Consider the following 57,495-nt stretch of genomic DNA (forward strand, 5'->3'; position numbering starts at 1 on the left):
GGTGGGTGATGACGGGATCGAACCGCCGACCCGCTGCTTGTAAGGCAGCTGCTCTCCCAGCTGAGCTAATCACCCTTTGCTTCGTTGAGGCCGCGAAATTTACGCACCTAACGAACCTAAGTCAATACCCTGCTTGAAGTTTTTTTAAAATAAGCTGAAAACGGATTCAGGCAAGCGAACATCGAGTGGAACGCCAAAAACAGAAAAGGCGCATATCGATGCGCCTTTCTGAACTCACATCAACATTATTTCTGTAGGAGCTGCCGAAGGCTGCGAAGCGTTTATCCTGACACTCCGCAATCGCAGCCTTCGGCAGCTCCTACACATTCTACGTTTGCCGCCAGAAAGCGCAGCACCATGGAAACCGGGACAGCCCTACAGATAAATCATCTTCTTGCTCATACCACCGTCCACCACGAACTCTTGCCCCGTGACGAACCCGGCATTGCGCGACAGCAGCCAGGAGATCATCGCTGCCACATCATCCACCGTGCCTACTCTGCCCGCCGGATGTTGCGCGTGATCGGCGTCTGATAGCGGCTCAGCACGCCGTACAGAAGGATCCCGGGCGTCAATCCAGCCAGGGCTGACCGCGTTGACGCGAATCTCGGGCCCCAGGCTGATGGCAAGCGAATGAGTCAACGCCAACAGGCCGCCCTTACTCGCTGCATAAGCTTCGGTATCGGCTTCTGACTGGCGCGCGCGGGTTGAGGTCAGGTTGATGATACTGCCCGCGTGAGCGCGCAAGTAGGGAGCGCAGTGCTTGGCCAGCAGCATCGGACCACTGAGGTTGATCCCCAGCACCCGATTCCAGTGCGCCAGGCTCAGGCTCTCAAGCGTGGTGTTATGCGGATCGGCAATCGCGGCGTTACATACCAGTGCGTCGAGGCGACCGAACTGGCCAATGACCTCGGCCACGCCTGCCGCGACCTGCTCTTCGCTGGAGACGTCCATGGCAATGAAGACCGCGTTATCACCCAGTGCCTGAGCGACCAGAGCGCCTCGCTTGCGATCCACATCAACCAGCACAACCTGCCAGCCCTCGGTAATCAGCCAGGCAGCAATGCCCAGACCGATCCCTCGTGCAGCACCCGTTACCAGGGCCACCCGCCCATTACTGGTGCTGGCGGCCTCCATCACCCAATCATTCACAGTGCCGCAAGACCACGCGCCAGATCCGCCTTCAGGTCAGCGACATCTTCCAGGCCTACAGCAACCCGGATCAGGCTGTCGCGGATGCCCGCAGCTTCACGCTCCTGAGGCGCCAGACGTCCATGGGAAGTAGTGCTCGGGTGCGTGATGGTGGTTTTGCTGTCACCCAGGTTGGCGGTGATCGAAATCAGGCGTGTCGCATCGATGAAACGCCACGCGCCTTCTTTGCCACCCTTGACCTCGAAGCTCAAAACCGCGCCGAATGCCTTCTGCTGACGTTTTGCCAGAGCATGTTGCGGATGACTTTCGAGACCGGCGTAATGCACCTTCTCGATGCCGTCCTGCTGCTCCAGCCACTGTGCCAGTTCAAGAGCACTGGCACAGTGAGCGCGCATGCGCAGGTTCAGGGTTTCGAGGCCCTTGAGGAAGATCCACGCGTTGAATGGGCTTAGGGTTGGTCCGGCAGTGCGCAGGAAGCCGACCACTTCTTTCATCTGTTCGCTGCGACCGGCAACCACACCGCCCATGGAGCGGCCCTGGCCGTCAATGAACTTGGTGGCGGAATGCACGACCATGTCAGCACCCATCGCCAGCGGCTGCTGGAGCGCTGGTGTGCAGAAGCAGTTATCGACTACCAGCAGGGTGCCTTTGGCGTGAGCGATTTCTGCCAGAGCGGCGATATCGACCAGTTCGGCCAGAGGATTGGACGGTGATTCAACAAACAGCATTTTGGTGTTGGGCTTGATAGCGGCATCCCAGCCAGCCAGTTCGGCGAGCGGCACGTAATCCACTTCAACGCCAAAACGCTTGAAGTACTTCTCGAACAGACTGATGGTCGAGCCGAATACGCTCCGGGAAACCAGCACGTGATCGCCAGCGCTGCAAAAGCTCATGACCACCGCCATGATCGCGGCCATGCCGCTTGAAGCGGCAACGGCCTGCTCGGCGCCTTCCAGCGCTGCGATACGTTCTTCGAACGAGCGCACCGTCGGGTTGGTGTAGCGCGAGTAAACGTTGCCCGGCACTTCGCCTGCGAAACGCGCAGCCGCGTCGGCGGCTGAACGGAACACATAACTTGAGGTGAAGAACAGCGGATCGCTATGCTCGCCTTCCGGCGTGCGGTGTTGACCGGCACGCACAGCGAGTGTGTCGAAGCCAACGCCCTCAAGGTCGCTGTCCAGCCGACCGGCATCCCATTCCTGAGTCATGCGCCCTCTCCGTGATGATTAGTTGTTGTACAGATCGATGATCGCGCTGACCGCCTGGGTCTTGACCTTGGAGGCGTCATTACGCGCCGACTCGATCTTGTTCAGGTAATGCTCGTCGATATCACCGGTCACGTACTTGCCGTCGAAGACCGAGCAATCGAAGTTGTCGATTTTGATCTTCTTGCTGCCACTCACCGCTTCGATCAGGTCGTTCAGGTCCTGATAGATCAACCAGTCGGCACCGATCAGATCAGCAACGTCCTGAGTGCTACGGTTATGAGCGATCAGCTCATGAGCGCTTGGCATGTCGATACCGTAAACGTTCGGGTAACGAACGGCAGGTGCCGCGGAGCAGAAGTAAACGTTCTTGGCACCGGCTTCACGGGCCATCTGGATGATCTGCTTGCAAGTGGTGCCACGCACGATGGAGTCATCCACCAGCATGACGTTCTTGCCGCGGAACTCCAGCTCGATGGCGTTGAGCTTCTGGCGTACGGATTTCTTGCGCGCGGCCTGACCGGGCATGATGAACGTACGGCCGATGTAGCGGTTCTTGACGAAACCTTCGCGGAACTTGACGCCCAGATGGTTGGCCAGTTCCAGTGCCGCCGTGCGGCTGGTGTCCGGAATAGGGATAACCACGTCGATGTCGTGATCCGGACGCTCGCGCATGATCTTGTCAGCCAGCTTCTCGCCCATGCGCAGACGCGCCTTGTAGACCGAGATACCGTCGATGATCGAGTCCGGACGCGCCAGATAGACGTGCTCGAAAATGCACGGTGCGTACTTGGGATTGGTTGCGCACTGACGAGTGTGCAGCTTGCCATCTTCAGTGATGTAAACCGCTTCGCCCGGCGCCAGATCGCGAATCAGGGTGAAGCCGAGCACGTCCAGTGAAACGCTCTCGGAGGCGATCATGTACTCGACGCCTTCATCGGTGTGACGCTGACCGAAAACGATCGGACGGATGGCGTCAGGATCGCGGAAACCGACGATACCGTAGCCGGTGATCATCGCGACCACGGCGTAACCGCCACGGCAGCGTTTATGCACGTCAGTGACAGCAGCGAAGATGTCTTCTTCGGTTGGCTGCAACTTGCCGCGCACGGCCAGTTCATGAGCGAAAACGTTCAGCAGCACTTCCGAATCGGAATTGGTGTTGACGTGGCGCAGGTCAGATTCGTAAATCTCCTTGGCCAGTTGCTCAACGTTGGTCAGGTTGCCGTTGTGCGCCAACGTAATGCCATACGGCGAGTTGACGTAAAACGGCTGGGCTTCAGCTGAAGTCGAGCTGCCTGCCGTTGGATAGCGCACATGACCAATACCCATGTGCCCGACCAGACGCTGCATATGGCGCTGATGGAACACATCACGTACCAGGCCGTTGTCCTTGCGCAGGAATAACCGGCCGTCGTGGCTGGTTACGATACCGGCAGCGTCCTGGCCGCGGTGCTGGAGGACGGTGAGCGCGTCATACAGCGCCTGATTGACGTTCGACTTACCGACGATACCGACGATGCCACACATGCGACACAACCCCTACTTAGTGGAACTGGATTTACCGAGCACTTCCTGCGGCATTGTAGGCGGCAGGAGGTGTTCCTTGAACGGCAGTTCAGCAGGTACGCTGACTCCGCTGGCGAGCCACTTGCTGGACATCCCGAGAATCAGGTTTTTCGACCAGTCAGCGACCATGAGAAATTGCGGCACCAACCTCGATTGCTGCCACCATTGATCCTGTTGTACCGGCCCCAGGCTCAACAGCCCGACTGCCACTACTACAAGCAAGCCTCCGCGCGCTGCGCCAAAGACCATGCCGAGAAAGCGATCGGTCCCGGAAAGCCCGGTGACACGAATCAGTTCCCCAATAAGAAAGTTGATCATTGCGCCAACCAGCAAGGTGGCGACGAATAGAATAGTACAGGCCGCAATAACCCGAAACGACGGTGTTTCGATGTAGTTGACCAAATAACCTGATAATCCCGCGCCAAACATCCAGGCGACGACGCCTGCAATGATCCAGGTCACCAGAGACAGGGCTTCCTTGACGAAGCCGCGCTTGAGACTGATCAGAGCGGAGATAGCGACGATCGCGAAGATCGCCCAGTCGACCGGGGTAAAGGGCACGTTTGAGCCTGCAAACAGATAAGGCGGCGCATTTTAGCAGAGCGCCAGCCTGCCGGTAAGCAGCATTTCCGGCAGCTGTGCAATCATCTGAAAAGCATCAACCCTGCTCAGGCTGAAAGCGCACCACAATGCCCTTGAGCTTCTGTTGCTTGTCGAGCTGGTCACGCAAGCGATCAGCTTCTGCACGCTCGATCAATGGACCCACAAACACCCGGTTCACGCCGCCTGCGGTACGGATGTAGGCGTTATAGCCCTGAGTGCGCAGGGTCTTCTGCAGGTTGTCGGCATTGGCACGATTGGACATGCTCGCCAATTGTACCGACCAGCTTACCGACAGACCGTTAGCGTCGACACCTGACGGCGTGGCGGGTTTGGCAGTCGCTTGTGCTGCAGGCGCCGCCGGGGCTGGCGCCGGTGTTGGCGTCGGAGCTGGCGTCGGAGCTGGCTTGGCGGCCGGCTTGACGGCAGGCGGGGTCGCAGTCTTCACTTCAGGCGGAGCCGGAGCGATAGGCATGGACGGTGCCTGGCTTTGCGCAGCTATTTCATCGTCGCCAGGGATAGGCTCCTGAGTGGGAACCTGAGGCTCAGGCACCGGCACTGGCTGAACCTGCACTTGAGGCGCTGCAGGCGCTTGCGGAGCAGCGGGCGCATCGACCTGAACGTGGCGCGTCTCATCCTGACGTGTGAACAGCATAGGCAGGAAGATCACCGCCACGGCGATAAGCACCAGGGCACCGACCATTCGCTGTTTGAATACGTTATCCAGCAAAGCCATTTGCAGCTTCCTCTATGGCGTGCCGGGTCAACCATTCCAGGGCCTCGGCAACACAGTAAAAAGACCCGAACAGCAAAATCTCGTCATCGGCTGTAGCGTGCGCGCATTGGGCTTCAAGTGCCAGCGCAACACTCTGATAGGACGTCACGTGCGCACCAAGGTTCTCAAGTGCAACCTGCAAATCCGCTGCTGGTCGGCTGCGCGAGGTCGGAAGCGGTGCAACAGCCCAGTCAGCGATACTGGAAGCCAGCTCGGCAACGACACCTTCCAGCTCCTTGTCAGCCAACAGACCAAAGACCGCCAAGCGCTTTCCTGCCACCGGACGCTGAGCCATGCGTTGCGCCAGAAACTGCGCAGCGTGGGGGTTGTGCCCCACGTCCATCAGCAGATTCAGCCGCTTGCCATGCCAGTTGAAGGCGCGACGATCCAGACGACCGATGATCCGTGTATCGAGCAATGCAGCAAGAATCAGCTCCGGCTGCCAGGCAATATCCAGCAATAGATAAGCCTGCAACGCCAAGGCTGCGTTTTCCATAGGAAGGTCAAGCAATGGCAAATCAAGCAATTCAACCCGCTGCCCCTGCCCGTCTCGCCCCGTCCAGCTCCAGTTCCGTTCACTGATCGACAGATCGAACTCACGGCCGCGCAGCATCAGCGGGCAATTGAGTTGTTTGGCCTTGTCGAGAAGTGGCGCAGGAGGATCAGGATCACCGCACAGCACTGGGCAACCTTCGCGGAAAATCCCCGCCTTTTCGAACGCTACGGACTCGCGGGTATCGCCCAGCCAGTCCGCGTGATCGATACCGATGCTGGTCACTACCGCCAGATCGGAATCGATCAGGTTGACGGCATCGAGACGACCACCCAAACCCACCTCAAGCACCGCGACATCAAGCGCCGCCTGCTCGAAAAGCCAGAAAGCCGCCAGAGTCCCCATTTCGAAATAGGTCAGCGTGACATCGCCACGCGCAGCCTCGACAGCGGCGAACGCATCGCAGAGTTCTAAATCAGTGGCCTCAACGCCCTGCACTTGCACACGCTCGTTGTAGCGCAACAAATGCGGAGAACTGTAAACACCGACCTTAAGACCCTGAGCGCGGAGCAACGAAGCCAGAAAGGCGCAGGTCGAACCTTTGCCGTTGGTACCGGTTACCGTAATCACCCTGGGCGCAGGCCGGGTCAAACCCAATTGCTGCGCTACCTGTCGCGACCTGTCCAGCCCCATATCAATGGCAGAGGGATGCAACTGCTCCAGATAGGCGAGCCAATCACCCAGGGATCCTGGCGTCATACGTTGGCGGGCGCCGGAGGAACGATGATTGGCTCGATAACCGGCGCGACGAACTTGGGTGTCGGCAGGTTCATCATTTGCGCCAGGAGGTTACCCAAGCGCTGACGCAGTTCCTGACGAGGAATGATCATGTCGATAGCGCCGTGGTCCAGCAGGAACTCACTGCGCTGGAAGCCTTCCGGCAGTTTTTCACGAACGGTCTGCTCAATGACACGAGGACCGGCAAAGCCGATCAGAGCCTTTGGCTCAGCGACGATCACGTCACCCAGCATGGCCAGACTCGCGGAAACACCGCCGTAAACCGGGTCGGTCAGTACGGAGATGAACGGCAGGCCTTCTTCGCGAAGACGCGCCAGCACGGCCGAAGTCTTGGCCATTTGCATCAGCGAGATCAACGCTTCCTGCATACGCGCGCCACCGGAAGCGGCGAAGCAGATCATCGGGCAGCGTTTTTCCAGCGCATAGTTGGCAGCCTGAACGAAGCGCTCGCCTACGATCGCGCCCATCGAACCGCCCATGAAGGAGAACTCGAACGCCGAGACCACAACCGGCATGCCCAACAGGGATCCGCTCATGGAAATCAGTGCATCTTTTTCACCGGTCTGTTTCTGGGCACCGACCAGGCGATCCTTGTACTTTTTGCTGTCGCGGAACTTGAGACGATCAACCGGCTCCAGATCGGCACCGATTTCGGAACGACCTTCTTCATCGAGGAAGATATCCAGACGAGCACGCGCGCCGATGCGCATGTGGTGGTTGCACTTGGGGCAAACGTCCAGGGTCTTTTCCAGCTCTGGACGATAAAGCACCGCTTCGCAGGATGGGCATTTATGCCAGAGGCCTTCAGGAACCGAGCTCTTCTTGACCTCGGAACGCATGATCGAAGGGATCAGTTTGTCTACCAACCAGTTGCTCATGCTTTATATCTCCAGTACCGGTGGCTCGAACGCCGGGTGACTCAGCACCCTGCGCATGCCCTTTTAACTAATTCGTAAATGAATTGAAGCAGCTTGTCGGTGGCTGCCAAATATCGTGGCGTGCCAGCCGCACAGCTTCAATCGCGATTCAACAACCGTGGCGAGGCCATTCGAACCTCACCCGTAAAAAATCTGCCCGCTTATCCGGGACTGCCTGTCGCACAGACAGGATTATGGACGGTGGCCGACGAAAACCCGTCACATCGAACCGCCATCAGCAGCCGTGCACTGCGCTCATGAACGCACGAATCTTGTCATGATCCTTGATGCCCTTGCTCTTCTCAACACCGCCGCTGACGTCCACCGCGTAAGGCCGAACCTGGGTAATGGCCTGAGCCACGTTGGCAGAGGTCAAACCGCCGGCCAGGATAATCGGCTTTTCCAGACTGTTCGGGATCAGCGCCCAGTCAAAGGTTTCACCCGTACCGCCTGGAACGCCTGCGACAAATGTGTCGAGCAGGATACCGCTCGCCCTGGAGTACAAACGGCAACTGGCAGCGATATCGTCACCCGCCTGCACCCGCAATGCCTTGATGAACGGACGATGATAGCCGTCGCACTGCTCAGGCGTCTCATCTCCGTGGAACTGCAACATATCCAGCGGCACAGCATCCAGGGTTTCGTTGAGCTCACAACGACTGGCATTGACGAACAAACCCACCGTACTGATAAACGGCGGCAAGGCGGCAATGATTGCCCGCGCTTGTTGAATGCTCACTGCCCTTGGGCTTTTGGCGTAAAACACGAAGCCGATGGCATCGGCACCCGCCTCGACGGCAGCCAATGCATCTTCTATGCGGGTAATCCCGCAGATCTTGCTGCGAACGGCTGACATGTAAAGAAAACCTCAAGCCTTTCGGGAAAGGCCCGGATGTTAACAAATGCTGTTACAGGCGTCAGCCGTCAAGTTCCGAGAAGCCCGTAAGAAAGTGCGGCCCGATATAACGCTCAGGCAGTGGAAACTCGTCGCGATACTCCACCTGTACCAGATAAAGCCCGAACGGGTGCGCGGTCACCCCGCCCGTTCGACGAACCTTGCTTTCCAGCACCTCGCTCGCCCACTCAACCGGCCGCTCTCCTGCGCCAATGGTCATCAGCACACCAGCGATATTGCGCACCATGTGGTGCAGAAACGCATTGGCACGTATATCGATGACAATCATCTTGCCGTGCTGCGTCACCCGCAGATGATGCAGCTGTTTGACGGGCGACTTGGCCTGACACTGCCCTGCACGGAAAGCACTGAAATCATGAGTCCCGACCAGGTACTGCGCTGCCTGCGCCATGCGCTCGACATCCAGCGGGCGATGGTTCCAGGTAATTTCCTGATTCAGGTGCGCCGGACGGATCTGGTCGTTGTAGATCACGTAGCGATAACGGCGTGCGATGGCTTTGAAGCGCGCGTGGAAATCTGCAGGCATGACCCTGGCCCAACTGACACTGATGTCATGGGGCAAATTGATGTTGGCGCCCATCACCCAGGCCTTCATCGAGCGCTGGGCCTGCGTATCGAAATGCACGACCTGCCCGCAGGCATGCACACCGGCATCGGTTCGTCCGGCGCACATCAACGAGACTGGCGAATCGGCGACTTTCGACAATGCGTTTTCGAGGGTTTCCTGAACCGTCAGCACGCCGGATGCCTGACGCTGCCAACCGGAATAACGCGAGCCTTTGTATTCGACCCCGAGCGCAATTCGGGAAAAGCCTTCAGCAGCCATTTCAGCTGCCGGGTTATCTATGTTCGCCAAGAGGTAAAAGCCTGTCGGATTGCAAAATGGCGGCCATTATAGGGCCGTCGAAAAAAGACGCCATGTGCCCGACGCTATAAATGCAAACGGCCGCATAAGCGGCCGTTGCAACACAGCGGTAACGAATCAGACCAGACGAGAGAGCATGTCCCGCGCTTCGGTTTTCTGACCGTCATTACCCTCGGACACCACTTCATCAAGGATATCGCGAGCGCCGTCGCTGTCACCCATTTCGATGTAGGCGCGTGCCAGATCGAGCTTGGTGGCGGCTTCGTCGGTGCCGGACAGGAAATCGAACTCTGGCTCATCATCCATCGACGCCATGTCATCAGCGGTGAAGCTAGGCGTCTCGAAAGGCTCTGCCATCGGCGGGTGCTCAAGATTCTGCGACAAACGCTCCAGTTCGGCGTTGACGTCCTCAATCTCGGAAGCGAATGCCTGGGCGGCAGGATCAGACTCGATTTCGTCAGACAGCGACAGGTCGAAGTCATCCGGCAAGTCCAGATCGTGCTCCAGCTCAGGTTCAGATTCGGCTGCCACTACAGGAGCAGGCTCACCCAGGTCCAACGGCTCTTCGTCGAGGCTGAGCAGGAAATCATCTTCCGTGGTCAGCCCGGGTTCGTCTTCCGCCAGATCCAGATCGAAATCGTCCAGGTCGTCAGGCGTGCTGACCACGGGCGCTTCAGTCTGCTGCTTCAGGAGCGACTCAAAGCTCGGCTCCTGCGGCTCAGGCTCAGGTGTTGGTGCATCCAGCTCGAAATCGCTCACCTCTGCCGGCGCGGTCAGATCGACCACGTGCTCCGGCGAAGCCTGTTCCAGATCGTCCAGGCTCAGATCGAAATCCTGCTCGAAGTCATCAACCTCAGCAGCCGGAACTTCAGCTTCAGGGACTGACGCTGCGACGACTGGCTCAGGTTCCAGTTCCGGCTCTGAAGCCAGCTCTGGCTCTGGCTGTACTTCAGCGACAGGCGGCTGCGGTTCTTCTTCGTCGAGCAGCAGCTCCTCAACGTATTTCGCATCCAGTTCGGCGGCCACTGCTGCAGCCGTCGCTGTTGCCGCCGCAGCCACAACAGCTGCGGTAACCATGGTCGGGTAACGACTCTTTAGCTGCTCGACCTCAGCTTCATGCTTTCCCCGTGCCACCACTTTGCGCTCGTGCGCGGCGAAAGCTTTGGTGTTGCCCTGCTCGGCGTAGATTTCCATCAGCTTGAGACGGATATCATCACGAGCAGGATCTTCTTTAACAGCCTCTTCCAGAAGTTCGACCGCCTGATTCATGCGGCCGTAAGCGATATGGATTTCAGCCTGAACCAGCGGATCAGCCGGACGCTCTTTCGGACCGCCAGCAGCAGGCGGTGGCGTCATTGCCACGTTAGGCGAAGCAACGCCCAACCCTTCGAAACTGGCTTGCGGCACGTCCATATCCATGTCGGACACAAAGTCAGACTCTTCAGCCAGAGCACGCGCCATGCGCTTGTGCTTCTCGGCCTCGGCCTTGGCATTGCGACGACGGGCCAGGAACAGCATCAACAGAAGCAGGAACAGCACCACAGCGCCGCCGATGATGCCAAGCACAATCGGATTATTGAGCAACTGTTTGAAGGCGTTATCCGCGTCGGACTCCGGCGCGACTACCGGCTCAACGGCCAACGGCTGATCTGCACCAGGCGCGGTGACCTGAGCGGCACCAGCCGGTAGCGCATCTTCCGGGGCAATCTCACCTGGTGGCTTGGCCGCAGCCTCAGGCGTACCCGGCGCGCCAACCACTGTGGCGGGCATGGCCGAGTCAGCAGGTTTTGCGGCCGCTGCGGCATCAGGCGTCGCACCCGGAGTCGCAGGCGGAACTACGCCTCCGGCAGCCTGCATCTTGGCCAATTGATCGCTTTTCAGCTGAATCAGACGCTGCATCTTGTCCAGCTGGCTTTGCAGGTCGTTCATGCGGCTCTTGAGCTCCGCGTTATCACGACGTGCGGTGTCCAGATTTTCCTGAGCCACGGCCAGCTTGTTGCTTAATTCTTTCTCGCCTGCAGAGCCTTTGCCCGCAGCATTTGAACCTGCAGATACCAGACTCAGGTTATCGCCCGCTTCCACCCGGGAAGGTGCCTCACCGGCACGATCGCGACGGGTTGCATCAACCTGACGCGTGCCGGAAGGCGTTCTACGCCCCTGACGCCACGCCTGATTCTGCGCAGCCACTTCGGTGATCGCTTGAGGCTGAGGCAAGGTCGTTGACTGCGAGGGCGTCGGCAAACGCAATACCTGACCTTTCTTGAGTCTATTGATATTGCCGCCAATGAATGCGTCCGGGTTCAGCGCCTGAATCGCCAGCATCGTCTGTTGTACGGTGCCGCCATTGCGATTTTTCTCGGCAATTTCCCACAACGTGTCGTTATTGCTAGTGGTGTACGAAGCCTGCCTGGCAATGCTGTCCGCGACTGGCGCTGGCGCGGCCGGCGTCTCGGCGGCTGGCGTTGGCGCCGGAGCAGCCGGTTGCTCGGCAGCCGGTGCCGTAGAAGGCAACTGGGTCGCAGCAGTTGGAGCTGAAGCGGCCGCTGCAGCAGCGGCTGCCGCTTCCGGGGAATATTTAGGCGGATCCAGCAGCAGGCTGTACTCGCGCAGCAAGCGACCGTTTGGCCACAACACTTGAACGAGGAATTTCACAAAGGGTTCGCGTACCGGCCTGCTGGAGGTAATACGCAAGACACTCTTGCCGCTGGCGTTGATCACCGGGGTAAACGTAAGGTCGTTGAGAAACGCCTGACGGGTGACACCGGCCTGAGCGAAATCGGCGGTGGTTGCCAGACTCGGCACCACTTGCGAGGCGTTAAGCCCCTGCGCTTCCGTCAGTTCAATTTCGGCTACCAACGGCTGGTTCAGGGTCGACTTGACCGACAATTCCCCAAGCCCCAGCGCGTGCGCCATTCCAGATGACAGCGCGGAAGCCGCAGCAATTGCTAAAACCAGTTTGCGAACCTGAACCATAGCCCATCCCTTGTTAAAAAATTCCTCGGCATCCGAGAGGTAAAAGTACTCATCTCAGGAGCTTGGAGGACACGCCTGGCTAGAATGATTCTTCAAATTGCCGCCAAGTATCTTTTACACATAGTCTTTTATCAACAATTCAGCGAGCTGCACAGCGTTGAGAGCTGCACCTTTGCGTACATTGTCCGACGTGACCCACAGATTTAACTCACAAGGATCATCGATCCCACTCCGGACGCGTCCTACATAAACAACGTCCTGCCCTACAGCATCGCCGACCGCAGTCGGGTAATCACCGGCTTCGACCAACTCGATTCCAGCCGCAGACTCCAGTGCCTTGTTGACCGCTCCGAGATTCACAGGTGCCGCCGTCACCAGCGAAACCGTGAAGCTGTCGCCAAAAAACAGCGGTGCCTGCACGGTTGCCGCAGAAACCTTCAGTAAAGGCAGAGCCAGCAACTCTCGCAACTCCGCCACCAGACGTTTTTCCAGCGGTACATGCCCTTCTGCATCTGGCGTACCCACTTGGGCCAGCAAGTTGAAGGCCATTTGCCGGTCAAAAAAGCGCGGCTCCAGCGGACGAACATTGAGCAATTCTGTCGTCTGACGCGCCAGTTCAGCGACGCCTTCACGCCCTTGGCTCGATACCGCCAGACAGGCCGTGACGCTGACACGCTGAATGTCCAGCACCGCCAGCAAAGGTGCCAGTGTCAGCGCCAACGCTGCACCGGAAGAACTTGGGCTGCCCACCTGAAACGGTTTGCCGTACGACTCGATCAAAGCGCCATTGATTTCGGGAACGACGTTCGGAGCTTCCTCCGGGGACAATCCACCAGACAGATCAATGACCGAACACCCGGCAGCGGTCGCACGGGCAGCATAGCTGCGGGTAATCGCCGGACCCGCTGCAAAGAGCGCAACCTGCGCCTTGCTGAAATCGAACTCGTCGACTTCGCGCACACGCACGTTTTTGCCTCTGAACGGCACGGAATGACCTGCCGACTCGATACTGGCCAGCAGATGCAACTGCGCAACCGGGAAGTTACGCTCTTCGAGAATCTGGACGATGGTTTCGCCGACAGTACCGGTGGCGCCGATAACGGCAATATCAAAGGACTGACTCATGCAAAAACCTCAGGTAAAACGGGGAGCGGCACTTTAACCGCCGAGTACAAAGCAAGCAATTGAGCGGCAACTTATTGATTCAAGGCTCAAGGCCTATGGGAAAGAACTCTCCGTGACTCCAGACGCCCAGCCAGCGCTGACCATCAATGTCGCGGGAAACGGCCAGCTCCACCAACTGGTAGAACACGTTGCGATGAATCAGTGCTTCAAGGTTGGCCCGCACATGAATGTAGGGGGCCGGCTCTTCAGTCTGGGGATCGACTATCACGCGTAACGGGTGATCCGGGCCTGCTTCGGTATCATCCTCGACATTGGTCGAGAAGCGCAAAATCTGCTGCTCGCCTTCGCCCTCCACCACCAGACTGACCGCCACGAACGGTGCGTCATCGACGCGAATCCGGACCTTCTCCACGGGAGTAATCAGGAAGTAATCGTCGCCATCGCGACGCATGATCGTGGAAAACAACCGAACCATGGGTTTGCGACCAATTGGCGTACCCAGGTAGAACCAGGTGCCATCCCGCGCGATACGCATGTCGATATCGCCGCAGAAATCCGGATTCCACAGGTGAACGGGTGGTAATCCTTTGCTCTTGGGGATCTGCGCGAACAGATCATTGGCCTTGCCCGGACCGGTCATTTTTTCTCCTTAGCGACTCAGACCCAACAGGCTGCGAGCATATTCCTCAAGCGGCGGGCCGAGCAGGTCTTCTGGTTTATTGTCGTAGAACGTCAGCAATCCGCCGCGAATACGAATACGAGCGGTGTCGATCAGGTAGCGGGTACTGGTTTCGATCAGCATCAACTGGATCACGCCGTTATCAATACCGAGCCGATCCAGCGCTTCCTGATCGGACCATTCATCCGTATTGCCGATCCGATCGTCAGCCTTGGCAAAACGAGTGTAGAGCAAGTAATGCGCGCCGAAACCACGGGCTTCGGTCATTGCCTCATCCAGCCCCAATGGGGTACGGGCGCGACGAACCATCGGGAAATATTCAACGAAGCCGTTGAAGGCTTCTTCAGCCACTACGTTCTGCTTGGGATGGGGACTGGAATTAGGCGGTACGAACGCGCCTTGAGCGATATAGATGAACGAGTCAGCCTGTATGCGCCAATTGCCGATACGACGGGTTTCGCCGTGGTCGAGAATCCCGGCATCACTCAGTTGATCCTTGGTGCCTTGGGCCAGATCGCTGACACTCATGCAACCACTCAACGCCAACAGCGCCAGTAACAGAACCAGGCTACGCATTATTCCCCTCCCAAATGCCGGTGACGGAAAACCGGCGAATGGTCGTCGGATGCAGCTTCCGAGCCAGAGCGTGCATGGAAGCTGAATAATGCGGGTTTTAATGTGCAGCATGCCTGAAACAGAGCCTTGGAGCAGCCCGGTTACTGATCTGCGGAATCTGCCTTGGGATCGGCCATGACATCTGTATCGCGCTTGCGCTTGTTGCCCATGCGCACGCCGATATCCATCAGAAATTGAAAAAAGCCTTCCTGATCTTCAAGCACATTGCTCCAGAACGGCGAGTGGTAGAGCGCAACGGCGCCATGCACCAAAGCCCAGGCAGCGCAGTAGTGGAAATACGGCGGGACGTCTTCGAGCTTGCCTTCGTTGATCCGCCCTTTGATCAGCAGCGTCAGGTGTTCGAAGTTCGAGGCGCGGATCTTGTGCAGCTCCTCGACCAGTTCTGGCACCTGATTGCCTTTGACGACCTTCTCTTCCAGACGATCAAACAGCCGATAACGCTGTGGATCACGCATGCGGAATTCGAAGTAGGCGCGGGAAAGTGACTCCTTGTCCTTTTCCAGATCTGCTGAATGCAGTAACTCGTTCAGATCACGCTCGTAGTCGAGCATCAGGCGCAAATAGATTTCCGCCTTGGATTTGAAGTGCTTGTAGATGGTGCCTTTGCCAATACCGACGGCGTCCGCAATCATCTCGACAGTAACGCTGTCTTCGCCTTCATCGAGAAATAACTTAAGCGCCGTGTCGAGGATTTCCTGCTCACGGCGGCGAAACTCACGGACCTTACGAGGTTCTTTTTGCATATTAAGAAGGTCTGCACGGCTCAAAATCGAAGCTCTGCATTATGCCTAACCCGCGCGAAATTGCACGGATCATCCGACCATGGTGCGTTAAATGCGTGAAGTGCAGGTTTTGACGGGAGAGTGTCGGACAATCCGGGAACTCACTTCGGGGAAAGAATGGTGTTGGTCTCATCGCGAGCAAGCTCGGCTCCCACATGAAAACCTCGCTCCCCCTGCTGGAGCGAGGCTTGCCCGCGAAGAACGATGACGCGGGCCATCTGACACGCCGCACCAACTGATTCGCGGGCAAGCCTCGCTCCAACAGGCAATGCGATCTCGGTCCCAGGCAGCATTCCAGAGGTGTGGCCGTAAATCATAGATAAAACGGACTCAACAACCGCCCCGCTATTCCAAATCTGTTTAAAAAACGTACAGAAGCGACTGGACGCCGGGCGAGCATGACCAATACTTAGTACGTTGGCGCGACATCTCCCCCAAGTGACGCGCCAATAAAGGTGCAGATGGATAGCGCACCTTTGTTTTACTCCTAATGGTCTTAACCCGGATTCACCCCCCAGAACCCGGGTTTTTTTTGCCTGCGATTCGTCAAGCCTTCAGATGCGCCAAGGGGAACAGTCGGGCAAAGTTGGCAGTCGTCATTTCCGCAAACTGCTCGTAAGACTCACCGCGCAACATGGCCAGAAATTCGGCCACTTCACGCACGTACTGAGGCAGGTTGGGTTTGCCCCGGTATGGGATTGGCGCGAGGTAAGGCGAGTCCGTTTCTACCAACAACCGGTCCGCTGGCACCTGACGCGCCACGTCGCGCAGCGCATCGGCGTTGCGGAAGGTGACGATGCCAGACAGGGATATGTAAAAACCAAGATCCAGCGCCGCCTTGGCCATGTCCCAGTCTTCGGTGAAACAGTGCAGCACCCCGCCCTGGGGCAGTGCAGCCTCGCGCAGCAGGCTCAAGGTGTCGGCCCGCGCACCGCGAGTGTGAACGATGACCGGCTTGCCGGTGATGTTCGCGGCTTGCAGATGCAGTCGAAACGACGCCTGCTGCAACTCCGCCGCTTCGGGCTCGTAATGGTAGTCCAGACCCGTTTCGCCAATCGCCACCACCCGGGGGTGATCCAGCTCTTTGAGCAGCCAGTCCAGCGCTGGCGTTTCGCCTGGTGTCAGGTCCAGTGGATGGATACCCACTGAGCAATCAACATCATCGTATTGCTCGGCAAGCGCCTTCACTGCTCCGGCGTTTTCGGCGCTGACGCCGATGCACAGAAAGTGTCCGACACCCCGGCCACGTGCAGCCTCAAGGGCAGCATCCAGGGATCCGGAATGCTCGGCAAGGTCCAGGCGGTCAAGGTGGCAATGGGAATCTACAAGCATGGAAATAGGCAACTACATCGTGTGAGTGGGACGGTCGGACTTCAAAGCACCGGCCAGATAGGTTTCGATCATGGTACGGGCGGTCGTGTCACCATCATTGAATTGCACGCCGACGCCAGCCGCGCGATTACCTTGCGCGCCCTTGGGGGTGATCCAGGCGACTTTGCCCGCCACCGGAATTTTTTCCGGTTCATCCATCAGGTTCAACAGCATGAACACCTCATCCCCGAGCTTGTAGCTTTTACTGGTGGGGATGAACAGCCCGCCATTTCTGATAAAGGGCATGTAGGCCGCGTACAGAACGGACTTGTCCTTGATAGTCAGAGACAAAATGCCATTTCGTGGACCGGAACTCGGCGGCAGGCTCATGACAACTCCTATCAAAAAACATAACCAACTGAATTTAAATGCATTTCCGTCCAACGACTAAACGCTAGCGCTGACTGATCAGCCCCGACCATTGAACCAGCAAGGCCTCAAGCAGTAATACCCTGTTCAGGTTGGCCTTGGACATGACTTTCTGACGCTGGGCCAGAATCCAGTCCTGAATCTCGAGCACCTTGCCCTGCGCGGACTTCTGCGCCAGATACTGCACTACTTTGCGCATATCCTCCAAACCCAGGCCTTGTTCATCCCCGGTCAATTGGTATCGCAAAACAAGGTGCGACCAATCGCAAAACCAGTCAAACAACAGCAACAGCGGGATATCTTTCCAGCCTTCAGCCAGTTGGGTCGGCGATTGTTGCTGCTTGAGTAGCTTCTTTACGCCATCCACCACCTGAGCACGCTGCTCGCGCACGCCCTGAGTCTGAAGGCTGACAGCAGCAAGGGGAGAACCAGCGGCGAGGGTCAGCAACTCGCGCCGCTCCTCCTCGCTGCTCTCCGGCAATGCCTTGGCAAGCCATGTGAGACTCATCTCTTCACTGGGCAGCGGGCAGGCTTGTTGCACGCAACGGCTTTTGACCGTTGGCAACAATCGGCTGGGCTGATGACTGACCAGCAGCAAAACGGTGTTGCCCGACGGCTCTTCAAGGCTTTTCAACAAAGCGTTGGCGGCGTTGATATTCATCGACTCGACGGGCTCGATCAATACCACTTTGCGGCCACCCATTTGTGCCGTCTGCACCACAAAACTCACCAGATCGCGGACCTGATCGACCTTGATCGCCTTATCCGCCTCTTCCGGCTCCAGCACGTAATTGTCCGGGTGACTTCCCGCTGCCAGCAACAGACAGGACTTGCACTGACCGCACGCTTCAAGGCCTTCCGGTCGCTGGCACAGCAGGCTGCCCATCAACCGTTCAGCCAGTGCTCGCTTGCCAATGCCAATAGGCCCATGCAGCAAATAAGCGTGGGCGTGTTGAGCACGACCCGCCAATTGCTGCCAGAGCTGCTCCTGCCAGGGATAAGCTTCAGCCACGGTGCAGACTCAACAGCTCAGGCAATAATGCGTCGAGAGAGCGCTGCACGTCAGGCAGGGATTGCGCCGCATCCACCAGACGATAACGTCCTGGCTCGGCTTTGGCGCGATTCAGATACGTACTGCGCACCGCGTCGAAAAAGGTCCGGCCTTCCTGCTCGAAACGATCCAGCCGCCCCCGCGCAGAGGCCCGCGCCAGACCCACTTCTACCGGCAAATCGAACACCAGAGTCAGGTCCGGGCGCAAATCGCCCTGTACGAAACTCTCTAACGCAGCGATCCGCTCATGGGACAAGCCACGACCACCACCTTGATAAGCGTAAGTTGCATCCGTGAAGCGATCACACAGGACCACTGCGCCACGCGCCAGTGCTGGACGAATGACTTCAGCCAAGTGTTGCGCACGGGCAGCAAACACCAGCAGCAACTCGGTATCGGCATGCATGGCTTCGTCGCTGGGTGCCAGCAACAGCTCACGAATGCGTTCAGCCAGCGGCGTACCGCCCGGCTCACGAGTCAGCAATACGTCGATGCCTTCAGCGCGCAGTTGCGCTGCAAGGTATTCACGGTTGGTGCTTTTACCGGCACCTTCCGGGCCCTCGAGGGTGATAAACAGGCCGGTCACAGGGTGTACTCAATAAAATTCATTGTGATTTTTGCTCGCTCGGCGCGGTGTCTTGTTCTGCTTTCGCTTCATCAGTCGCCGCCGGATTGGGCTCGACCGCCGGGACGGGCTCCGCAGGAGTCGCGGGGACTACTGGAACTGCGGCCGGAGCCGGACTCGATCGGTAGTCAGCACGACGCTTGAGCTGAAACTCGCGGACCGCGGCGTTATGCGCGTCCAGGTCATCGGAAAATACGTGACTGCCATCGCCCCGGGCGACGAAATACAGACTGCGCCCCGGCACCGGGTTGAGGGCAGCGTGAATCGCTTCACGGCCGACCAAAGAAATGGGCGTAGGTGGCAAACCGGAGATGACGTAGGTGTTGTAAGGCGTAGGCTCTTTCAGGTGAGCGCGGGTCAACTTGCCGTTGTAGCGCTCGCCCAGACCATAGATGACTGTCGGGTCCGTCTGCAGCAACATGCCCAGGGCCAGTCTGCGAACGAAAACGCCAGCGATCTGGCCACGCTCCTGCGGGACACCAGTCTCCTTTTCAACCAGGGACGCCATGATCAGCGCTTGATAAGCATCGGTATACGGCACATCTGCTGCACGCTTGGCCCATTCCTCTTCCAACACGTCGTCGAGACGCTTGTAGGCCTGTTTGAGAATTTCAGCGTCAGTCATGCCGCGGACGTAGCGGTAAGTGTCAGGGAAGAACCGGCCCTCGGGAAAAACATCCGGATGACCGATTTTAGTCATCAGCTCAGCGTCGCTGAGATTAACCAGTGTTTGCTCAAGCTTGGGCTGCTTGCCGAGTGCTGCACGCACCTGACGGAAATTCCAGCCCTCGACCAGCGTCAGGCTGTATTGGACGACTTCACCGCGCTGCCACAGACCCAGCAAGGACTGCGCGTTCATGCCCGGCGTCATGCGGTATTCGCCGCTGTGCAGGGCTTCACCCGAGAGGTTGAAGCGCCAGTACAGCCTTAGCCAGAATGCGTCCTTGATCACACCGTCGGTTTGTAGACGATTGAGCAAACCACCCGGCGTCGAACCGGCAGGAACGTCGAGCATCTGTTCCTGGGTGACGTTCAAGGGTTGATGCAGGGCCTCGTTCTGCTGCCAGTAGGCATAACCCAACGCCAAACCTGCCAGGACCAGGCCCGTTTCCAGCAACAGCAAAAATTTTCGAATCACTAAGCGATATCCAGAAGGGCAAGAGCTTTGCGCTGCAGTTTACGGGTGAGCGGTCCAACCGACCAGCTCAGCTGTTCGAAGCCTCGCACCGGCCAGACGCCATAGACACTGTTGCAGACAAATACTTCGTCAGCATGTTCCAGATCAGCCATATGCAGATCACGAACTTCGACGTGAATGCCAAGCTCCGGAGCCTGCTCCAGCAACGCACCGCGCATGACACCCGCGACGCCGCTGCGACTCAGGTCAGCCGTGAGCAACACGTCATCGCGGACCATAAACAGATTGCTGTAAACCCCTTCAATAACACGACCGGAAAGATCACGCATCAGCCCTTCGGCAAACTCGGAGCCCTGCCATTCCGAACGGGCAAGCACTTGTTCGAGACGATTCAAATGCTTCAAACCTGCCAGCAAGGGCTGCTCGGCCAGACGTGTGACACAGGGGAACAAGTAAATGCCCTGCTCCGCATGAGCAGAGGAATAGGCAGGCAGCGGGCTACCTTGAAGAATTCTTACAGGGTGAGAATGGGTATCAGGGGCATAGCCACGCTGGCTGTCGCCACGGGTAAGGATCAGTTTCATGACCCCTTCGTCGAGTTGCCGGGCAAAGGCCAGCAGCTCGTCACGAATCAAAACCAGATCAGCAGCAATGCCCAGACGATCACAGCCTCGTTGCAAGCGCTGCATGTGCTGATCCAGCAGCGATGGCTGCCCTGCCCTTACCGCGATGGTCTCAAACAGCCCATCGCCATAAGCCAGCCCTCTATTTTTGACAGAAAGCGTGTCGGCTGGACGTCCATCGACCCAGCCTGGCATCACTCGGCGAACCGGCGGAACACCAGTGAGCCGTTGGTTCCACCAAAACCAAAGGAGTTAGAGACCACCACGTCGATGGGCATGCTACGTGCCTCGTGCGGCACGAAGTCCAGATCACAACCTTCACCCGGCTCGTCCAGGTTGATGGTCGGCGGTGCCACCTGACCGTTGATCGCCAGCACACTGAAGATGGCTTCAACAGCACCGGCCGCGCCCAGCAAGTGACCGGTCATGGATTTGGTGGAGCTGACCGCCAGCTTATAGGCGTGATTGCCAAACACACTCTTGATTGCATTGGCTTCGGCAAGGTCGCCCGCCATGGTCGAGGTGCCGTGGGCATTGATGTACTGAACCTGCTCAGGGTTGACCTTGGCGTCGTTCAGCGCATTGCGGATGCAACGGGCAGCACCGGCGCCGTCGTCTGGCGGCGAAGTCATGTGGTATGCATCGCCGCTCATGCCAAAGCCGATCAGCTCGGCATAAATAGTCGCACCACGCGCCTTGGCATGCTCAAGCTCTTCAAGCACCAGCGCACCGGAGCCGTCGGACAGGACAAAACCGTCACGGCCTTTGTCCCAGGGACGGCTGGCGCGGGTTGGATCGTCATTGCGGGTCGACAGCGCGCGGGAAGCACCAAAGCCGCCCATGCCCAGCCCACAGGCCGCCATTTCAGCGCCACCCGCAATCATCACATCGGCTTCGCCGTAGGCAATGTTGCGTGCAGCCATGCCAATGCAATGCGTGCCCGTGGTGCAGGCAGTCGCAATGGCATAGTTAGGTCCCTGTGCGCCCAGATGGATCGACAGGAAACCGGAAATCATGTTGATGATGGAACCCGGCACGAAAAACGGCGAAATACGCCCTGGCCCCTGCTCGTGCAGAGAACGGCTGTTGTTTTCGATATTGGTCAGACCACCGATTCCAGAACCCATGGCAACGCCAATGCGTTCACGGTTTGCATCGGTGACTTCCAGGCCGGAATTACGCACAGACTGAAAGCTGGCAGCGAGACCGTACTGGATGAATAGATCGAGCCTGCGAGCCTCTTTGGGCGCCAGATACTCTTCGACGTTGAAGCCCTTGATCGAACCGCCAAAGCGGGTCGTGTAAGCCGAAAGGTCTGTGTGTTCGATAAGGTTAATGCCACTGCGACCAGCCAGAATGCCCTGCCAACTGCTCGGCACATCCGTACCCAATGGCGACAGCATACCCATACCGGTGACCACGACGCGTCTACGCGACACAGGACTCTCCTTTTCTTTCATTGACTACACAGGACATCGTTTTAAAGAAAAAACCGCACGCCGGTAAGGCAGTGCGGTTTTCCCATGACCCAGCAACGATTACTAAATGTTACGCCTGGTGGGCAGTAACGTAATCGATAGCAGCTTGAACAGTGGTGATCTTCTCGGCTTCTTCGTCAGGGATTTCGGTCTCGAATTCCTCTTCCAGAGCCATTACCAGCTCAACGGTGTCAAGGGAGTCGGCACCCAGGTCTTCAACGAAAGAAGCAGTGTTAACCACTTCCTCAGATTTGACGCCAAGTTGCTCAGCAACGATTTTCTTGACGCGCTCTTCGATGGTGCTCATACCGTGTTTTAACTCCTAGTAGACAAATTCAGGCAGCTGGCCGATGGGTAAGTGTATAGAAGAGGATTTGCGAATTTCAAGCTTAACGCAATTCCCGATACGCCCATCACCCCTCTGCCCATTAAAAGATTTCAGCTTTATAACGGATTTTAGACAGCCCGTATTACATTTTTTTAAAACGGGCGATCACATATACATGCCGCCGTTAACGGGGATTGTAGCCCCGGTAACGTAGCCTGCACCTTCCGAGGCAAGAAAAGCGACAACATGCGCAATCTCTTCTGCCTGCCCCAGGCGACCCAGAGGAATCTGCGCCGTCAGGGAATCTCGTTGCGTCTGAGGCAGCTCGCGGGTCATATCTGTGTCGATAAAACCAGGAGTTACCGAGTTCACGGTTACCGCACGCGAACCCACTTCACGCGCCAGAGCGCGACTGAAACCTTCCAGACCCGCTTTCGCGGCGGCATAGTTTACTTGGCCTGCGTTGCCCATGGCACCCACAACAGAACCAATACTGATAATTCGACCCCACCGCGCCTTGGTCATGCCACGCAAAACGCCCTTGGACAGACGGAAAAGGCTGTTCAGGTTGGTGTTGACGACATCATTCCACTCGTCGTCTTTCATGCGCATCATCAGGTTGTCACGAGTGATACCGGCATTATTGACCAGAATCAACGGTGCGCCAACGCGCTCCTGAATCTGCGACAGCACGGAGTCCACGGACTCGGCGCTGCAGACGTCCAGCATCAGGCCAAAACCTTCAATGCCGTTTTCCTTGAACGTCGCGCTGATGCGCTCGGCACCCGACTCGGAAGTCGCTGTCCCGACCACTACAGCACCATTACGACCCAATTCCAGGGCAATGGCTTGACCAATACCACGACTGGCACCAGTCACCAGTGCAACTTTACCTTGCAGGCTCATGCAAGCTCTCCTAATCAGGCCAGTGCCGCACGGGCGGCGGCGTAGGCGTCTGGGGTATCCAGGTTGTAGGTCGTCACGCCTTCGGCGCAACGCTTGTTCAGGCCGGCAAGCACTTTGCCGGGACCACACTCAACCAGCTGGGTAGCGCCATTTGCAGCCAGCGCCTGGATCGACTCGACCCAACGGACCGGCTTGTACAACTGTTGCAGCAAATCGGTTTTCAGTGTGGCGAGATCGGTCACGACACTGGCGCTGACGTTCTGCACCAGTGGAATCTGTGGGGCCTGCCACTCGATCGCTTCGATCGACTCGGCAAAGCGCTCGGCCGCTGGACGCATCAGCTCGCAGTGCGATGGAACACTGACCGGCAATGGCAGCGCGCGCTTGGCACCACGGGCCTTGCACAGCTCCATGGCACGCTTTACAGCTTCGGCGGAACCGGCGATGACGACCTGACCCGGCGAGTTGAAATTGACCGCGCTGACTACTTCACCCTGAGCCGCTTCGGCGCAGGCAGCGATGACATCGGCATCATCCAGACCGAGAATGGCAGCCATGCCGCCCTGACCGGCGGGAACCGCTTCCTGCATCAACTGACCACGACGCTCGACCAGTTTGACCGCATCAGCCAGGCTCAGGCTTTGTGCCGCGACCAGTGCGCTGTATTCCCCCAGGCTGTGGCCGGCAACAAACGCCGGAACAGCACCGCCTTCAGCCAGCCACACATGCCACAAGGCAATCGAAGCAGTGAGAATTGCCGGCTGGGTCTTGTCGGTCTGATTGAGCGACTCGACCGGACCTTCCTGAGTCAGCGCCCAGAGGTCATAACCCAAGGCATCGGAGGCCTGCGCGAAAGTATCAAGGATCAACGGATGGTGCGCGCCTTGATCGGCGAGCATGCCGAGCGATTGCGATCCTTGACCCGGAAAGACGAATGCGAGGGATGCAGACATTAAACAAGCCCCTGATTATGGTCGTCGAAATAAACGCCCGGCCTTGGCCGAGCGCGAGAAATTCTAATTACAGTCACTTGCCGGTTTTGATGACCGGCCAGTCAGCAGCGTCACATTCTAGCGGACGCGCACTGCAAACGTCGCTATGGAAAGCCTATAACAGCTCGCCAAGGCGTCCGTGCAAGCGTTGCGGCAGGTTTTCCTGAATCTCGATCAGCGCACGCTGAATCGCACTCTGAAAGCCCTGCACACTGGCAGAACCATGGCTTTTAACCACAATGCCCTGCAACCCGAGAAAGCTAGCCCCATTATGCCGCGCAGGCGCAAGATCAGCCTGGAGACGCTTGAGCAGAGGCATTGCCAGCGCGCCGACCGTCCTCGACAGCAGATTCTGCCTGAACAAGGTTTCAATTCGTGCAGCAATCATGCTCGCCAGCCCTTCGCTGGACTTGAGCACGATATTGCCGACAAAACCGTCACAGACCACCACATCGGCCTCGCCGCGATACAACCCGTCACCTTCAACAAAACCGGTGTAGTTCAGACCCGGCGCAGCCTGCAGCAGACTCGCAGCCAGCTTGACCTGCTGATTGCCCTTGATGTCTTCGGTACCGACATTGAGCAGCGCGACTTTTGGCCGCACCACACCTAGCGCTTCTGCCGCCACGGACCCCATCACGGCAAACTGATAAAGGTTTTCTGCACTGCAATCGACATTCGCCCCAAGATCCAGCAACTGACAATAGCCACGCTGGGTAGGAATCGCCGCAACCATGGCCGGGCGATCAATACCTGGCAGGGTTTTCAGGACAAAGCGCGAAAGCGCCATCAATGCACCGGTATTCCCGGCACTGACGCACGCCTGAGCCTGCCCGCTCGCCACCAGATCCAGCGCCACGCGCATCGAAGAGTCAGGCTTGCCACGCAACGCCTGAGACGGCCGTTCATCCATGGCGATCACTTCGCTGGCGTTCACAACGCGCAGACGTGAGCGATCCACACCAGAATGGCGGGCAATGAGTTCTTCAATGAGGGGGGCTTGACCCACAAGGATCAGATGGAGCGAGGGCGTAGCAGACAGGCACGCAAGGCTGGCCTGGACAATGTTGCGGGGACCGAAGTCCCCGCCCATTGCGTCGATCGCGATGATCGGAGCGGACAAGAAATTACTCGTCAGCGCCCTTGTCGATCACTTTACGACCACGGTAAACACCTTCCGGCGAAACGTGGTGACGCAGGTGAATTTCACCAGTGGTCTTTTCTACCGACAGAGTGCTTGCCTCAAGAGCGTCGTGCGAACGACGCATGTCACGGGCAGAGCGGGATTTTTTGTTCTGCTGAACAGCCATAATTGATTAACTCCTAAACGTTTGGGTCACGCTTTAACTGCGCCAATACACTGAACGGGTTGGACCGCGTTACCTCGTCCACGCTCGGTTCGGGCTCATCGAGACCCGCCGGCTGCTGGCATTCTTCCGGATGATGAGCAGGCACAATGGGCAAGGCGAGCAAAAGCTCCTCCTCGATCAATGCCAGCAGATCCAATGGATCTTCGCCCAGTTCCAGCACGTCATAACCTTTCGGTAACGACTGGGTATTCGCACCCTCCTTCACCACAGCGTAACTGCACTCGCTGTGAATCGGCAGGGTGACCAGCTCAAGACAACGCTGGCAAACCATTTTGACTTCGACGTCAATTGCACTGTGGATAACCACGGAGCGACGTTCGTCACGCTCAAAAATGAATTTGGCCTGCACCGAACCGACAGTGTCGGAAAGCGGGTCGCAGAGTCTCTCCAAATCAGCCAGCAGCACTTCACCTTGAAGGGTAGTGCCACGATCAGCCAATTTGCGCGGGTCAACGTGAGGTGGAATCGGGTCATTCAACATAGGCGCAGCATTCTAGGGACGACCCCAAGGCATGTCAAAGGAAATTCAGGCCAATAATCCTGCACGAGACTGATTAGAATCAGTTTTCACTTTTTGGAGAACCGCATGTTGCCTTTGCTTCTTGCTTCCAGCTCACCTTATCGCCGGGAATTGCTCGCCAGACTGCGGCTGCCGTTCGTCTGTGCCTCGCCTGATATCGATGAAAGCCACCTACCCAATGAGGGGCCGATTGAGTTGGTTCGTCGCCTTGCCGAGGAGAAAGCCCGGGCCCTTGCGGCCGCATATCCTGGCCATTTGATTATTGGTTCGGATCAGGTGGCTGTGCTGGACGGCAGGATTCTTGGCAAGCCTCACACTTTTGAGCGCGCTCGGGAGCAGTTGGGTGCGGCTAGCGGTTCCAGTGTGACGTTTCTGACTGGCCTTGCGTTGTTTAATAGTTCGACAGGTGGCTGCCAGGTTGATCATGTGCCGTTTACGGTGCATATGCGTACGCTGGATCAGGTCGGTATTGAGCGTTATTTGCGTGCGGAGCAGCCGTATGACTGTGCGGGTAGTTTCAAGGCTGAGGGATTGGGTGTCAGTCTGTTTCGGAGCACCGAGGGGAGTGATGCTACGAGTCTGGTTGGGCTGCCGCTGATTCGGTTGGTGGATATGCTTATAAAGGAAGGGGTGCAGGTGCCTTGATTATTTGTGCAGTGATTGCTGTGTACATATCCGTTACCGCAGGCATGGCTGATATTGGTTGCGCTTTTACAGCGCCTCACTTTTGAAAGGAGCGCAAAAGTAAGCAAAACGCTCTTGCCCCACCACTTGGTGCCTCGCTGTCGCTCGGCATACCCGAACACAGATCCTGAACCGTGGGCCGCCGCAACGGGCCATCCATGGCCCAATGCGGCTAACCCGGCGTCCTGCCGGGTTACCCACGATTCAGAATCTGCGTTCGGCCGGCGTGGTTTAACGGGGCGCCTCAGATCAAAATCAAAAGCATAGCGGCCTGACAGCCGACCTGAATGCGCGAGCTTACCGATCTACTTGTATTCAGCGGTGTTCGACCTTCGCGAATAAAAAAAACCCGACCAATGGTCGGGTGTTTGTTGGCTGCGATTCGCAATCAGCGAAGCGTCGGCCCTTTGAAGCCTGCCCACATTGCGATTTGGTCAGCGACGCTGGCGCCCAGTTTTTTCGAGAAGCGATCGAACGGGGATTCCTGAACAGTGAAGTCGACCATTTCTTTTTCGCCGATTACTTCACGTGCGACGTAGCTGGAGCTGCCCAGGCCGTCGATCAGGCCCAGCGGCAGGGCCTGCTCGCCCGTCCAGACCAGCCCGGAGAACAGTTCAGGATGATCTTTGTCCTTGAGGCGGTCGCCTCGGCCCTGTTTTACGCTGGCGATGAACTGGCGGTGGGTGGTGTCCAGCACGCTTTGCCAGAATGCGGTTTCGTCTGCTTTTTGCGGCTGGAACGGGTCCAGGAACGACTTGTGCTCGCCTGACGTGTAGGTCCGGCGATCAACACCCAGTTTTTCCATGGCGCCGACAAAGCCGAAGCCTGCTGCGGTTACGCCGATAGAACCCACCAGACTGGCCTTGTCGGCGTAGATCTGGTCAGCCGCGCTGGCGATGTAGTAAGCACCCGAGGCACCCAGGTCAGTGATCACGGCATAGACCTTGATCTCCGGCTTCTCGGCGCGCAGGCGACGGATTTCATCAGCGACATAGCCCGATTGCACAGGGCTGCCGCCAGGGCTGTTGATGCGCAGAATCACGCCCTTGGTTTTCGGGTCTTCGAACGCTGCGCGCAGGCTGCCGACGATGTTGTCGGCGCTGGCAGGCTCCTTGTCAGCGATCATGCCTTCGATCTGGATCAGCGCGGTGTGATGGGCACTGCCAGAAGCGCTTTTCTCGAAATCACCCAAAGGCGTAAACAGAAACAGTGCCCCGATCAGATAAAGGAAGGTCAGGCATTTGAAGAAAATCCCCCAGCGGCGCGAACGACGCTGTTCCTGAATCCCCGCCAGCAGGGTTTTTTCCAGCAATTTCCAGCTCTTCGCATCAGCCTTGCTGTCTGCGACTTCGTCCTCATCACGGGAAACCGGTGCTTTCCATTCGTCCGACATTTATTTACGATCCCAACAATGAAGACTGATGGCTGCGATCACCCAACCAGGTGCGCAGCTCGGAAAAATGCTCTATAGCCAACTGCGGCTCATAAGTACGCAGTGAATCCAGCGACTGCGCGCCATAGCCCACTGCCACGGAATCCATACCCGCATTACGCGCCATCAACAGATCGAAAGAGGAATCACCCACCATCAACGCCCGTCCCGGCTTAACGCCGCAATGCTGAAGAATTTCATTCAGCATCAGCGGATCAGGCTTGCTGGCGGTTTCATCCGCCGCCCGGGTGATGTCGAAATAGTCGAGCCAGTCATGAGCCTTCAAAACACGATCAAGACCGCGACGCGCCTTGCCGGTGGCCACGGCCAATTTGTAACCCTCAGCACGCCAGCCCTCAATGGACTCGCGCACAGCTTCGAACAAAGGTGAAGCTACGTCGTTGTCCATGGCCATGTAACTGTCGGCGTAATGCTGACGGAAATCGATCAGGTCATTGGCTGTGATATCCGGATAAAGCGTGCGAATCGCTTCGGGCAAACCCAGACCGATAATGCCCTTGATGGAATGCTCGTCACGCTCCGGCCTGCCACTCTCGACAGCCGCAGCGCGCATGGCTGCAACGATACGGCCGATGGAGTCAGCCAGCGTGCCATCCCAATCGAAAATCAATAAATCATACTTCGAAGATTCAGAATCAGGTCGCACTCAAACGCTCCACTGTCTTGGCCCACATTTCATCAACGGGGGCCTGCAATTTAAGCTCCCCACCATCCTGCAGCGGCACGGTCAGCATGTAAGCGTGCAAGAACAGGCGCTTGCCGCCCAGATCGCGAATCTCGCGACTGAAATCTTCGTCGCCGTATTTGGTATCACCGGCAATGGCGTGCCCGGCGTGCAGCGTGTGCACCCGGATCTGGTGCGTACGACCGGTCACCGGCTTGGCTTCGACCATGGTGGCGAAGTCACCGAAGCGGCGCAGCACTTTGAAAATCGTCAGCGCCTCCTTGCCTTCGTCGTTGACTTCGACCATGCGCTCACCGGAACGCAGATTGCTCTTGAGCAATGGCGCGCTGACACGCTTTTGAGCGGTGTCCCAGCGACCGCGTACCAGTGCCATGTAGCGCTTGTCGACACCGTCGCCGCGCAAGGCCTCATGCAGGTGGCGCAACATGCTGCGCTTCTTGGCAATCATCAACAGCCCGGAAGTGTCGCGATCCAGACGGTGTACCAGTTCGAGTTCTTTGGCATCCGGGCGCATCTGACGGAAAGCTTCGATGACGCCGAAGTTCAGTCCACTGCCGCCATGCACAGCGATACCCGCTGGCTTGTTGAGCACGATCAGCGCCTTGTCTTCATAGACAATCGCCGCTTCGAGACGCTGCAACAAACCCTGAGCTACAGGCACAGGCGCGTCGCGCTCAGGCACGCGCACTGGCGGGACACGGATGATGTCGCCTGCCTGCAACTTGTACTCGGGCTTGATCCGCCCCTTGTTCACCCGCACTTCGCCTTTGCGCAAAATGCGATAGATCAAGGTCTTGGGCACGCCTTTGAGGAAAGTGACAAGAAAGTTATCAATACGTTGACCGGCATATTCCGGCGCAACCTCTACCAGCTGGACGCCGGGGGTTGGAGGGGTGATATTCGTCATGGCGCAAATCATAACAATTTTTTATGGATTTGAAGCACTTAATGATTGCTGCTATAGTCGCGAACGCCGCCAAAAGCGGCCTGGACAGCGGACAAACGGTTTATGACCGACCCTGCCCTACGCAATTCACGAGGACGCGAGGCCGTCCTACGGGGCTTTCGGTGACAACGGATGGGCTGCAAACGTTACAAGCGCAGGTGACATGAGGCCTGATACACGCCAGATCGCAGAGTTATCACTCGCCTTCAGAGCTAATAAATCACGGCCAGTTCACAAAGTGCAGTCGTTTACAGACGGTCCGGGCGAATGCTTCGGAAACAAACGCCTTAAGCCATGATGCGCAACCTTCCCTCTGGAAGGCTGCGGTAAATGCCAACCCGTTGCGGATTCTGCGCGCGGCAGCACCCGAATTATCAGGGATACGTGTAGGGTGGAGACGCACAACCATCGGACTGTGTAGCACAAGGCTTGTTTTAGACGCTTCATCTCGTCCGCTACCGATGGTCGATTCCTCCTCCTGACAAAGCTTTTGCTGAAAGGGTGTCTTTTGTCACCACAGCAAGCAGGAAACGTCGTCGCGACTCCGGCCCCGTTGGCCGGTAATCTCGCTAGACACTGGAGTGTCCAACCACTCCTGACGTGCCCTGACACCGACCGTGAGAAGTCGTGTGTGCCGAACGCCGTTTCCGGCAGCCCGGAAACCGACGGTACTACATGAAAAGAATGCTGATTAACGCAACTCAACCCGAAGAGTTGCGCGTTGCACTGGTAGACGGCCAGCGCTTATATGACCTGGACATCGAGTCCGGTGCCCGCGAGCAGAAAAAGGCCAATATCTATAAAGGCCGGATCACTCGCATCGAACCCAGCCTTGAGGCTGCCTTTGTCGATTTCGGCTCTGAGCGCCACGGCTTCCTGCCTCTGAAAGAAATCTCCCGCGAGTACTTCAAGAAAGCCCCTGAAGGCCGCGTCAACATCAAGGACGTCCTGAGCGAAGGCCAGGAAGTCATCGTTCAGGTCGAGAAGGAAGAGCGCGGCAACAAAGGCGCAGCCCTGACCACCTTCATCAGCCTGGCCGGTCGTTATCTGGTCCTGATGCCGAACAACCCGCGTGCAGGCGGTATTTCCCGTCGCATCGAAGGCGAAGAGCGCAACGAACTGCGCGAAGCGCTGAACGGCCTGATCGCTCCAGCCGACATGGGTCTGATCGTTCGCACTGCCGGCCTGGGCCGCAGCAGCGAAGAAATGCAGTGGGACCTCGACTACCTGCTGCAACTCTGGACCGCTATCAAAGAGGCTTCGCTGGATCGCGCTGCTCCATTCCTGATCTACCAGGAAAGCAACGTCATCATCCGCGCCATCCGCGACTACCTGCGCCAGGACATCGGCGAAGTGCTGATCGACAGCATCGAAGCCCAGGAAGAAGCACTGACCTTTATCCGTCAGGTGATGCCGCAGTACGCCAGCAAGATCAAGTTGTACGAAGACAGCGTTCCGCTGTTCAACCGTTTCCAGATCGAAAGCCAGATCGAGACCGCCTTCCAGCGCGTCGTTGAATTGCCTTCCGGCGGCTCCATCGTTATCGATCCGACCGAAGCCCTGGTGTCCATCGACATCAACTCGGCTCGCGCCACCAAAGGCAGCGACATCGAAGAAACCGCCCTGCAGACCAACCTTGAAGCGGCTGAAGAAATCGCCCGTCAATTGCGTCTGCGTGACATCGGCGGCCTGATCGTCATCGACTTCATCGACATGACACCGGCCAAGAACCAGCGCGCCGTGGAAGAAAAAGTCCGCGAAAGCCTGGAAGCCGACCGTGCCCGCGTTCAGGTTGGTCGTATCTCGCGCTTCGGCCTGCTGGAAATGTCTCGTCAGCGCCTGCGTCCATCGCTGGGCGAAAGCAGCGGTATCGTCTGCCCGCGTTGCAACGGCACCGGCATCATCCGTGATGTTGAATCGCTGTCGCTGGCCATCCTGCGTCTGATCGAAGAAGAAGCCCTGAAAGACCGCACTGCCGAAGTCCGCGCTCAAGTGCCGATTCCGGTTGCGGCTTTCCTGCTCAACGAAAAACGCAACTCGATCACCAAGATCGAACTGCGCACCCGTGCCCGCATCATCATCCTGCCGAACGATCACCTCGAAACGCCGCACTTCGAAGTTCAGCGCCTGCGTGATGACAGCCCGGAAGCACACACCCTGCAGTCCAGCTACGAAATCGCTGCCGCTGCTGCTGAAGTTGAAGAAGTTCAGCCAGCTGCTGCAACACGCACTCTGGTTCGCCAGGAAGCCGCCGTTAAAACCGCTCCGCCGCGTGCCAACGCTCCGGTTCCGGTTGAAGCCGTTCCCGCCGCACCGGCTCCGGTCGCTCACGAGCCAAGCCTGTTCAAAGGCCTGGTCAAATCCCTGGTGAGCCTGTTCGCCACCAAGGAAGAGCCAGTTGCCCCGGTTGTGGTTGAAAAACCGGCTGCCGAGCGCCCTGCCCGCAACGAAGAGCGCCGCAACGGTCGTCAACAGAGCCGTGGCCGCAACAACCGTCGCGATGAAGAACGCAAGCCACGTGAAGAACGTGCCGAACGCGCTCCACGCGAAGAGCGTGCACCGCGTGAGGAACGCGCGCCTCGTGAAGAACGCGCACCGCGCGCTCCACGCGAAGCCGTTGTTGAAGAAACCAGCGCAGCACCACGCGAAGAGCGTCCGGCCCGTGCCCCACGTGAAGAGCGTGCGCCTCGTGCAGCACGTACACCTCGTGAAGACCGCAAGCCTCGTGAAGAGCGTGTTCGTGAACTGCGCGAGCCGCTGGATGCCGCTCCGGCAGCCGATGCAGCGCCACGTGAAGAGCGTCCTGAGCGCGCTCCACGTGAAGAGCGTCAACCACGCGCTCCTCGTGAAGAACGCCAGCCTCGTGCAGAGCAGGCCGTTACCGAGCTCAGCGAAGACGAAGTGCTGACCAACGAAGAACTGGCAACCGAAGATCATCAGGACGGTGCAGAAGGCGATCGCCCTCGCCGCCGCTCCCGTGGTCAGCGTCGTCGCAGCAACCGTCGTGAGCGTCAGCGTGACGCAAACGGCAATGTGATCGAAGGTTCGGAAGGCTCTGAGGAAGAAGGCAGCGAATCGGGCAACACTGAAGTGGCAGCAGGTCTGGCTATCACCGCAGCGACCGCAGCCGTTGGCAGCAGCGTCATCAGCGCCCCCGCCGAAGCCGAAGCTAACCGTCAGGCCGAGCGCGCGACTGCGACCGTTGACTCAGCTGACTCCTCGTTCGTACCGGAAGCTGTGATCGAAACCCCTTCGATCCAGACTCCAGCGTTCGAATCGCCAGCCGTTGAAACGCCTGCTGTAGAAGCACCGGTGGCTGACAATGCGCCGAAAGCTGAAACCGCTCCGGACGTAGAAGTGCAGCAGGTCGTTGAAGCAGCTCCGCAAGTGATCGCAGAAGCACCAGCCCTGGCAGCACAGACAGAAATGTTCGAAGCGCCACACGCTGAACGTGTTGTACCGTTCACACCAACGCCAGAGCCGACCACACCTGCACCGCAGGTTGAAGAGCTCGCGCCAGCCCGTGAAGAGGCTCCGGCCACTGAATCGGCTGAGCTGCCAACTCCTGCGCCAGTCGTGGCTGAAGAGCCTGCGGCTTACGCTGCTCCGGAAGTCGTCGCAACTGCACCTACCGCAGAAGCCGCTGTGGCTGTTGCCCCAGAGGCCCCTGCACTGCCGGTGAGCAGCAACGGCCGTGCGCCAAACGACCCACGTGAGGTGCGTCGTCGCAAGCGTGAAGAAGAGCGCCTGAAGAAGGAAGCTGAAGAAGCCGCAGCCAACACCGCTGCAGCTCCTGTAGCTGACGAAGTCGAAGCAGTTCAACCCGCAACTGAAGCAGTAGAGCCTGCTCCAGTCGCTGACGAGAACTCGCACTCGGCGGATCAGACATTCACGCAGCACCACGAAGCCAAGGAAGAAAGCAACGAGCCTAAACCTCTCGTTTGATCCTTGACTGAGTAAAAAGCCCCACCTGTGAAAGCAGGTGGGGCTTTTTTGTGGAAGCGTGATCTGTAGGAGTAGGAGCTGCCGAAGGCTGCGATGGCGTCAGGTCAGGTAACACATTTTTCGCTGAGACACCGCATCGCGGGCAAGCGCGCTCCTACAGGGTTGAGATCAACCTGTAGATGATCCATCAACGAACAAACACCAACCGCTCTGGCACGTCTACATCCCACAGCACACCAGGATCATCGACCTCTACCTGCTGAACGCAGCCATCCTTGAACAGCCGTCGTGCGCCCTGATCGCCAGTCAGCTCCATCAGCGCGGGACCATATCGACGACCAAAACCCACCGGATGACCCCGCTCGCCGTTTACCACAGGCACAGAAATCTGACCGTCCTCCATTGAGGCAACGATGTTATGCAGGGTCTGAGGCAGGATGAACGGCATGTCACCCAGAACGATCAACCAGGCACGATGATCAGGCTCGGCAGCCACCGCTGCAGCGATGCTGTCGCCCATACCCGCTGAAGCCAGCATGGACAGCTCGCAGTTGTATTGATGGGCAAGTGCGATGACCTTTAGGCAATCAGGTCGGGTAATCACCAGGGTCTTGTCGACAACCCCTTGCAGGTTGACGAGGGTCTGTTCCAGCACCGGACGCACGACTCCGTCACGACCAATGCAGCGAGCCAGCAGCTTGCTCTGACCTTTTCCGGCAATGGCTTGAAACCGACGACCCTCTCCGGCAGCGAGCACGATGGCGCACACAGTGTTGGTCATGGTTACTCCCTTCCAGGGTATAGGTGATGACTACACAACACTTACAGTAGTTTTTGCGTGCGCTCCTACAACCATCTTTTTTAATTCAGCTCAATAAAGATTAGGTTCCATTTCAAGCTCCACACCGAAGCGCTTGGCAATGTCCGCCTGAATACGCTCGGCCAAAGCATGCAACTGCAAGCCCGTGGCCTGACCGTAATTGACCAGCACCAGCGATTGCAAACGATGCACGCCAGCGTCGCCTTCACGGTAGCCCTTCCAGCCAGCCTGCTCTATAAGCCAGCCTGCTGCGAGCTTCACCTGACCGTCAGGTTGTGGATAACCCACCAGCGCGGGGTGCTTGAGCCGAATCTGTTCAGCCAATGCGGCAGGCACCAGCGGATTCTTGAAGAAACTGCCCGCGTTACCCAGCACCGCTGGATCCGGCAGTTTTTCACTGCGAATGGCACAAATAGCGTTGCTAACGTCGCGAGGCGTCGGTTGCTGAATGCCCTGCTCTTCCAGGCGTTGGCGCACAGGACCGTAGTCCAGATGCAACTCGGCACTGAAATTGAGGGTGAAACGAACACGCAGAATCACCCAGCGGCCGGTTTCATGCTTGAACAGGCTGTCGCGATAACCGAACGCACATTCCTCAAGAGAGAATTCGCGCAGCTCGCCAGTCTGGCGGTCAAGCGCAGTCAGGCTATGAAACACATCCTTGATCTCGACCCCATAAGCACCGATGTTCTGCATGGGCGCAGCACCGACCGTACCGGGAATCAGACTGAGATTTTCCAGCCCCGCGAGCCCCAAATCCAGGCACGACTGCACGAACGGATGCCAAGGTTCGCCTGCTTCGGCCTCAATGACCGCGTGCTTGCAATCCTCCCGGACGATCCGGATTCCACGGCTGGCCATGCGCAGTACCAGTGCCTGAACGTCACCGGTCAGCAGCAAGTTGCTGCCACCGCCGATGACCATCAATGGCAGGTGATGCTCCACGCTGTAGGCCAGAGCCTGGCGCACATCGTCGTCGTTATGGGCTTCGGCAAACAGCTGCGCAGTGACATCAACGCCAAAGGTGTTGAACGGCTTGAGTGAAACAGCGGACTGCAATTGCAACGTCAAACCTCCAGCAGGCGGCGCACGCGCTCAAGGTCTTCCGGGGTATCAACACCGGCTGGCGGGGCTTCCAGGGCGTCGGCAACGTGAATTCGTATGCCGTGCCAGAGCGCACGCAGCTGCTCGAGATTTTCCGTGTCTTCGAGCCAGCAAGGGCCCCAACTGACGAAATCATGCAGGAAACCTGCACGATAAGCGTAGATACCGATATGCCGACGATACGGTACGCCCGCAGGCAATTGCTCTCGATCTCTGGCCAAGGCATCCCGCGCCCAAGGCAACGGCGCGCGACTGAAGGTCAGCGCCAGACCATTGATATCGGAAACCACTTTTACGACGTTCGGGTTGAACAGCGCCGCCACGTCATCAATAGGCTCTGCCAGGGTGGACATGCGCGCTTCAGGGTGAGCCGCAAGATTGGCAGCGACCTGATCAATCACCGCAGGCGGGATCATCGGTTCATCACCCTGGACGTTGACCACGATGGCGTCCGCTTCCAGGCCCAATTGCGTGGCGACTTCCGCCAGGCGGTCAGTGCCGGAGTTGTGATCCTCACGGGTCAACAGTACTTCCGCACCAAAAGCCTTGCAGGCCTCAACGATACGCGCATCGTCAGTGGCGACCACAACCCGCGCCGCGCTGCTTTTACGTGCCTGTTCCCAGACATGCTGGATCATCGGCTTGCCAGCGATCTCTTTGAGCGGTTTGCCCGGAAAACGGCTGGACCCGAAACGCGCCGGGATGACAACGGTGAACACTGCGGTCATTTGTCCAGACGCTCGTCGGTGGACAGCGTGCGCGCTTCACTTTCCAGCATCACCGGAATGCCATCGCGAATCGGAAAAGCCAGGCCTGCGCCTTTGCTGATCAGCTCGGTTTTATCGGCACTGAGTTTCAGCGGCCCCTTGCAGACAGGGCAAGCGAGGATGTCGAGTAATTTGGTGTCCATAAGAAATCCTGAGCGAATCATGGCAAAAGACGTAACAACTGCGAATCGAACCAGCTGACAAAAGCATCGGATGGCACGGCATCCACAGCCAGGTACCACCAGTCGTCCGCCGCGAAGGACCGGCATTTCACGGCATCCTTTTCGGTCATGACAACTGGCAGCGCCGGAGAAAAGGTCAGCGCCTGAGCACTGAAAACAGCATGGTCGGCAAACGCGTGGGTGACCGGTCGCCAGTGTAGCCCTTCAAGGGTATTGAAGAAACGCTGGGGATTACCGATACCGGCCACGGCGTGAATCGCCTGCCCGGCCGGGAAGAAATCCAGCTCTTGGCGCTCGCCGCTGCGCAGATTGACCAGCGCCGACGGTTGCAGCTGAAAGGCATAGCCGTCGTCACGATCAGCACTGGCTCCGTTGTAGAGCAAGGCATCGACGCTCTGGAGACGTTCCACAGGTTCGCGCAGCGGACCAGCGGGCAGACATCGTCGGTTACCCAGCCCACGGGCAGCATCGATCAGCACCAGCTCAAGATCCCGCGCCAGCCGATAATGCTGCAAGCCGTCATCGGAAAGAATCAGGTCCAGCGGCTCACTGTCGAGCAGTGCTTGCACCGCACGACTGCGATCCGGATCAATCATCAACGGTACGCCGCTGCGCTGCACGATCAGCAGGGGTTCATCCCCCGCCTCTGCAGCGCTTTGCTCTGCGGTCACGCGCCACGGCAGGCTCGGCGGTTTGGCACCGTAACCACGGCTGACCACGCCGACCCGCAAGCCGCGGCGGTGACAATGTTCGATCATCCACAGGATCAGCGGGGTCTTGCCGGTGCCACCAATAGTTATATTACCCACGACCACGAGAGGCACAGGCGCCTTGTATATCTCGCCCTGCCCCGCCAGAAAACGCTCACGCCTGCCCTGCACGACTCGCCGATAAAGGCTCTCCAGCGGACGCAACAGCGTCAGCGCCGGATGGCCTTTGTACCAGGCGTCGAGCAAACGATCAGAAAAGGCCATCAGTTAGCGGGTGCAGCTTCGACCGTGGTCATGCGCAGGTGGCTGAAACCCAGCTTGCCTGCAGCGTCCATGGCGGTGATCACCGACTGATGCGGGGTTTTACCATCGGCACTGATCGACAGCGGCAGACTGGTATCACCGGCAGATTCACGCTGAAGCGCATCGATCAGGGTCTGCAGGTCGTTTTTTGGTAGCAACTGGTTGTTCACCGAAAAGACGCCGTCAGCGTTGATGGTGATGTCCAGATGCTTGAGATCGGCATCGGTTTCCGGAGCGCCGGTCACCGCTTGCGGCAGGTCGACGCGCAACTGGGTTTCGCGAGTGAAGGTAGTGGTCACGATGAAGAACAGCAGCAGAATGAACACCACATCGATCAACGATACGAGGTTGATGTCGATGGTCTCTCTGGCCTTGCGACGACGAAACTTCACTTTTTACGACCCTCGCCCCGGGCCTGCGACTTGAGGTCAATTTTCGGATCGTTCAGGTCGACTTCGCGATCGCCCTGCACCACTTCCACCAGCTTGATGGCTTCCTGTTCCATGCCGACCACCAGCTCGTCGACCCGGCTTTGCAGGTAACGGTGGAAGAAGATCGCCGGAATCGCGACGATCAGGCCCGACGCCGTACAGATCAGCGCTTTGGAAATACCGCCAGCCAGTACCGAGGCATTGGCTGTATTGCCGGTGGCGTTGAACGAACCAAAAATGTCGATCATGCCCAACACCGTACCCAGCAGGCCCAGCAAAGGGGCCATGGCAGCGATGGAGCCAAGCGCACTGAGGTAGCGCTCCAGATCATGAATGACCCGTGCGGCGGCCTCTTCAATGCACTCTTTCATGATTTCGCGGCCATGCCGTGAATTGGCCAGGCCTGCAGCAAGGATTTCACCCAGAGGGGAATCTGCACGCAGTTGCTTGAGTTTTTCCTTGTCGAGTTTCTTGTCCTGAATCCATTGCCAGACTTGCCCTACCAGATGCGGCGGGGTAATGCGGCTAGCACGAAGGGTCCAGAGGCGCTCGATGATAATGCCGACCGCAGCAATGGAACTCAGAATGATCGGCAGCATCATCCAGCCGCCAGATTTGACCAGTTCCCACACAGTGACGACTCCCTCGAAAAATTGGCGCCACTCTAACATAGGGTCGGCGACTCACCGAAGCCTGCGATCGATATCCTTGCGTCAGTCACGCCAGAATCGCCTCTCGGCCCGCTGTGAACGGGGTTTGTCGAACGTACCGAGTTGCAGGCTGATGGCACCCAGGTCGGCGCTGTCCCAGGTGGGAATACCGAACCATTGATAGCGCGCCATGACCAGCGGATGCGGGTGCCCGAAGGCATTATTGCGCCCTCGGGAGATCAACACACCATCAGGAGCGACCGCACGCAGAAGGCTTTTCGAGGAGGAGGTACGGCTGCCGTGGTGCGGCGCTTGCAACCAGTTGGCACGTACATCAAGACCAGTGTCGATCAGGGCCTGTTCGGCTTCGGCATCAATATCCCCTGTCAGCAACAAACGTTCGCCCCGGGCATCGACCATTAACACACACGAAGCCTGATTCCCCTCTCGGGCATCACTCCAGCGCCAGGTTGAAAACACCACACCGTCCCACTCCCAGCGTTCGTCATTGACGCAGAGTTGCGCTTTCAGCGACGGCGGCAGCCTTTCCAGCTCGCCCCCCAGCACCCGCTTGACCGGCAAGCCTTGATGAACCGCCTGCGCACCACCGGCATGGTCGGCGTCGGCATGGCTGATCAGCATCACATCAAGCTGGCGCACGCCGCTCTTGCGGATGGCGGGCAACACCACCCGTTGACCTATATCAAACTCGCCAAAGCGCGGCCCGGCGTCGTACAGGAGCGCGTGATGTCGCGTGCGCAAGAGAATCGCCAACCCCTGCCCCACGTCTAGATGCAGGACGTCGACTTGACCATGAGGCACGTTTTTCAAGGGCGGGAACACGCAAAGCAGCAACATCGGCCAACCCAGCCCTCGTAACGGCACGCCGCTGGGCAACAGCAACAACACACCGCCCAGCAGACTCAATACCCAGGCCCATAGCGGCATGGCAGTCGGCACCCAGGCGGGCAACCACTCGGCGACCCACCCGAGAAATCTGAACAACCATTCCAGCGCACCACCCGCCAGCCACAACAGCCCTTCACCCAGATAAGGAACCGGCAGCAGCAAGGTCCCGAGCAGCGCAGGCGGGAGGATCAGAAAACTCACCCAAGGCACCGCGACAAGATTGGCAAACGGACCACTCAAACTGATGGGCAGATTCAGCGCCAGCAACACCGGCAACAAACCAATGGCGATCAACCACTGGGCGCGGGTCCAGCTTTGCAGCCAACTCCAGGCACCCAGCCGCCCGCCAAATATCAGAATCAGGATTGCAACAGCGATAAAGGACAGCCAGAAACCCGGCTGCAAACTGGCCAACGCCTCGAACACCAGCACGGCATTCAGCGACAGCAGCAGCGGCAAGACAGCCCCTAGATGCCGAAAACGCAACCGCCAAAGCAAGACCATGCCGACCATCACGCACGCCCGGCGTACCGGCACTTCAAAGCCCGCGAGCAAGCCGTACCCCAGCGCGGCAATGAACGCCAGTCCGCACGCCCATGGCAACCAAGGCAGCGCGCGCGGCCATAATCCCCAACGTGCCAGGCCTGCGATCAGCGCGTACATCACAGCGGCCAGCAACCCCACGTGCTGCCCGGATATGACCAGAAGATGCACGGTGCCGGTGTCTTGCAGGATCTGCCAGTCGACCGCGCTGAGTCCCGAGCCATCACCCAGAACCAGCGCGGCCAGACCGCCTTCACGACCCTGCGCATCAACCGCCAGCAAACGCTGGCGTATCACATCCCGCCAGCCTGAACGGGCAAATGCCAGCTGCTGTCCATCGGCGACTGTGCCTGTAGCGCCGATACGCTGGGCCAGCAGCCAGGCCTCGTAATCAAAAGCATGTGGATTGGCCAATCCGCCGGGGCGCTTGAGCTTGACCGCCAGACGCCAGCGCTCGCCACTGCGAATTTCCGGGCCGCCATACCAGGCCACGCGCACGCGCTCCGGCAATTTAAAGCGTCGAGATTGCAGGTCTTCCAGCTCAAAGCGCACTACGCCTTCGGCAACGGCAGGCAAACCGACGACCTTGCCTTGTAACCACACGGTCTGGCCGTCCAGCCTTGGTGAAAGACGATCATCCAGTGCCCATTGAGCCGAAACGCATGCCCAGGTGAATCCGAATAAAAAGAAAGCCACCGGGTACGTGCGAAAGGGCAACAGCATCAAGGCCAGCACTGGCATGCACAGCAACACCCACACCGGGGGCAATGCCGGCAAGAAGCGTAAAGCCAACAAACCCAAGGCCAGCGCGAACATCCCTGTGCGCATAAGAAGCTCATCCCGATAACGTCGAAGGTCCCCTTACGGCTTAGCTCAGCCAGGTGAATACGTCGGGATCAAGTGTCACAAGGTCTTAGGCGGCATATGTCGGGGGCGAAAAAAAACGCCCGTCTTGCGAGGGGCGTTTCTTCTGACTGCTGAGGTTTACTGCGGCTTGCGACGACCGAAACCCGGGCGCTGACCCGAACCCGATGCCGGACCACGGCGTTTGCCGGACGGTGCGTCATCGACCAGGGTGATACCCGGACGTTTCGGCGACGGCTTGGCCGGACGCTTGTTCATGTCACTTGGACGCTCAGCCACTGGCGTGCCACGGCTGTGGTCGTTGCGAGTATCACTGCGACCACTGGCTGGACGTGGCGTGCGTGGCGCCGACTTGTTAGGGTCGTTGCGCTGACCACGGCCGGAATCCGTACGCGGTGCGGCTGGACGCTGGGCGCGATCACGGTCACTGCCGGTCACTTGCGGCTGACGTGGAGCACGCTCGCCAGTCGGAGCACCGTCCTTGGCCGGACGCAGGGTGCGCACGCGCTCGCCTTTGCCCAATGGACGAGACGACTGACGCTGCAAGCGCTCCATCTTGTCCTTGGTCTTGGCGTTCATCTGCGGCTGAGCCACGGGTGTGAGACCCACTTCAGCGCTGAGGATGTCCACCTCGTACTGGCTCATTTCGCGCCAGCGACCCATCGGCAGGTCGGAATTGAGGAACACCGGTCCGTAACGCACGCGCTTCAGACGGCTGACCACCAGGCCCTGGGATTCCCACAGACGACGCACTTCACGGTTACGACCTTCCATCACCACGCAGTGATACCAGTGGTTGAAGCCTTCACCGCCCGGCGCTTGCTGAATATCGGTGAAACGAGCCGGACCGTCTTCAAGAACTACGCCAGCCTTGAGCCGCGCGATCATGTCATCGTCCACTTCGCCACGTACACGCACAGCGTATTCACGGTCCATTTCGAAGGACGGGTGCATCAGGCGGTTCGCCAGCTCACCATCGGTGGTGAACATCAGCAGACCGGTGGTGTTGATGTCCAGACGACCGATGTTGACCCAACGGCCTTCTTTTGGACGCGGCAGGCGATCGAACACCGTCGGGCGACCTTCAGGGTCGTCACGGGTACAGATTTCACCGTCCGGTTTGTTGTACATGATGACGCGGCGCACCGTTTCGGCGGCCTCTTCGCGTTTGATGACGCGGCCGTCAACGGTAATCGCATCGTGCAGATCGACGCGTTGACCGAGGGTCGCGTCCTTGCCATTGACCTTGATCCGGCCCTGGCTGATCCAGGCTTCAACGTCGCGACGCGAGCCTACGCCAATACGTGCCAGGACCTTCTGCAGCTTTTCGCCTGCGGGTCCGATTTCCTGGCTGTCCTGCTTGTCTTGTTCACTCATCTGGGCACCTCCCGGTGTGTCGATTCAGGGGACGCCGAGGACCGGCGCAACCTGTTGCCTGGGCTGTGGATAGCCACGAGGCGTAATACTGAAAAACTTCTGGCGCTAAACTCATCACGAGCAGAATCGCCAAAAGGTCGCGAATGATACGCTCACATAACGCTTTGCGCATTAGACGCTAGACGAAAATTTGCGCCTTACTTCTTTTTCCGCCGACCGGCACCTTTAAAAGCCTTCATGCGAACGGCAGCTTCTTTCAGCACGTCACGGCGCTCGTCCTTGTCCATCTTCTTCCAGGCCTTGATTTCTTTCTTGCTGCGGCCACAGCCGATGCAGATATCGGCGTCGAATTTACAAAGGCTGATGCAGGGGTTCTTGGTATCGCTCATGAGTCGTGCCCTGCATGAATGAACGCTGTTTGACCTGCAGGAGCTGCCGAAGGCTGCGAAAGCGGTTTGTCTGAGGCACTGCTTCGCAGCCTTCGGCAGCTCCTACAGGGGATCGGTATCGTCCTCTGGCTTTTTATCCGCCTCATCCGGCAGCAAATCATCAAAGTCGATCTTCAGACCCTGCTCCATCGAGTCGAGTTCGACCAATAAGCTGCGGAAGCTGGTTTCGTCCCTCGGCGGCTCGGGCTTGGCGTCAGGATCGGCGCTGGCGTCCGCAAGAGCTTGCAGATGCGCAGGCACCGGAGCGTCTTCGAAATCCAGAACCGGGTCCGGCTCCAGCTCACGCAGATCAGCCAGCGGCGGCAGGTCGTCGAGATTTTTCAGGTTGAAGTGATCAAGAAACGCCTTGGTGGTGGCAAACATCGCAGGCTTGCCCGGGACTTCGCGATAACCGACCACCCTGATCCACTCGCGCTCCAGCAGGGTCTTCACAATATGGCTGTTGACTGCCACGCCGCGCACATCCTCGATTTCACCCCGAGTGATCGGTTGACGGTAGGCAATCAACGCCATGGTTTCCAGCATGGCTCGGGAATAGCGCTGCGGACGCTCTTCCCAGAGACGACCGACCCAAGGGGAAAACTTTTCGCGAATCTGCAGGCGATAACCGGAGGCCACTTCCTTGAGCTCGAAAGCCCTGCCCTCGCAGGATTTACCCAGCAAGTGCAGGGCTTTCTTGAACACCGGCGGCTCAGGGCGCTCGCCCTCTTCGAACAACTCGTAGAGACGCTCCAGCGATTGCGGCTTACCCGAGGCCAACAGAAAAGCTTCGAGCAGCGGAGCCAGCTCGCGGGGTTCGTTGAGATTCATTGATCAGCTCTTATTCGGCTCGCGCCCGCACATGGATGACTGCAAACGGTTCGTTCTGTACCAACTCCACCAGTGACTCCTTGACCAGTTCCAGAACGGCCATAAAAGTCACGACGACACCCAGGCGCCCCTCTTCGGCAGTAAACAGCTCGGCAAACGGCACAAAGCCGCCACCTTTGAGTCGTTCCAGCACATCACTCATGCGCTCACGGGTGGAAAGCGCTTCGCGGCTGACCTGGTGGCTTTCAAACATGTCGCCACGGCGCAGCACTTCCGCCATGGACATCAATAACTCTTCGAGGCTGACTTCCGGCAACAGCTTGCGGGCCCGCGCTTCAGGCGCATCAAGTTTGGGCACGACGACGTCACGACCGACACGGTTCAACTGGTCGATACCTTCGGCGGCCACCTTGAAACGCTCGTATTCCTGCAGACGACGGATCAGCTCGGCGCGCGGGTCATCTTCCTCCTGCTCTGCCTCGGCAGAACGCGGCAGCAGCATGCGCGACTTGATCTCGGCCAGCATGGCGGCCATCACCAGATATTCGGCAGCCAGTTCCAGGCGCACCGTCTTCATCAGCTCGACGTAGCCCATGTACTGCTTGGTGATTTCGGCCACCGGGATATCAAGGATGTCGATGTTCTGCTTGCGGATCAGGTACAGCAGCAAGTCCAGTGGACCTTCGAACGCCTCCAGAAAGACTTCCAGCGCATCCGGCGGAATGTACAGATCCATCGGCATCTGCGTGACCGCCTGGCCGTAGACCATGGCGAACGGCAGTTCCTGCTGAGCGTCGGCCTGACTGTCGACGGCTTCTACGCTGCTCATTAAACCTCGACACCGAAAGGTGAAGGGTCGCCGCAACCGACACGGACCACTTCAGGCTCGTCACCGGTCAGATTGATCACTGTCGAGGCAGAAATACCGCCCATGCCGCCATCGATGATCAGATCGACCTGACGCTCAAGGGTCTGGCGCATTTCATAGGGATCGCTCATCGGCACGCTTTCCCCCGGCAGGATGAGGCTGACACTCATCAGCGGCTCGCCCAGCTCTTCCAGCAACGCCTGAGCGATGGGGTGCTTCGGTACCCGCAGGCCGATGGTCCGGCGCTTGGGGTGCAGAATCAGCCTCGGCACTTCGCGGGTAGCGTTGAGGATGAACGTGTACGGGCCCGGCGTATGGGCCTTGAGCGCCCGAAAGGCACCGGTATCGACTTTCGCGAACAGCCCCAGCTGGGACAGATCACAGCACATCAACGTGAAGTTGTGCTTGTCGTCCAGTTGCCGAAGACGGCGAATGCGCTCGATGGCGCTTTTATCGCCGAGCTGGCAGCCCAATGCGTATGACGAATCAGTGGGATAGATCACCAAACCGCCCGCTTTGATAATTTCCACGGCCTGTTTGATCAGGCGCGCTTGCGGGTTCTCCGGGTGGACCTGGAAAAATTGACTCACGGTATCTTCCTGTTCAGAAGGCAGCAGTAGACTGATCATGTTTGAACCGGGACCAAAGGGGCGGCAGGTCTTCGGGCACAGGACGATAGGTGCCTATCTCGGACCAGCCACCAGGAGCATGGAAGTCACTGCCGGCAGACACCAGCAGGCCAAATTCACGCGCCAGAATGGCCAGGGTTCCAACCTGTTCGGCAGGTTGCAGGCCATTGACTACTTCAATCGCATGACCGCCCGCTTCAATAAACGCGGCGACCAGCTTACGACGCTTACTACGGGTGAAATCATAATGCACGGGGTGCGCAAGACTGACCCAGGCCCCGGATTCCCGCAAGGTGCCGACGGTTTCTTCCAGCGTAGGCCAATGTTGTTTCACATCGCCCAGTTTGCCCGCCCCCAGCCATTTACGAAAAGCCTCGGCGCGGTCCTTGACGAAACCGGCGCGCACCATGAAGTCCGCGAAGTGCGGACGAGCCGGTGCATTGCCGCTGTCGCCGAGCTCCTGCTGGATGGCCCGAGCACCTTCCAGCGCCCCGGGCATACCTTTGATCGCCAATTTGCGACTGATTTCTTCGGCCCGCAACCAGCGGCCGTCATGCAAACGAGCAATAGCCGCCACCAGAGCCGGTGCATCCATCGCAAAGCCGTAGCCCAGAATATGGATGGTCGCACCGCCCCAGGTGCAGGAAAGCTCAACCCCGTTTACCAGTTGCATACCCAGTGAAAGCGCCGCAGTACGGGCTTCTTCCAGGCCTTCGAGGGTGTCGTGATCCGTCAGGGAAAGGACGCGCACGCCATTCTCGTAAGCACGGGCAACCAGAGCCGTAGGCGCAAGTGCGCCATCGGAGGCGGTGCTGTGGCAGTGCAAGTCAACATTCATAGGTAGCGCTTTCGCTGTCATTGATGTTTGTTATTATGCCGTCACATCCTGCTTCTGGCTGCCATTGTGAAACAATTCATCGACTTCATCCCGCTGCTGCTGTTTTTCATCGTCTACAAAATAGAGCCTCGTGCTGTCGAAATCCTCGGCAACACTTACACGCTGGGCGGTATTTTCAGTGCGACCGCCATGTTGATCATCAGTTCGGTGGTGGTCTACGGCATTCTGTTTTTCAAACAGGGCAAGCTGGAAAAAAGCCAGTGGCTGACACTGGTTGCCTGTCTGGTGTTCGGTAGCCTGACCCTGGCCTTCCACAGCGAGACTTTTCTCAAATGGAAAGCCCCGGTGGTGAACTGGCTGTTCGCGCTGGCATTTGCCGGTAGCCACTTCATCGGCGACCGCCCGTTGATCCAGCGCATCATGGGGCACGCGCTGAGTCTGCCGAAGCCAATCTGGACCAGACTGAACATCGCCTGGATCATCTTCTTCCTGTTCTGCGGTGCGGCCAACCTTTATGTGGCGTTCACTTATCAGGAATTCTGGGTGGACTTCAAAGTATTCGGCAGCCTGGGCATGACCCTGGTGTTCCTGATCGCTCAGGGCCTGTACCTTGCCAAACACATGCAAGACCCGGCTTCCCCGCCGCCAACGACAAAAACCGAGGACTGACATGCTCTACGCAATCATTGCCACAGACGTCGAAAACTCCCTGGAAAAACGCCTGAGCGTACGTCCTGCCCATCTGGATCGCCTCAATGCGCTCAAAGATGAAGGCCGTCTGATTCTGGCAGGCCCCAACCCGGCGGTGGACAGCAACGACCCTGGCGCAGCAGGCTTCTCCGGTAGCCTGATCGTTGCCGAGTTCGAATCCCTGAGCGCGGCAAAAAGCTGGGCCGAGGCGGATCCTTTCGTAATAGCTGGCGTGTACGCCAATGTCGTCGTGAAGCCTTTCAAGAAAGTGCTGCCTTAAGCATTCCCGCCTGCATCGTGTCGTAATCGCTGCCAGCCCAGGGCAGCGATTACAGATTCTCCCCCTCTGACGCTAATCATTCTCAACGCCCTGCCGACAACCTGCTGAATGTTCTATAAAAATACTGCCGCCCAGAAATGCGGTCGTCGAAAACACGGACGCGGAAACAGGAGTTCAGATGCGGGCATGTCTGCTGATTGCTGTATTGGTAATGGGTGCCACGGCGGCCCAGGCCGAGGAAACAAGTGGTTCGGGTAACTCCTATGCGTTGCCGCTGCCGACCACTGCTGCTCAGATCAGTGATCTCCAACAGCGTCTCAAGGAAAGTGAGCGCCAGCGCGAAGATCTTCTCAAACAGGTACAGAACGCCGACGCCGCCCGCGAGAGCGCCCAGCTCAGTCGTCTGCGTCAAGAGAACCAAAGGCTCAAGTTGCAGCTCAAAGAAGCACAATCGGCTGAACCGCAACGTATCCTGAGTGAACAGCAACAATGGTTCGTCACCGGAGGGGGTGTTGCGCTGATAGCCCTCCTGTGCGGTATCTTTGCCCGCGGTGGACGTAAGCAGCGTCGACAGTGGCTAAATTGAGTGAGACATGAGCGAGCTGTTACTTATTGATGATGATCAGGAGCTGTGTGAGCTTCTGAGTAGCTGGTTGAGCCAGGAAGGTTTTCTGGTTCGTGCCTGCCATGACGGCCAAAGTGCCCGTCGCGCCCTCGCCGAATCCGCGCCAGCGGCGGTGGTTCTGGACGTCATGCTTCCGGACGGCAGCGGCCTGGAATTACTCAAGCAATTGCGCAACGATCACCCTGATCTGCCGGTATTGATGCTCTCGGCCCGTGGTGAGCCGCTGGACCGGATTCTGGGACTGGAACTGGGCGCCGATGACTACCTGGCCAAACCCTGCGACCCTCGCGAACTGACCGCTCGCCTGCGCGCCGTGCTGCGTCGCAGCCATCCGACGGCCGTGTCGACCCAGCTTGAACTCGGCGACCTGAGTTTCAGCCCGGTGCGCGGCGTGGCGATCATCAACGATCAGGAACTGGTCCTTACCATGTCGGAAAGCCGTTTGCTCGAAGCTTTGCTGCGCCAACCGGGTGAACCACTGGACAAGCAGGAACTGGCGCAACTGGCGCTGGGGCGCAAACTGACCCTTTATGACCGTAGCCTGGACATGCACGTGAGTAACCTGCGCAAGAAAATCGGCCCGCATCCTGACGGCCGTCCGCGAATAGTGGCGTTGCGTAGCCGGGGTTATTACTACAGCGTGTAGTCACTTGGGCGCTGCATCCCGGCAGGAACAGTGCTTATGTGGCAGAGCTCGTGTGGGAGCAGAGCTTGCTCGCGATAAGGGCACCGCGATCGACAATAAACCGCGTCCAGCCTTATCGCGAGCAAGCTCTGCTCCCACAACATCCCCCAAGTTAAATTCTATATGTCAGCCCAGTCACTTCCCCTCTTTACCAAGGCTTTACAGTAGCCTGACCGCTCTTGACCTTGATCTCCCTAAACTGGCCTCAACCGGCAACGAGCCGGATTCGAGACAAGGAGATACACCATGCGCAAGACTCTGATCGCTTTGATGTTCGCTGCTGCCCTGCCTACCGTTGCAATGGCTGCACCTGGCGATGGCCCTGGTTTCGGTCCAGGCCCTGACGGTCCACGTGCTGGCATGCACCATGACCGCGGCCCCTTCGGCAAGCTGGACCTGACCCCCGAACAGCGCCAACAGATCGGCAAACTGATGGGCGAGCGAATGCACGACCGCAAGGACATCACTGAAAAGTATCTGGCCAAGCTGTCGCCAGCTGACCAGAAAGCCATGAAAGACGAACTGGACGCCAAGCGCACCAAAACCGATAGCGATATCCGTGCGCTGCTCAAGCCTGACCAGCAGAAGGAATTCGACGAAATGCAGAAAGAGCGCGCAGCAAAAATGGCCGAACGCGCTGAATTCGAAGCGTGGAAGGCGCAAAAAGCGCAAAAAGCCCAGTAAGCTACTGATCCACCTGAACCCGGCACTCCCCAAGCGTGCCGGGTTTTCCTATTTGAGGTTGTCCCGTGCGTTCATTGTTCTGGCGAATTCTGGCTAGCTTCTGGCTGGCCATTGCCCTGGTTGCAGGGCTGTCGATCCTGCTCGGCCACATGCTTAATCAAGACGCGTGGATCCTCAGCCGTCACCCGCTGCTGAGTCATCTGCCGCAAAAGTGGACCGAGCAGTATGAAAACCAGGGTGCGGACGCCGCACAGGACTACCTGCAAAGCCTCAAACGCAAAAAGCACATAGATGTTCAGGTCCTCAACGATGTTGGCGATCCGGTGGTACGGGGTACTCTCTCACCTCGTGCTGCGGCACTTGAAGCCCGTCAGGGCGATAATCCAGGACCGCTTCCGTGGCGTCGCCTGACGACGGAATACACCAGCGAAAAAACCGGCGAAACCTACCTGTTCATCTATCGCATCCCTCACCCGGAGCTGGATGCGTGGCACCGCGACAGCCTGATGTGGCCGCTCAGCGCGCTGGGTATTGCCCTGGTGGTGCTGACCTTGTTCAGCCTGCTGGTGACCTTGTCCATCACTCGCCCCCTCAGCCGTTTGCGCGGCGCGGTGCATGATCTTGGGCAAACCACTTATCAACAAAACAGCCTCGCGCAACTGGCGAATCGCCGGGATGAATTCGGCGTGTTGGCCACTGACTTCAATCGCATGGGCGCGCGGCTGCAGAGTCTGATCGGCAGTCAGCGCCAGTTGCTGCGCGATGTGTCCCATGAATTGCGCTCGCCACTGGCCCGTTTGCGTATCGCACTGGCGCTGGCAGAACGGGCGGAACCGGCCGAACGGGAAAAGCTCTGGCCGCGCCTCAGCCGCGAATGTGATCGTCTGGAAGCGCTGATCAGCGAAATCCTCGCTCTGGCACGCCTTGATGCGCAACTGAGCAGCGCTGAGCCTATTGATCTCAACGCATTGCTTCTGCGCCTCAAGAACGATGCAAATCTGGACGGTAACGATCAACAAATCGCCGTGAGCGTTGAGCCCAATCTGCATCTGCAGGGCTGGCCTGACATGATTGAGCGGGCCACTGACAATCTGTTGCGTAACGCTTTGCGCTTCAACCCGGCTGGCAAGCCGATAGACATTCAGGCAAAACGGGTCGGCGACCGGCTACAGCTGAGTGTGCGCGATCATGGACCTGGCGTAGCGGCTGAGCACCTGACGCAACTGGGCGAGCCGTTTTACCGCGCCCCCGGCCAGGCCGCACCGGGGCACGGCCTGGGTCTGGCAATTGCTCGTCGCGCCGCGCAACGTCATGGCGGGGAATTGATTCTGGGTAATCATCCCGAGGGCGGGTTTCTGGCGATTATTGATTTGCCAGCGGAGCCAGCGGGTTCGGGGCAGTAATAGAACGGGGCGTGTGGAAAACCCGGATCTGTGCAGACTGTGTGGGAGCGAATTCATTCGCGAAGGCAATGTTACAGCCGACGAAATTGCATCGAATGTACTGGCCTCTTCGCGAATAAATTCGCTCCCACAGGGATAACGTTTTCAGTCCAGTACCAACTCAGCCCTAACCCTGCCACTCACTCACAAAATCTACCACATCCACTTTCGCAGCAACCCGTGGCGGGTTCTGTGGCGTGCCCAGATACAGGAAGGCGATCACTTCTTCGTCATCCGCCAGGCCGAAACCTTTGGCGACGAGTGGTGAATACGACAACTCGCCGGTACGCCACACCGCCCCGACGCCCAGCGCGTAGGACGCCAGCAACACGCTATGGGCCGCACAGCCCGCAGTAATCAGTTGCTCAGCCTTCGGCACCTTGTAGTGATCCTGCAGACGGGCAACGACAACCACCACCAGCGGCGCGCGCAATGGACCAAGACGTGCTTTGTCCAATGCTTGCGGGGTCACTTCCGATCCGCTGGCCTGCAACGCCTGGGCAAGCAAGTCCCCCATACGCTCACGGGCTGCGCCTTCCACGGTGATAAAACGGAATGGCCGCAGCTGGCCGTGATCCGGCGCGCGCATGGCGGCACTGAACAGTATTTCGCGCTGGGCTGCATCCGGGGCCGGGTCGATCAATCGCGGGACCGAGACACGATTGAGCAATACGTCGAGCGCCTCCATGGGCTACCTCCTTGAAAAATGATGGGCCATTCTAGAGCCTGTGCACCCGGATAACGAACTGCCGAGGCAATTACTTACACACTGCGGCGTACAGGCCACGGTTTACTTGCCGTGGGCCGCAGGTAGAATGGCGCCTTTCCCCGAACTAGTCAGAGTGACTGCATGGCGTTGCCGACCCTTCGCATCATCGGTTTCATTATCGGCATATTCCTGATCACTCTGGCCATCGCCATGGTCGTGCCCATGGTGACCCTGGTGATCTACGATCGCTTTGAAGACCTGCGATCTTTCCTGTGGGCCAGTCTGCTGACGTTCATGGCCGGTCTTGCGTTGATCACTCCGGGACGACCGGAACACGTGCATCTGCGTCCGCGAGACATGTACTTGCTGACGGTATCCAGCTGGATCGTCGTCTGCGTGTTCGCCGCCCTGCCGTTTCTGCTCACCCAGCACATCAGTTACACAGACTCGTTCTTTGAAAGCATGTCCGGCATTACCGCGACCGGCTCTACCGTGCTCAGCGGCCTGGACACCATGTCGCCGGGCATCCTCATCTGGCGCTCGATGCTTCACTGGCTGGGCGGGATCGGCTTTATCGGCATGGCGGTAGCCATTCTGCCCCTGCTGCGTATCGGTGGCATGCGCCTGTTCCAGACCGAATCTTCCGACCGCTCGGAAAAGGTCATGCCCCGCTCGCACATGGTGGCCAAGTTCATCGTACTGGCCTACGTCAGCATTACCGCGCTGGGCAGCCTGGCCTTCTGGGCGGCGGGCATGAGCCTGTTCGATGCGATCAACCACGCCATGTCTGCCATCTCGACGGGCGGATTTTCCACCTCTGACCTGTCCCTGGCCAAATGGCCGGAACCTGCCGTGCATTGGGTCGCCATTGTGGTGATGATCCTCGGTAGCCTGCCGTTCACCTTGTATGTGGCAACCCTGCGGGGTAACCGCGGCGCCCTGTTTCGTGATGAACAGGTTCGCGGGCTGTTGGGTTTATTGCTGGTTACCTGGCTTGTACTGGGCGCGTGGTACTGGGCGACCACTGATCTGCCATGGTACGACGCACTCCGTCACGTGGCCCTGAACGTGACATCCGTCGTAACCACCACCGGTTTCGCCCTCGGCGATTACAGCCTGTGGGGCAACTTCGCGCTGATGTTTTTTTTCTACCTGGGCTTTATCGGTGGCTGCTCCGGCTCCACCGCTGGCGGCGTGAAAATATTCCGCTTTCAGGTAGCCTACATTCTGCTCAAGGCCAACCTCAATCAGTTGATCCACCCGCGTGCAGTGCTCAAGCAGACGTATAACGGCCACCGCCTGGACGACGAAATCGTCCGTTCGATCCTGACGTTCTCGTTCTTCTTCACCATCACGATCTGCGGCATCGCCCTGTTGCTGTCGCTGCTGGGGCTCGACTGGATGACGGCACTGACCGGCGCTGCAAGTACCGTGTCCGGCGTAGGTCCTGGCCTGGGTGAGACCATCGGCCCGGCAGGTAACTTCGCCACCCTGCCAGACGCGGCGAAGTGGATTCTGTCAGGAGGCATGCTGCTGGGACGTCTTGAGATTATTACCGTGCTGGTGCTGTGCATTCCGGCATTCTGGCGTCACTGATCGTAATGGCGTTTAATGTCAACTGACGCAAAGCCAGCTGACATTAAACCCAATAGCGCCAACGATCAGGAACTCCAGCCATGGAAACCACCAAGTCGTTTACCCGCTTCGCCGATTTCTACCCTTACTATCTGCAGGAACACCGCGACAGCGCCTGCCGTCGTCTGCACTTCGTGGGCACCAGTCTGGTTATTTTCCTGCTGGCCTTTGTGATTGGCAGCGGCAGTTGGAGCCTGATCTGGCTCGTGCCGCTGGCGGGATATGGCTTCGCCTGGGTTGGCCATTTCTTCTTCGAGAAAAACCGCCCTGCCACGTTCAAGCATCCGCTTTACAGTCTGCTGGGCGATTTTGTGATGTACCGAGACATGCTGACGGGCAAGGTACCGTTCTAGACCACCGGCTCGCTGGCCTCAAGCGCTTCCTCAGCAAGCGGTTCCTTGTGCTTGAGATGAGCATCCGCGAGCCGAAACAGCTCAATAGTGCCGTCCAGATGCTCGATCAACGCCGTACAGGATTCGACCCAGTCACCGCAGTTCAGGTATTCCACTCCACCGACCCTGCGCATCTCGGCATGGTGGATATGCCCACATACCACGCCATCCAGGCCGCGCTTGACGCACTCATGGGCGATGGCTTCTTCAAAGTCACTGATGAAACTGACGGCAGTCTTCACCTTGTGCTTTAGATAAGCCGATAAAGACCAGTAACCGTAGCCATACTTCGCCCGCCAGTGGTTCAGCCAGCGGTTGAGTGTCAGGGTGAATTCATAGGCCGAGTCGCCCAGAAACGCCAGCCAGCGGTGATAGCGGGTGATTACGTCAAACTGGTCGCCGTGGATAACCAGAAAACGACGCCCGTCAGCAGTGACATGCTCGGCTTCATCCACCAGATGGATATTGCCCAGAATCAGTTTCGAATAGCGGCGCAAAAACTCATCGTGGTTGCCGGTGACATAGATCACCTCGGTGCCGCGTTTGCTCATGGTCAGCAAGCGGCGGATCACATTTGTGTGAGCCTGTGGCCAATACATGCCGCCCCGCAGCTTCCAGCCGTCGATGATATCGCCGACCAGATAGACCTTGTCAGCCTGATAGCCTTTGAGGAAGTGGGTCAGGTGTTCCGCCTGGCAATCCCGCGTGCCCAAATGCACATCGGAAATCCACAAAGTGCGAACGCGTTGCTTACGGCTGGGTTTGGCAAGCTGAGCACTGGTCATGAACCATCTCCTGCTGGGTTTGCATGAGAGTGCCCGGTGCCGGTTAATCGAATGTGACCGGGTTGTGGCAATGTCATGACAATGCACAGGAATAGTTGGACTGAATGCTTCAGGGCGGGCGCTGGTAGACTGCTGCGAGGCGACCATACACCCGTTCGGGATTACGGCTATCTTCAGGATGCTCTGGTGCCCAGTGGGAGCGAATTCATTCGCGAACAGGCAGGCACTCCTGACAAAAATTTATCGCCTGAAATACCGCTTTCGCGAATGAATTCGCTCCCACAGGATTTGGTTAACAACCAGACATAACGACTACTGACAACACCCCGTTCGGTGCTGGACAGTGCGTTTTCCAGACCACCTGCATTGCAGTGACTAAGGATCAGCATGACTCCCCGCTCCGCCTTGGGCGCCTTGCATATCGGCGCATTGATGTTTGGCCTGACTGGCGTCTTCGGCAAACTGGCCAGCGCATCACCCTCCGTCATTGTCTTCGGTCGCGGAATCTTCGCCGTTATAGCCCTGGCGTTCTTCGCCCGCTTTGCCAGCAATACTGCATGGAAAACCTTGCAGCGCGCCGATTGGGCGCGCCTGTTACTTGCAGGCGTGTTGTTGGCCGCGCACTGGGTGAGTTTTTTCATCGCGGTGAAAGTCGCCGGCGTCGCTGTCGCCACTTTGGGCTTCGCCAGCTTCCCGGCCTTCACGGTGATACTCGAAGGGCTACTGTTCCGTGAACGCATCCGCAGCAATGAAATCATTCTGGTGGTGCTGGTCAGTGTCGGACTGGTGCTGGTCACACCCGAATTCAATCTGGCCAGTGAGGCCACCAGCGGTCTGTTATGGGCAGTTTTTTCCGGGCTGACTTTTTCGTTGCTTTCGCTGGTCAATCGCGTCAGCTCGAAAAACGTCCCGCCGGTGCAGGCTGCGCTGTATCAGAATCTGATCGTTGCAGCGTGCCTGCTGCCGATGGCCGCGCCTGAACTGGGCAGTGTTCCTGCGCTGGACTGGCTGTGGATAGGTCTACTGGGCGTGTTCTGCACCGGCTTGGCTCACAGCCTTTTCGTGGCCAGTCTGGGAGTGATCAAGGCGCGGACTGCAGCGGTGGTTTTTGCGATGGAGCCGGTTTACGGCATCACCTTCGCCTGGCTGCTATTTGCCGAAATTCCCACCCTGAGCATGCTGCTGGGCGGTGCACTGATCATCATCGCCATTGTGGTTTCAGGCTTGATGAGCAGTAAAACAAAACCTCAGGCAGCCACGACTCACTGAACCGGCATGGTCTTGTCGTTGTGCCCCAGATCACGCTGAGGATCAATCTGATCACGAACCCGCTGCTTGAGTACCTTTGCCTCGGGGAATCCACCATCGGCCTTTCGCTCCCATAACTGCACGCCGTCACAGGTGATGATGAATACACCGCCAGTCCCGGGTTGCAGTGAGACCTTGCCCAAGTCATCGGAAAAGGTACTGAGCAACTCCTGAGCCAGCCATGCTGCGCGCAATAGCCACTGGCATTGCGTGCAGTAGGTGATGACGATTTCAGGTTTCACGGTAGACATGGAAAGAATCTCAGGGACTAACTACAAATTGAATTAACAGCGGTTCTGTTGGAGCGAGGCTTGCCCGCGAAGAACGATAATGCGGTGTGTCTGACTTACCGAGTCGCCCGGTTCGCGGGCAAGCCTCGCTTCAGCAGCATCACTGTCTGCTTCTCGACAGCCTGGAGCCATTAACACTGGGATGGCTCCTACAAACCGGCCAGGAGATCACGAGCCGTCTGTTGGTGTTCGTCATCAGACTCATCAATCACTTGCTGCAGCAGCTCGCGAGCGCCCTCGATATCGCCTTCATCGATCAGCACTTGAGCCTGATTGACCTTGCTCAGAGGGACCTCTTCAAGATCAAGCAGGTCGAACTCGCCCGACTCATCCATGAAGCCATCCAGGAATGAGTCGTCGAGAGCGTCACTGTTTGACTCGATGATCCCCTCTTCTTCAGGGAAATCACTGAGGAAGCGATCATCCGGAATTTCCTCCACGCCGGGCAGCTCGGTGAGATTCGACGAGAATTCGGGCTCGTGAACCGTCACCTGCTCTGTCGGTGCTTCAGCTCGCACAGCCACCGGCTTGTCGAATGGATCCACCAAATCCCAGTCGGCATCCATCGACAAGTCATCCAGGTTCAACTGAAAATCATCGAACGCAGGTTCAGGATGGACCGCTGCGGCGGTATTCTCATCAAGCTGAGCGGGCTCGTCTTTCGCAACTTCTTTAGCAACTTCGGCCGCAACAACTGCTGCCGCTACGGGCGCTGCGGCACGTACCACCGGAGTGACACTGGAAGCTTCCTCGGCGGGCTTGAGCTGTGGATAACGTGATCGAATTTGCTGAAGCTGTTCAGCGTCCACGCCATTCTCCAGAGCAAGCAGTTCTTCCTGAGCAAAACCTGCTGAGTCCCCCTGCTCTGCCAGCAACTCGAGAATGCGCACACGAATATCCGTCCGCTCGGGCTGCTTGACCAACGCATCGCGCAAAATCCCCATGGCCTCGGCAAACCGCCCATAAGCAATGTAGATACTGACGCCATCCAGCGCATCGGTACTGCCTGCGGCCGCACGGGCCGGGGCCGGGCGTGAAGGCGCCGGAGCCGTGACAACAGGCGTTGGCACTCTGGCGGCTGCGGCTGGCGTGTCGTAAGTCGGGACAACCGGCTCACGGGCCGGGTTACTCAAGGTTGGATCGACGACGGCTGGCTTGGGCATGGATTGCTTGCGCCGGTTACGTTGCACTGACCAGGCAAGCACGAGCAGCAAGAGCAGAATCGCCAGAGCACCCACCAGCAGCGGCGAGGTCAGCAAAGAATCCTCCTGCGGCTGTGGACCGGCAGTCGGCACTGCGGCAGGCGTATCGACCGGTGCGGGTACTGCTGGAGCAGGCTGTGCCGTGGCGCCACGACTCTCCGCCAACTCGGTCTGCAAGCTGACTATCTGCTTGTCCTTGCCATCAATGGACGCCTGCATGCCCTCCAATTGAACGCGCAGGTCATCCACGGTCTTGGTCAGCAGCTGATTTTCGATGGCTGAAACGGCGAGCTGCTCAGCGCCACGCTGGGCCTGGGCTGTTGGTTGCGGAGCTGCTGCTGTTGATGCGGGCGCAGGATTACTGTTGGGCAAAACTGCTGCATCAGGCAGCAACAAACTCTGTCCGACCTTCAGCGCCGTGCTGTCGCCGTTAGGAAAGGCCTGAGGATTGAGCGCCTTGATACCGTCAGCAAGTCGTCCTGCCGAAGCACTGCCGCCCGATCCCTGCATGCGTCGTGCGATGGAGTTGAGCGTATCTCCGCCCA

59 protein-coding genes and 1 tRNA gene (1 of these 60 only partly in view) are annotated in these 57,495 nt (G+C 58.3%); 11 read left to right on the forward strand and 49 right to left on the reverse strand.

Features of this window, described 5'->3' with window-relative positions; genetic code table 11:
* Positions 1-2 precede the first annotated feature (2 nt).
* The 28 genes from RX972_RS18995 to RX972_RS19130 form a co-directional block, all read right to left on the reverse strand.
* A tRNA-Val gene (locus RX972_RS18995) sits at positions 3-75 on the reverse strand.
* A gap of 300 nt (positions 76-375) precedes the next feature.
* On the reverse strand, positions 376-1,137 hold the full coding sequence (locus tag RX972_RS19000) for an SDR family oxidoreductase (protein ID WP_049827020.1): 762 nt from the start codon (positions 1,135-1,137) through the stop codon (positions 376-378).
* An 11-nt stretch (positions 1,138-1,148) separates the two neighbouring features.
* A complete protein-coding gene (locus RX972_RS19005; protein ID WP_027901103.1) occupies positions 1,149-2,360 on the reverse strand; it encodes an O-succinylhomoserine sulfhydrylase in 1,212 nt (403 codons plus the stop codon).
* 18 nt (positions 2,361-2,378) lie between these two features.
* Positions 2,379-3,887 (reverse strand): amidophosphoribosyltransferase, encoded by a 1,509-nt coding sequence (gene purF, locus RX972_RS19010; protein ID WP_027901102.1) that lies wholly within the window; start codon positions 3,885-3,887, stop codon positions 2,379-2,381.
* Between the two features lie 12 nt (positions 3,888-3,899).
* Positions 3,900-4,487, reverse strand: coding sequence for a CvpA family protein (locus RX972_RS19015; protein ID WP_099269634.1), 588 nt, complete (start codon positions 4,485-4,487; stop codon positions 3,900-3,902).
* A gap of 97 nt (positions 4,488-4,584) precedes the next feature.
* Positions 4,585-5,262, reverse strand: a complete 678-nt coding sequence (locus tag RX972_RS19020; protein ID WP_316877624.1) for an SPOR domain-containing protein — start codon at positions 5,260-5,262, stop codon at positions 4,585-4,587.
* Positions 5,246-6,553, reverse strand: a complete 1,308-nt coding sequence (gene folC, locus RX972_RS19025; RefSeq protein WP_316877625.1) for a bifunctional tetrahydrofolate synthase/dihydrofolate synthase — start codon at positions 6,551-6,553, stop codon at positions 5,246-5,248. Before folC ends, RX972_RS19020 begins: the two co-directional genes overlap by 17 nt.
* Positions 6,550-7,470 carry an acetyl-CoA carboxylase, carboxyltransferase subunit beta gene (gene accD, locus RX972_RS19030; RefSeq protein WP_027901098.1) on the reverse strand — a complete coding sequence of 307 codons (921 nt, stop codon included), beginning with the start codon at positions 7,468-7,470 and terminating at the stop codon, positions 6,550-6,552. Before accD ends, folC begins: the two co-directional genes overlap by 4 nt.
* A 274-nt stretch (positions 7,471-7,744) precedes the next feature.
* A complete protein-coding gene (locus RX972_RS19035) occupies positions 7,745-8,365 on the reverse strand; it encodes a phosphoribosylanthranilate isomerase (RefSeq protein WP_316877626.1) in 621 nt (206 codons plus the stop codon).
* A 61-nt stretch (positions 8,366-8,426) separates the two neighbouring features.
* Positions 8,427-9,251 (reverse strand): tRNA pseudouridine(38-40) synthase TruA, encoded by an 825-nt coding sequence (gene truA / locus RX972_RS19040; protein ID WP_122398133.1) that lies wholly within the window; start codon positions 9,249-9,251, stop codon positions 8,427-8,429.
* 156 nt (positions 9,252-9,407) lie between these two features.
* Positions 9,408-12,263: a FimV/HubP family polar landmark protein gene (locus RX972_RS19045; RefSeq protein WP_316877627.1), complete on the reverse strand. Its 2,856-nt coding sequence runs from the start codon at positions 12,261-12,263 to the stop codon at positions 9,408-9,410.
* A 114-nt stretch (positions 12,264-12,377) separates the two neighbouring features.
* Positions 12,378-13,388, reverse strand: coding sequence for an aspartate-semialdehyde dehydrogenase (locus RX972_RS19050; protein ID WP_316877628.1), 1,011 nt, complete (start codon positions 13,386-13,388; stop codon positions 12,378-12,380).
* A gap of 79 nt (positions 13,389-13,467) precedes the next feature.
* Positions 13,468-14,028, reverse strand: a complete 561-nt coding sequence (locus RX972_RS19055; RefSeq protein WP_231665727.1) for a DUF1285 domain-containing protein — start codon at positions 14,026-14,028, stop codon at positions 13,468-13,470.
* Between the two features lie 9 nt (positions 14,029-14,037).
* Positions 14,038-14,643 carry a DUF4823 domain-containing protein gene (locus RX972_RS19060; protein WP_027901092.1) on the reverse strand — a complete coding sequence of 202 codons (606 nt, stop codon included), beginning with the start codon at positions 14,641-14,643 and terminating at the stop codon, positions 14,038-14,040.
* Between the two features lie 140 nt (positions 14,644-14,783).
* On the reverse strand, positions 14,784-15,446 hold the full coding sequence (locus RX972_RS19065; protein WP_316877629.1) for a TetR/AcrR family transcriptional regulator: 663 nt from the start codon (positions 15,444-15,446) through the stop codon (positions 14,784-14,786).
* Between the two features lie 585 nt (positions 15,447-16,031).
* Complete coding sequence (locus RX972_RS19070; RefSeq protein ID WP_027901090.1) at positions 16,032-16,817, reverse strand: TatD family hydrolase; 786 nt, start codon at positions 16,815-16,817, stop codon at positions 16,032-16,034.
* A 12-nt stretch (positions 16,818-16,829) separates the two neighbouring features.
* Positions 16,830-17,186 carry a PilZ domain-containing protein gene (locus RX972_RS19075; RefSeq protein ID WP_027901089.1) on the reverse strand — a complete coding sequence of 119 codons (357 nt, stop codon included), beginning with the start codon at positions 17,184-17,186 and terminating at the stop codon, positions 16,830-16,832.
* 64 nt (positions 17,187-17,250) lie between these two features.
* Positions 17,251-18,237, reverse strand: coding sequence for a DNA polymerase III subunit delta' (locus tag RX972_RS19080; protein ID WP_231675731.1), 987 nt, complete (start codon positions 18,235-18,237; stop codon positions 17,251-17,253).
* Positions 18,230-18,862 (reverse strand): dTMP kinase, encoded by a 633-nt coding sequence (tmk, locus tag RX972_RS19085; protein ID WP_255880446.1) that lies wholly within the window; start codon positions 18,860-18,862, stop codon positions 18,230-18,232. The genes RX972_RS19080 and tmk overlap by 8 nt, the downstream gene beginning before the upstream one ends.
* 19 nt (positions 18,863-18,881) lie before the next feature.
* Positions 18,882-20,039: an endolytic transglycosylase MltG gene (gene mltG, locus RX972_RS19090; RefSeq protein ID WP_099269621.1), complete on the reverse strand. Its 1,158-nt coding sequence runs from the start codon at positions 20,037-20,039 to the stop codon at positions 18,882-18,884.
* Positions 20,039-20,857 carry an aminodeoxychorismate lyase gene (gene pabC, locus RX972_RS19095; protein ID WP_316877630.1) on the reverse strand — a complete coding sequence of 273 codons (819 nt, stop codon included), beginning with the start codon at positions 20,855-20,857 and terminating at the stop codon, positions 20,039-20,041. The genes mltG and pabC overlap by 1 nt, the downstream gene beginning before the upstream one ends.
* On the reverse strand, positions 20,857-22,101 hold the full coding sequence (gene fabF, locus RX972_RS19100; protein ID WP_316877631.1) for a beta-ketoacyl-ACP synthase II: 1,245 nt from the start codon (positions 22,099-22,101) through the stop codon (positions 20,857-20,859). Before fabF ends, pabC begins: the two co-directional genes overlap by 1 nt.
* A 109-nt stretch (positions 22,102-22,210) precedes the next feature.
* Positions 22,211-22,447, reverse strand: a complete 237-nt coding sequence (gene acpP, locus RX972_RS19105) for an acyl carrier protein (RefSeq protein ID WP_087265500.1) — start codon at positions 22,445-22,447, stop codon at positions 22,211-22,213.
* 186 nt (positions 22,448-22,633) lie between these two features.
* The gene (gene fabG, locus RX972_RS19110) at positions 22,634-23,374 is read right to left on the reverse strand and encodes a 3-oxoacyl-ACP reductase FabG (protein WP_027901082.1); all 741 of its coding nucleotides are present in this window, start codon (positions 23,372-23,374) and stop codon (positions 22,634-22,636) included.
* Between the two features lie 14 nt (positions 23,375-23,388).
* On the reverse strand, positions 23,389-24,327 hold the full coding sequence (gene fabD, locus RX972_RS19115) for an ACP S-malonyltransferase (protein WP_122398125.1): 939 nt from the start codon (positions 24,325-24,327) through the stop codon (positions 23,389-23,391).
* Between the two features lie 154 nt (positions 24,328-24,481).
* Complete coding sequence (gene plsX, locus RX972_RS19120) at positions 24,482-25,489, reverse strand: phosphate acyltransferase PlsX (protein WP_099269617.1); 1,008 nt, start codon at positions 25,487-25,489, stop codon at positions 24,482-24,484.
* Positions 25,490-25,493: 4 nt separating this feature from the next.
* Positions 25,494-25,676, reverse strand: a complete 183-nt coding sequence (rpmF, locus tag RX972_RS19125; protein WP_002552688.1) for a 50S ribosomal protein L32 — start codon at positions 25,674-25,676, stop codon at positions 25,494-25,496.
* Positions 25,677-25,689: 13 nt separating this feature from the next.
* Entirely contained in the window at positions 25,690-26,217 is a 528-nt protein-coding gene (locus RX972_RS19130; protein ID WP_027901079.1) for a YceD family protein, read from the reverse strand.
* A 105-nt stretch (positions 26,218-26,322) separates the two neighbouring features.
* On the opposite strand from RX972_RS19130, the gene RX972_RS19135 reads away from it, so the two are divergent.
* Positions 26,323-26,901, forward strand: coding sequence for a nucleoside triphosphate pyrophosphatase (locus tag RX972_RS19135; protein WP_316877632.1), 579 nt, complete (start codon positions 26,323-26,325; stop codon positions 26,899-26,901).
* Positions 26,902-27,328: 427 nt separating this feature from the next.
* Here RX972_RS19135 and RX972_RS19140 read toward each other — a convergent pair whose 3' ends face one another.
* From RX972_RS19140 to rluC, 3 genes are read right to left on the reverse strand one after another with little or no spacing between them, the layout of a single operon-like run.
* Complete coding sequence (locus RX972_RS19140) at positions 27,329-28,333, reverse strand: S49 family peptidase (protein WP_027901077.1); 1,005 nt, start codon at positions 28,331-28,333, stop codon at positions 27,329-27,331.
* 4 nt (positions 28,334-28,337) lie between these two features.
* Entirely contained in the window at positions 28,338-29,039 is a 702-nt protein-coding gene (locus RX972_RS19145; protein WP_316877633.1) for an HAD-IA family hydrolase, read from the reverse strand.
* Complete coding sequence (rluC, locus tag RX972_RS19150; protein ID WP_231665720.1) at positions 29,029-29,985, reverse strand: 23S rRNA pseudouridine(955/2504/2580) synthase RluC; 957 nt, start codon at positions 29,983-29,985, stop codon at positions 29,029-29,031. Before rluC ends, RX972_RS19145 begins: the two co-directional genes overlap by 11 nt.
* 723 nt (positions 29,986-30,708) lie before the next feature.
* On the opposite strand from rluC, the gene rne reads away from it, so the two are divergent.
* Positions 30,709-33,969: a ribonuclease E gene (gene rne / locus RX972_RS19155; protein WP_316877634.1), complete on the forward strand. Its 3,261-nt coding sequence runs from the start codon at positions 30,709-30,711 to the stop codon at positions 33,967-33,969.
* 187 nt (positions 33,970-34,156) lie between these two features.
* On the opposite strand, the gene RX972_RS19160 is transcribed toward rne, so the two are convergent.
* The 14 genes from RX972_RS19160 to RX972_RS19225 form a co-directional block, all read right to left on the reverse strand.
* Positions 34,157-34,750, reverse strand: a complete 594-nt coding sequence (locus RX972_RS19160) for a nucleotidyltransferase family protein (RefSeq protein ID WP_316877635.1) — start codon at positions 34,748-34,750, stop codon at positions 34,157-34,159.
* Between the two features lie 90 nt (positions 34,751-34,840).
* Positions 34,841-35,860, reverse strand: coding sequence for a UDP-N-acetylmuramate dehydrogenase (murB, locus tag RX972_RS19165; protein WP_316877636.1), 1,020 nt, complete (start codon positions 35,858-35,860; stop codon positions 34,841-34,843).
* Positions 35,857-36,621 (reverse strand): 3-deoxy-manno-octulosonate cytidylyltransferase, encoded by a 765-nt coding sequence (gene kdsB, locus RX972_RS19170; protein ID WP_099269609.1) that lies wholly within the window; start codon positions 36,619-36,621, stop codon positions 35,857-35,859. The genes murB and kdsB overlap by 4 nt, the downstream gene beginning before the upstream one ends.
* Positions 36,618-36,803: a Trm112 family protein gene (locus RX972_RS19175; RefSeq protein WP_027898761.1), complete on the reverse strand. Its 186-nt coding sequence runs from the start codon at positions 36,801-36,803 to the stop codon at positions 36,618-36,620. The genes kdsB and RX972_RS19175 overlap by 4 nt, the downstream gene beginning before the upstream one ends.
* Positions 36,804-36,820: 17 nt before the next feature.
* Positions 36,821-37,816 carry a tetraacyldisaccharide 4'-kinase gene (gene lpxK / locus RX972_RS19180; protein ID WP_316877637.1) on the reverse strand — a complete coding sequence of 332 codons (996 nt, stop codon included), beginning with the start codon at positions 37,814-37,816 and terminating at the stop codon, positions 36,821-36,823.
* Positions 37,816-38,247, reverse strand: a complete 432-nt coding sequence (locus RX972_RS19185) for a biopolymer transporter ExbD (protein ID WP_316877638.1) — start codon at positions 38,245-38,247, stop codon at positions 37,816-37,818. Before RX972_RS19185 ends, lpxK begins: the two co-directional genes overlap by 1 nt.
* Positions 38,244-38,918 carry a MotA/TolQ/ExbB proton channel family protein gene (locus RX972_RS19190; protein ID WP_027898764.1) on the reverse strand — a complete coding sequence of 225 codons (675 nt, stop codon included), beginning with the start codon at positions 38,916-38,918 and terminating at the stop codon, positions 38,244-38,246. Before RX972_RS19190 ends, RX972_RS19185 begins: the two co-directional genes overlap by 4 nt.
* Before the next feature lie 81 nt (positions 38,919-38,999).
* Positions 39,000-41,216, reverse strand: a complete 2,217-nt coding sequence (locus tag RX972_RS19195) for a DNA internalization-related competence protein ComEC/Rec2 (RefSeq protein ID WP_316877639.1) — start codon at positions 41,214-41,216, stop codon at positions 39,000-39,002.
* Positions 41,217-41,372: 156 nt separating this feature from the next.
* Entirely contained in the window at positions 41,373-42,629 is a 1,257-nt protein-coding gene (gene rluB / locus RX972_RS19200) for a 23S rRNA pseudouridine(2605) synthase RluB (RefSeq protein ID WP_316877640.1), read from the reverse strand.
* A 197-nt stretch (positions 42,630-42,826) separates the two neighbouring features.
* Positions 42,827-43,018, reverse strand: coding sequence for a DUF1289 domain-containing protein (locus RX972_RS19205; protein ID WP_027898767.1), 192 nt, complete (start codon positions 43,016-43,018; stop codon positions 42,827-42,829).
* A gap of 102 nt (positions 43,019-43,120) precedes the next feature.
* Positions 43,121-43,888, reverse strand: a complete 768-nt coding sequence (scpB, locus tag RX972_RS19210; RefSeq protein ID WP_316877641.1) for an SMC-Scp complex subunit ScpB — start codon at positions 43,886-43,888, stop codon at positions 43,121-43,123.
* A gap of 10 nt (positions 43,889-43,898) precedes the next feature.
* Complete coding sequence (locus tag RX972_RS19215; protein WP_176560658.1) at positions 43,899-44,597, reverse strand: segregation and condensation protein A; 699 nt, start codon at positions 44,595-44,597, stop codon at positions 43,899-43,901.
* A 119-nt stretch (positions 44,598-44,716) separates the two neighbouring features.
* The gene (locus RX972_RS19220; RefSeq protein WP_027898167.1) at positions 44,717-45,346 is read right to left on the reverse strand and encodes an L-threonylcarbamoyladenylate synthase; all 630 of its coding nucleotides are present in this window, start codon (positions 45,344-45,346) and stop codon (positions 44,717-44,719) included.
* Positions 45,347-45,359: 13 nt separating this feature from the next.
* Positions 45,360-46,223 (reverse strand): PHP domain-containing protein, encoded by an 864-nt coding sequence (locus RX972_RS19225; RefSeq protein ID WP_027898168.1) that lies wholly within the window; start codon positions 46,221-46,223, stop codon positions 45,360-45,362.
* A 66-nt stretch (positions 46,224-46,289) separates the two neighbouring features.
* Here RX972_RS19225 and RX972_RS19230 point away from each other — a divergent pair, with 66 nt between their 5' ends.
* The 6 genes from RX972_RS19230 (at position 46,290) to RX972_RS19255 (ending at position 50,590) form a co-directional block, all read left to right on the forward strand.
* Positions 46,290-46,892: a septation protein A gene (locus RX972_RS19230; protein ID WP_027898169.1), complete on the forward strand. Its 603-nt coding sequence runs from the start codon at positions 46,290-46,292 to the stop codon at positions 46,890-46,892.
* Position 46,893: 1 nt separating this feature from the next.
* Positions 46,894-47,193 carry a YciI family protein gene (locus RX972_RS19235; protein ID WP_099269603.1) on the forward strand — a complete coding sequence of 100 codons (300 nt, stop codon included), beginning with the start codon at positions 46,894-46,896 and terminating at the stop codon, positions 47,191-47,193.
* 178 nt (positions 47,194-47,371) lie between these two features.
* Positions 47,372-47,779 carry a translation initiation factor 2 gene (locus RX972_RS19240; RefSeq protein WP_231665714.1) on the forward strand — a complete coding sequence of 136 codons (408 nt, stop codon included), beginning with the start codon at positions 47,372-47,374 and terminating at the stop codon, positions 47,777-47,779.
* Positions 47,780-47,786: 7 nt separating this feature from the next.
* Positions 47,787-48,464: a response regulator transcription factor gene (locus tag RX972_RS19245; RefSeq protein ID WP_027898172.1), complete on the forward strand. Its 678-nt coding sequence runs from the start codon at positions 47,787-47,789 to the stop codon at positions 48,462-48,464.
* 285 nt (positions 48,465-48,749) lie between these two features.
* The gene (locus RX972_RS19250; protein WP_027900045.1) at positions 48,750-49,187 is read left to right on the forward strand and encodes an LTXXQ domain protein; all 438 of its coding nucleotides are present in this window, start codon (positions 48,750-48,752) and stop codon (positions 49,185-49,187) included.
* Between the two features lie 65 nt (positions 49,188-49,252).
* Entirely contained in the window at positions 49,253-50,590 is a 1,338-nt protein-coding gene (locus RX972_RS19255) for a HAMP domain-containing sensor histidine kinase (RefSeq protein WP_316877642.1), read from the forward strand.
* A 166-nt stretch (positions 50,591-50,756) separates the two neighbouring features.
* On the opposite strand, the gene RX972_RS19260 is transcribed toward RX972_RS19255, so the two are convergent.
* Positions 50,757-51,317, reverse strand: coding sequence for a nitroreductase family protein (locus RX972_RS19260; protein ID WP_027900047.1), 561 nt, complete (start codon positions 51,315-51,317; stop codon positions 50,757-50,759).
* A 162-nt stretch (positions 51,318-51,479) separates the two neighbouring features.
* Here RX972_RS19260 and RX972_RS19265 point away from each other — a divergent pair, with 162 nt between their 5' ends.
* Entirely contained in the window at positions 51,480-52,934 is a 1,455-nt protein-coding gene (locus tag RX972_RS19265) for a TrkH family potassium uptake protein (protein WP_027900048.1), read from the forward strand.
* An 80-nt stretch (positions 52,935-53,014) separates the two neighbouring features.
* A complete protein-coding gene (locus tag RX972_RS19270) occupies positions 53,015-53,326 on the forward strand; it encodes a DUF962 domain-containing protein (protein ID WP_027900049.1) in 312 nt (103 codons plus the stop codon).
* On the opposite strand, the gene RX972_RS19275 is transcribed toward RX972_RS19270, so the two are convergent.
* Positions 53,323-54,150: a UDP-2,3-diacylglucosamine diphosphatase gene (locus RX972_RS19275; RefSeq protein WP_027900050.1), complete on the reverse strand. Its 828-nt coding sequence runs from the start codon at positions 54,148-54,150 to the stop codon at positions 53,323-53,325. The genes RX972_RS19270 and RX972_RS19275 overlap by 4 nt on opposite strands.
* Before the next feature lie 387 nt (positions 54,151-54,537).
* Here RX972_RS19275 and RX972_RS19280 point away from each other — a divergent pair, with 387 nt between their 5' ends.
* On the forward strand, positions 54,538-55,419 hold the full coding sequence (locus RX972_RS19280; RefSeq protein WP_231665712.1) for a DMT family transporter: 882 nt from the start codon (positions 54,538-54,540) through the stop codon (positions 55,417-55,419).
* On the opposite strand, the gene RX972_RS19285 is transcribed toward RX972_RS19280, so the two are convergent.
* Together RX972_RS19285 and RX972_RS19290 are read right to left on the reverse strand one after the other, a co-directional pair.
* Positions 55,413-55,709: a SelT/SelW/SelH family protein gene (locus RX972_RS19285; protein ID WP_255877568.1), complete on the reverse strand. Its 297-nt coding sequence runs from the start codon at positions 55,707-55,709 to the stop codon at positions 55,413-55,415. The genes RX972_RS19280 and RX972_RS19285 overlap by 7 nt on opposite strands.
* Before the next feature lie 188 nt (positions 55,710-55,897).
* Positions 55,898-57,495, reverse strand: the 3' portion of a protein-coding gene (locus RX972_RS19290; protein ID WP_316877643.1) for a FimV/HubP family polar landmark protein. It continues 439 nt past the right edge of the window; 1,598 of the gene's 2,037 nt are visible here — the last part of the coding sequence; the start codon falls outside the window, past its right edge; the stop codon is at positions 55,898-55,900.

It is taken from the genome of Pseudomonas syringae group sp. J309-1, from assembly GCF_032582135.1.
GTDB classification, from domain to species: Bacteria; Pseudomonadota; Gammaproteobacteria; order Pseudomonadales; family Pseudomonadaceae; genus Aquipseudomonas; species Aquipseudomonas quasicaspiana.

Coding starts and splice junctions, on each gene's coding strand:
- RX972_RS19005 (WP_027901103.1), bottom strand. CDS start 2,360: ATGACTCAGGAATGGGATGCCGGTCGGCTGGACAGCGACCTTGAGGGC.
- purF (WP_027901102.1), bottom strand. CDS start 3,887: ATGTGTGGCATCGTCGGTATCGTCGGTAAGTCGAACGTCAATCAGGCG.
- RX972_RS19050 (WP_316877628.1), bottom strand. CDS start 13,388: ATGAGTCAGTCCTTTGATATTGCCGTTATCGGCGCCACCGGTACTGTC.
- lpxK (WP_316877637.1), bottom strand. CDS start 37,816: ATGGCCTTTTCTGATCGTTTGCTCGACGCCTGGTACAAAGGCCATCCG.
- acpP (WP_087265500.1), bottom strand. CDS start 22,447: ATGAGCACCATCGAAGAGCGCGTCAAGAAAATCGTTGCTGAGCAACTT.
- RX972_RS19270 (WP_027900049.1), top strand. CDS start 53,015: ATGGAAACCACCAAGTCGTTTACCCGCTTCGCCGATTTCTACCCTTAC.
- RX972_RS19280 (WP_231665712.1), top strand. CDS start 54,538: ATGACTCCCCGCTCCGCCTTGGGCGCCTTGCATATCGGCGCATTGATG.
- RX972_RS19265 (WP_027900048.1), top strand. CDS start 51,480: ATGGCGTTGCCGACCCTTCGCATCATCGGTTTCATTATCGGCATATTC.
- RX972_RS19060 (WP_027901092.1), bottom strand. CDS start 14,643: ATGCGTAGCCTGGTTCTGTTACTGGCGCTGTTGGCGTTGAGTGGTTGC.
- RX972_RS19065 (WP_316877629.1), bottom strand. CDS start 15,446: ATGCAAAAAGAACCTCGTAAGGTCCGTGAGTTTCGCCGCCGTGAGCAG.
- RX972_RS19260 (WP_027900047.1), bottom strand. CDS start 51,317: ATGGAGGCGCTCGACGTATTGCTCAATCGTGTCTCGGTCCCGCGATTG.
- scpB (WP_316877641.1), bottom strand. CDS start 43,888: ATGAATCTCAACGAACCCCGCGAGCTGGCTCCGCTGCTCGAAGCTTTT.
- folC (WP_316877625.1), bottom strand. CDS start 6,553: ATGACGCCAGGATCCCTGGGTGATTGGCTCGCCTATCTGGAGCAGTTG.
- RX972_RS19075 (WP_027901089.1), bottom strand. CDS start 17,186: ATGAGCCTGCCGCCGAGTTCCGGTCCACGAAATGGCATTTTGTCTCTG.
- RX972_RS19205 (WP_027898767.1), bottom strand. CDS start 43,018: ATGAGCGATACCAAGAACCCCTGCATCAGCCTTTGTAAATTCGACGCC.
- RX972_RS19140 (WP_027901077.1), bottom strand. CDS start 28,333: ATGTCGGACGAATGGAAAGCACCGGTTTCCCGTGATGAGGACGAAGTC.
- rluC (WP_231665720.1), bottom strand. CDS start 29,985: ATGACGAATATCACCCCTCCAACCCCCGGCGTCCAGCTGGTAGAGGTT.
- RX972_RS19035 (WP_316877626.1), bottom strand. CDS start 8,365: ATGTCAGCCGTTCGCAGCAAGATCTGCGGGATTACCCGCATAGAAGAT.
- RX972_RS19070 (WP_027901090.1), bottom strand. CDS start 16,817: ATGCTTGTAGATTCCCATTGCCACCTTGACCGCCTGGACCTTGCCGAG.
- truA (WP_122398133.1), bottom strand. CDS start 9,251: ATGGCTGCTGAAGGCTTTTCCCGAATTGCGCTCGGGGTCGAATACAAA.
- RX972_RS19195 (WP_316877639.1), bottom strand. CDS start 41,216: ATGCGCACAGGGATGTTCGCGCTGGCCTTGGGTTTGTTGGCTTTACGC.
- rne (WP_316877634.1), top strand. CDS start 30,709: ATGCTGATTAACGCAACTCAACCCGAAGAGTTGCGCGTTGCACTGGTA.
- RX972_RS19275 (WP_027900050.1), bottom strand. CDS start 54,150: ATGACCAGTGCTCAGCTTGCCAAACCCAGCCGTAAGCAACGCGTTCGC.
- RX972_RS19225 (WP_027898168.1), bottom strand. CDS start 46,223: ATGAATGTTGACTTGCACTGCCACAGCACCGCCTCCGATGGCGCACTT.
- RX972_RS19045 (WP_316877627.1), bottom strand. CDS start 12,263: ATGGTTCAGGTTCGCAAACTGGTTTTAGCAATTGCTGCGGCTTCCGCG.
- pabC (WP_316877630.1), bottom strand. CDS start 20,857: ATGCCAGGCTGGGTCGATGGACGTCCAGCCGACACGCTTTCTGTCAAA.
- RX972_RS19020 (WP_316877624.1), bottom strand. CDS start 5,262: ATGGCTTTGCTGGATAACGTATTCAAACAGCGAATGGTCGGTGCCCTG.
- RX972_RS19055 (WP_231665727.1), bottom strand. CDS start 14,028: ATGACCGGTCCGGGCAAGGCCAATGATCTGTTCGCGCAGATCCCCAAG.
- RX972_RS19240 (WP_231665714.1), top strand. CDS start 47,372: ATGCGGGCATGTCTGCTGATTGCTGTATTGGTAATGGGTGCCACGGCG.
- rluB (WP_316877640.1), bottom strand. CDS start 42,629: ATGAGTGAACAAGACAAGCAGGACAGCCAGGAAATCGGACCCGCAGGC.
- fabD (WP_122398125.1), bottom strand. CDS start 24,327: ATGTCTGCATCCCTCGCATTCGTCTTTCCGGGTCAAGGATCGCAATCG.
- RX972_RS19160 (WP_316877635.1), bottom strand. CDS start 34,750: ATGACCAACACTGTGTGCGCCATCGTGCTCGCTGCCGGAGAGGGTCGT.
- RX972_RS19135 (WP_316877632.1), top strand. CDS start 26,323: ATGTTGCCTTTGCTTCTTGCTTCCAGCTCACCTTATCGCCGGGAATTG.
- RX972_RS19245 (WP_027898172.1), top strand. CDS start 47,787: ATGAGCGAGCTGTTACTTATTGATGATGATCAGGAGCTGTGTGAGCTT.
- RX972_RS19235 (WP_099269603.1), top strand. CDS start 46,894: ATGCTCTACGCAATCATTGCCACAGACGTCGAAAACTCCCTGGAAAAA.
- kdsB (WP_099269609.1), bottom strand. CDS start 36,621: ATGACCGCAGTGTTCACCGTTGTCATCCCGGCGCGTTTCGGGTCCAGC.
- RX972_RS19250 (WP_027900045.1), top strand. CDS start 48,750: ATGCGCAAGACTCTGATCGCTTTGATGTTCGCTGCTGCCCTGCCTACC.
- accD (WP_027901098.1), bottom strand. CDS start 7,470: ATGAGCAACTGGTTGGTAGACAAACTGATCCCTTCGATCATGCGTTCC.
- RX972_RS19000 (WP_049827020.1), bottom strand. CDS start 1,137: ATGGAGGCCGCCAGCACCAGTAATGGGCGGGTGGCCCTGGTAACGGGT.
- rpmF (WP_002552688.1), bottom strand. CDS start 25,676: ATGGCTGTTCAGCAGAACAAAAAATCCCGCTCTGCCCGTGACATGCGT.
- fabG (WP_027901082.1), bottom strand. CDS start 23,374: ATGAGCCTGCAAGGTAAAGTTGCACTGGTGACTGGTGCCAGTCGTGGT.
- RX972_RS19175 (WP_027898761.1), bottom strand. CDS start 36,803: ATGGACACCAAATTACTCGACATCCTCGCTTGCCCTGTCTGCAAGGGG.
- RX972_RS19130 (WP_027901079.1), bottom strand. CDS start 26,217: ATGTTGAATGACCCGATTCCACCTCACGTTGACCCGCGCAAATTGGCT.
- RX972_RS19285 (WP_255877568.1), bottom strand. CDS start 55,709: ATGTCTACCGTGAAACCTGAAATCGTCATCACCTACTGCACGCAATGC.